The following is a 57,671-nucleotide window of genomic DNA, read 5'->3' as shown; positions in this document are numbered from 1 at the left end:
CCATTTTTAAAACGCTATAAACCAATAACGGGTAAGCAAGTGGCGCAAAAAATACTGAGTGTGAGTTTAGAGCAGCAGGCTAAGTTGTCTTATTATGTACTTGATGAGCTGTTTGAATAAACTTAGTAAAACGCAAAAGGCAGTCTAAGCTGCCTTTTTTGTACATTAAATTAATTATTCAGCGTCAGTCTCAGTGCTAAGTTGTTGCTCAAGTAATGCTACTTTAGCTTCGAGTTCAGTTAGCTTTTCGCGAGTACGAATAAGTACTTGGCTTTGCACATCAAATTCTTCACGGCTCACAAAGTCCATCTCAGCAAGCTTGTTTTGTAAAACTTGTTTTGTTTTACCTTCGAGTGTTTCTGCTAGGTTTTTTACACCTTGTGGCATATTGCTAGTGATTTGCTTAGCAATTTCTTCAAGTTTTGCTGGATTGATCATATTTGTCCCTTCGCTGCTGCCTAAAATGATAATAATACCTTATACCTACATTATTTAACACATGATCATCTTTGCCTTAATTAATTAAGGCAATTGCTATGCTCGCAGTAATGGTTACGTTAAAATTGTGCGTCTTTTAAATTTCTTTGGTCGTTATGAAACTCAATCCTAAACAAGATGAAGCCGTAAAATATATTAGTGGTCCATGCTTAGTACTCGCAGGCGCAGGCTCTGGTAAAACCCGTGTTATTACTAATAAAATTGCTTATTTGGTGAAAAAATGTGAGTACAAAGCACGAAATATAGCGGCGGTTACTTTTACCAATAAAGCAGCCAAAGAAATGCGTGAGCGAGTGCTGCAAACGCTTGGTAAGCAAGATGCTAAAGGGTTATGGGTATCAACGTTTCATACGCTAGGTTTAGAAATAATAAAAAAAGAGCTAAGCACACTGGGGTTCAAGCCTGGTTTTTCGTTATTTGATGACCAAGATACCAATCAATTACTGGGTGATTTAACCGAAGATGAGCTAAAAAAAGACAAAGATTTACTCAAACTACTTAAAATGGAAATTGGTAGTTGGAAAAATGAATTAGTGCTGCCCGAGCAAGCAATACGCGAAGCACGTGATGCGCAAAAAGCCTTGTTTGCACAGCTTTATGCACGCTATCAAAATCAGCTACGTGCTTATAACGCACTGGATTTTGATGATTTAATTATGATCCCTACTTTGTTACTTACTAATAACGCCACTTCTCGTGAGCGCTGGCAGCAACGGTTTAAGTATTTGCTGGTGGATGAGTATCAAGATACTAATACTAGCCAATATCAACTTGTTAAATTGTTAGTAGGCGAGCGTGCCCGTTTTACCGTGGTAGGTGATGACGACCAATCAATTTACTCATGGCGTGGTGCACGTCCGCAAAACTTAGTGTTATTAGGTAAAGACTATCCAGGGCTTAGGCTTATAAAGCTTGAGCAAAACTATCGAAGTGCAGGGCGAATACTTAAAGCGGCTAACATTTTAATTGCCAATAACCCTCACGACATCGAGAAAAAACTATTCAGTGAACTAGGTTACGGTGAGCCAATTAAGGTAATTGGCTGTCGTGATGAAGAACATGAATCTGAGCGAGTGGTTGCTGAAATAATTTCGCATAAGTTTATGAAGCGTACCAGCTATAAAGATTATGCGATTTTGTATCGTGGTAATCATCAAGCGCGTGGCTTTGAAAAATCACTAATGAGTAACCGTATCCCCTATAAAATTAGTGGTGGGATGTCGTTTTTCGCTCGCTCAGAAATTAAAGATATTATGGCGTACTTACGCCTGTTAGTTAATCAAGATGATGACAACGCATTTTTACGTATCGTAAATACTCCGCGCCGCGAAATAGGCACGGTCACACTTGAAAAGCTTGGCACATTAGCTAACGAAAAACATGCGAGCTTGTTTGCTACTTGCTTTGATAACGATTTAGGCTATAGATTAAAAGGACGTGGCTTTAATGCGCTTGCCGGATTTGCGCGCTGGGTTGTTGAGCTATCTGATAACGCAGTACGCAGTGACACGCTTGAAGCAGTTAAAGACTTAGTGCGTAATATTAACTACGAGGCGTATTTGTACGAGTCATCACCGAGCGCAAAAGCCGCTGAAATGCGCATGAAAAATGTATCCGAACTGTACCGCTGGATAACCGATATGTTGACCGGTGATGCCGATAACGAGCCAATGACATTGGCTGAAGTTGTGAGTAAGTTAACCCTTCGCGATATGCTTGAGCGTAACGAAGAAGAAGATGAAACCGATGCGGTGCATTTATCAACACTGCATGCATCAAAAGGCTTAGAGTACCCGTATGTATTTATGGTGGGTATGGAAGAAGGTTTACTTCCTCATCAGGTAAGTATTGATGAAGACAACGTAGATGAGGAACGCCGATTAGCTTACGTTGGTATTACACGTGCCCAGCAAGAGTTAACACTTACTTATGCAAAAATACGACGTCAATTTGGTGAAACCTCACAAACCGAATTAAGCCGATTTGTACAAGAATTACCACAAGACGATCTTGCGTTCGAAAATAAAAAGGCACCTAATACGCAAGCAGAACGTATGGAAAAAGGCCAAGCAAGAGTGGCTAATTTACGAGCTATGTTTAAAAAGCCGGAATAGACTTTTAAGGTGAAGTGATTAAATACTATCGCATCCATGACCATTCTTTAGTCTATTTTTATAAAGCGAGAGTTGGTTTTGGATACGTTCTAACTTGTGTTTTTTTGGGCGCTTTAAAATTAAATGCTGCTCAATCAGCTTTGCATTACTGACTAACTGAGCAGTTTTTAGGTACTTTGGTTATACCAATCCGCAATAATACTTAACCTGAGCTCTGGTTAAGAGATTTACTAAAGTATTGAATTATAGTGATATTTAAATTTATTTTCTCTAGCCAGAGATTTTTGGTGAAAACAAGGCGAATTTACGCGTCAATAGCAGGCCTATTGCAAGTAAATTCAACGCAGTTAGCGCTGAAAATAGCTGCTCGAGATAGATTTATTATCCAGAGTTCAGGTTATTTAACCTGAGCTCTGATTAAATAAAAAACTTTTGCCTTGTTATCGACACGGTTTTCTTACCTCAAAATAGATCACTTAATTAAGCGAATTGGTATTATGCGTACCGAGAGATTATCTTTTCGATTATGTCGGCATTAGCCTCAGGAAAATCATAATTTCCTAATTCACTAATTGCTACCCACTCGCTAGGTTGTCCTTCTGCACCATGCGCTTCACCGCTAAAGTTACTTACTACGTGTACATCTAATTTAACGCATTTATCGCCGTAGTCATGTTCAATAACCATAAGTTGGCTAGAGCTGTGAATAGTTAACCCTACTTCTTCAATAAGTTCGCGCTTAAGTGCTGCAAAAACACTTTCGCCTGCCTCAACCTTACCACCTGGAAATTCCCATAACCCGCCCTGATGTTGTTCATCTGCGCGTTTACAAATGAAGATCGCATTGTTTTTTTTAATCACACCAACAGCAACATGCACAATTTCTATAGTCATAACTCTGAAACTCCATAAAAAAAACGACGCTAACGTCGTTTTTTTATTAACTACTTATACAGTATTGGTTACTTTAATTTACCACAACACTGTTTGAATTTTTGACCTGATTTACAAGGACAAGGGTCGTTACGACCAACTTTTGGTTCTGTACGAGCCATCACTGTAGCTGTTTCTGGCGTTTCACCACCAACATGCTCAACTTCCTCATGTTGGTATTCGCGAGGAGCGCTTTCACTTTTACGGTGTTGCTCTTCTACTTTTTCAACATCTTCTTCTGCGCGTACTTGCACCTTACTTAAAATGCTTACAACATCAACTTTTAAGTTTTCAAGCATTTCAGAGAATAGCTCAAACGATTCACGTTTATACTCTTGTTTAGGGTTCTTTTGCGCGTAACCACGTAAATGAATACCTTGGCGCAAGTGATCCATAGCAGCAAGGTGATCTTTCCAGTGCTGATCAAGACTTTGTAACATAATTGCTTTTTCGAATTGACGTAGGACAGAATCGCCGACCATCTCTTCTTTTTGCTTGTATGACTGCTCAACTGCTTCTTCAATACGTTCACGAAGTTTTTCTTCGTATAGTTTATTATCGTCAGCTAGCCATTGAGCGATTGGCAGTTCAATTAAGAAATCTTGTTTTAAGCGTTCTTCAAGACCGGGGATATCCCACATTTCAGCAAGGCTTTGCGGTGCAATGTACTGATCAATTATATTACTAAGTACGTCACCACGAATTGCAGTAATCGTTTCTGAAATATCGCCTTCTTCAAGTAGCTCGTTACGCTGAGAGTAGACAACACGACGTTGATCGTTTGCTACATCATCGTATTCAAGTAGTTGCTTACGAACGTCGAAGTTACGTGCTTCTACTTTACGCTGTGCGTTTTCAATTGCACGGTTTACCCAAGGATGTTCAATCGCTTCACCGCGTTGCATGCCTAATTTACGCATCATGTTAGTCATGCGCTCACCAGCAAAAATACGCATTAACGCATCGTCCATCGATAAGTAAAAACGGCTTGAACCGGCATCACCTTGACGACCAGAACGACCACGTAATTGGTTATCTATACGACGTGACTCATGACGCTCAGTACCAATGATATGTAAACCACCCGCGTCAATTACAGCATCGTGACGAATTTTCCAAGCTGCTTTAATTTCAGCAATTTGTTCATCCGTTGGGTTTTCAAGTTTTTCAACTTCACTGTTCCAGTTACCACCTAACACTATATCGGTACCACGACCAGCCATGTTAGTTGCAATTGTAACTGTACCAGGTAAACCCGCATCTGAAACAATATCGGCTTCTTGTGCGTGGAATTTAGCGTTAAGTACGTTGTGCTTAATTTTTTCTTTACGTAAAAACTGCGATAAATATTCAGAGCTTTCAATCGAGATAGTACCAACCAGCACAGGTTGTCCACGCTCTTGGCAATCTTTAATATCGATTAAAATAGCTTCGTATTTTTCTTCTTGTGTTAGGTATACTAAATCAGCACGATCATCGCGGATCATTGGCTTATTAGTTGGCATAACGACAGTGTCTAGGCCATAGATTGACTGAAATTCAAAAGCTTCAGTATCCGCAGTACCTGTCATACCGGCTAACGTTTCGTATAAACGGAAGTAGTTTTGGAACGTAATAGAGGCGAGCGTTTGGTTTTCGTTTTGAATTTTTACACCTTCTTTAGCTTCAACAGCTTGGTGTAAACCTTCTGACCAACGACGACCTTCCATTGAACGACCGGTGTGCTCATCGATGATGATTACTTCGTTTTCTTTTACAACGTAATCAACATCTTTCTGGTATAGCTTGTGAGCACGAAGTGCTGCGTAAACATGGCTCAATAGCGTGATGCTTGTTGCTGAATAAAGCGAATCGCCTTCTTCAATCAAACCGCGTTCAGTTAGTAGCTCTTCTACCTTAATTTGGCCGCGTTCAGTTAAGTGAACTTGTTTAGATTTCTCATCGATAGTGTAGTCGCCATCGCCTTCAATACCTTCTTCGTCTTCTTTTTCTTGAAGTTCAAGTAAAGGAACGATGGTATTTATTTCAGTGTAAAGCTCCGAGCTGTCCTCAGCGGGGCCTGAAATAATAAGTGGCGTACGTGCTTCATCAATTAGGATTGAATCCACTTCATCGACTACAGCATAAAATAATGGACGCTGTACACGTTCATCAATGCTAAATGCCATGTTGTCGCGAAGGTAGTCAAAACCAAATTCGTTATTAGTACCGTATGTAATGTCGGCAGTATACGCCTGCTTTTTCTGCTGTGGCATCATACCTGGTACGTTACAACCAACCGTCAGGCCTAAAAACTCGAATAATGAACGGTTAGTTTCAGCATCACGCTTTGCAAGATAGTCATTTACGGTAATTACATGAACGCCTTTACCAGTTAAACCATTTAAGTACGCTGGTAATGTTGCTGTTAACGTTTTACCTTCACCGGTACGCATTTCTGCAATACGACCTTCGTGCAAAACCATGCCGCCTAGTAGCTGTACGTCAAAATGGCGCATACCATTAACACGTCTTGATGCTTCACGTACCACACCAAAAGCTTCTGGCAAAATGTCGTCTAGACTTTGTCCGTTATCGTAACGTTCTCTAAACTCAGCTGTTTTCGCTTTTAAATCTTCATCAGAAAGCGCTTCTAATTGCGTTTCTAGTGCATTGATAAGCGCGACCGTCTTTCTAAAGTTTTTAATAGTGCGGTCATTGCGACTACCAAAAATTTTGGTAAATAAATTAGATATCATGATAAAACCGTTACAATGTATTCTTTGTCAGCCGAGTATCAGCCAACCCATTTTTAATAATTGGTAATTAATATGTGCTTTTAAATAACACCTAGAACATATTAATTAGCAATTTTGTATTTGAAGTACTTAAAAGCACTGTTTATTACGTGCGCTACTATACCAGACTCTGCCAAACAACAAACTATCTCGACAAAAAGATGTGTATTTAAAATGGAAAAATTTGATCTAGTTAGTAAAAATAACGCTATACCCTTAAACCGTTACAAAAAACAGTAGCTAGCTGTAAAGATATGGTGATTAATAAATTAAAAACAAGGGTCACACTTAGCTTAAATTTAACGCTTAAATATGCACTTAAATAAGAGCCTCTTTTTCATTTAAAACATGTGGCTCACTCGTAATTATGGCTGGCCTATTGCAAGTAAATTCAACGCAGTTAGCGCTGAAAATAGCTGCTCGAGATAGATTTATTATCAAGAGTTCAGGTTAAATAGTGTTGTTGCATTTTACGTAATAACTAACGGTTTAATACAAGTGCACATATTCTTTTGATTTAGTAGAGTACCTATAATTATATCGCGTTTGAAATCTGTATTAAAGTTAGACAAAAATACTAATTTTTCTTTTAAAGTGGAGGCTTACACAAAATGGAAAATAAAATAAATAAATTGGTAGTTTTAGGAGCCGGTTGGCTAGGTCATACTTTATGTGTAAATGCACAAACAGCGGACTGGCAAGTGCAAGGGACGCATAGAAGTGATGTACACAAGTTTGATTTTGAACGTCAATTTATACTCGAGAATGACCAATTAACACATCAAATAGACTTGCAAGATGCTTATTGGGTGTGTGCTATCGCGCCGCGTAGCAGGCACAATGAAAGTAATTATCCTGACACACTCACGGCAGCACTTAAACTTTCAAAGGGGCTAAACGCTAAAGGTTTTTTGTTATGTTCATCAACAGGTGTGTACGATCAAGAGCCTGGTGTATATAGCGAAAGCAGTGATATTTCGTGTACTAATGAGCGACAGATAAAGCTTTATGAGGCTGAAGAGCAAGTGCTGCAACAAGATGGCAAAGTACTTCGTTTAGCTGGGTTGTTTGGTCCTAACAGAGAACCTGGTCGTTTTGTTGCGGGTAAGGAGCTCAATACATCAAGTGAGCAAGTGGTAAATATGGTGCATCAACAAGATGTTATTAATGCCATTTTTGCTGTGATAGAACATTGGTCAGTTGGGCAAAATATTTATAATGTGGTTAATCCGGCGCATCCAACAAAAGCTGAATATTACGCATTAAAGTGTCTGCAGCAGGGGAGTGAAATGCCTCGTTTTGCCAGTGACGAAAAAGCTGAGCGCAAAGTGATTGGCTCAGCTATTGAGGCGTTAGGCTTTACTTATCAATATGGGATTTAGCAAAGACATTCCACTAAAATTTTATACCAATTGCATTAAATGAGTGATCTATTATAGCGCTAAGAGAATAGCGCTATAACAAGGCGAAAATTATTATATATAGTTGTTCTATATAAATAATTTTTAACGCAGTAAGTGCGCTATTCAATGCGCTAGAACGATCATGTTTTTTATAAAATTGGTATTAGTATGAAGGCAAGGGGTTGCTGTCAATAAAGTCACATAACTTGCCTTCACTTAATAGTGTATTTGTTTGTTCTATATCCGGTGCAAAATAGCGATCTTTATCATAGTAACTAACGTGTTCGCGTAATAATGTTTTTGCGTTTTGTACCTTATTAGATGGTTTGAGTGGCTTTCTAAACTCTAGCCCTTGCACCGATGCTAACCATTCTATAGCTAAAACCCCCTGAGTGTTATTGGCCATTTCACCTAAGCGCCTAGCTGCAAAAGTGGCCATAGATACATGATCCTCTTGATTTGCTGATGTTGGCAAACTATCGACCGAAGCGGGGTGTGCTAATGATTTATTTTCTGATGCGAGCGCTGCGGCGGTTACTTGTGCAATCATAAAGCCTGAATTTACACCGCCGTTTTCAACTAAAAATGGTGGTAATTTAGATAAGTTAGAATCGATAAGTAATGCAATTCGTCGCTCTGCTAATGCGCCAATTTCGGCAATAGCGATCGCTAAGTTATCGGCGGCCATCGCTACCGGCTCTGCATGAAAATTCCCACCAGAAATAATATCGCCTACATCGGCAAAAACTAATGGGTTATCGGTGACGCCGTTTGATTCACAGAGTAATACTTCTGCAGCTTGGCGTATTTGCGTTAAACACGCACCTAACACTTGTGGTTGGCAGCGCAGGCAATAAGGGTCTTGTACTTTTTCACAATTGACGTGTGAATCGCTAATTTGTGAATGAGTATCAAGTAACTCTCTAAATACTTGAGCAGTATCTATTTGCCCTCGTTGACCGCGAATGTCATGAATACGCGCATCAAATGGTGAACGACTGCCCAATGCGGCTTCAATACTAATAGATCCAATAACACAGCTTTGTGCATATAAATCTTCAGCTCTAAATAAGCCTTGTAGTGCAAATGCAGTAGATGCTTGTGTGCCATTTAATAATGCTAGGCCTTCTTTTGCTGCAAGGGTAAGCGGTTTAAGCTCTGCTATTTTTAAGCCTTCTTCGGCACTAATAATATTACCTTTATAGCGCATGTTACCCTCACTGAGTAAAGGTAGGCACATATGCGCAAGAGGGGCTAAATCGCCCGACGCACCCACAGAGCCTTTTTTAGGTACGCATGGGTAGACTTCACTATTAAGCAATTGCATAAAAAATTCGATAACTTGCAGGCGAATACCTGAGTAGCCACGAGACAGCGAATTAATTTTTAAGGTGATCATCAGCCTTACTGTACTGTCATCCATGTATTCGCCAATACCCGCTGCATGCGAAAGTACAATGGAGCGCTGTAATAATTCAAGTTCATCATCGGCAATTTTAGTATTGGCTAATAATCCAAAGCCGGTATTTATTCCGTATACAGTGCGGTGTTCGTTAATCACATTTTGAACGGTTTGTGCGCTTGCTGCTATTTGTGACTCAGCATGCTTGGCAAGGCTTAACTTTACTGATGAATTATTAATTTTTCTCAGCGTGCTTAAATCAAGCGAGCCAGGTGTGAGAGTAAGTTCTACCATGATCATTCCTCGTTTAGCATTGGTAAGTCTAAGTTTTGCTCTTTAGCACAGGTTTTTGCGATGTCGTAGCCCGCATCTGCATGGCGCATTACGCCAGTTGCAGGGTCGTTCCATAACACACGGCCAACACGCTCTTTGGCTTCGTCTGTTCCATCGGCAACAATAACCACACCAGAGTGCTGACTAAAGCCCATACCAACGCCACCACCATGGTGAAGCGATACCCATGTAGCGCCACTTGCTGTATTAAGTAATGCATTAAGTAATGGCCAATCTGATACTGCATCAGAGCCATCTTTCATGCTTTCTGTTTCACGATTAGGGCTTGCAACAGAGCCTGAGTCTAGGTGATCGCGACCAATGACTATCGGTGCTTTAAGCTCGCCATTTTTAACCATTTCGTTAAAGGCCAATGCAAGGCGTGCTCTGTCTTTTAAACCAACCCAACAAATGCGTGCAGGTAAGCCCTGAAATTGAATACGTTCACGCGCCATATCTAGCCAATTATGTAAATGTGCATCATCGGGAATCAGCTCTTTTACTTTTGCATCGGTTTTATAAATATCTTCTGGGTCGCCCGATAAGGCTACCCATCTAAAGGGCCCAATACCTTGGCAAAATAAAGGTCGAATATAAGCAGGAACAAAGCCTGGAAAATCAAATGCGTTGGTAACGCCTTCATCAAACGCCATTTGGCGAATATTATTACCATAGTCAGTTGTTGCAGAACCTGCTTTTTGCAGCGCTAGCATGGCGTTAACTTGCACTGCCATTGATTGCTTCGCCGCTTTTACTACGGCTTTCGGATCTTGCTCACGCATTTTTGCTGCGTACTCCATTGTCCAATCTTGTGGTAAATATCCATTAAGTGGATCGTGAGCAGATGTTTGATCTGTGACTACATCAGGGGTAATGCCTGTTTTAACGAGTGTACTAAATACATCGGCAGCGTTGCCAAGTAAGCCCACCGAGAGGGCCTCACCTTTAACACATGCATCGGTTATTAATTGCAGTGCATGTTCAAGGTTCGTTGCTTTTACATCAACGTAACCTGTTTTTATACGAAAATCGATTCTGCTTTCATCGCACTCAACAACAAGTGCGCTAAATCCAGCCATTGTGGCTGCAAGCGGTTGTGCGCCGCCCATGCCGCCAAGACCACCTGTTAATACCCATTTTCCTTTAGCTTGACCGTCAAAATGCTGTTTTGCCATGGCAACAAACGTTTCGTAAGTGCCTTGCACTATGCCTTGCGAGCCAATGTAAATCCAAGATCCGGCAGTCATTTGCCCATACATCATCAAGCCTTTTTTATCGAGCTCGTTAAAGTGTTCCCAATTTGCCCAATGCGGCACTAGATTTGAGTTGGCAATCAGTACGCGCGGTGCATTACTGTGGGTTTTAAATACGCCGACGGGTTTGCCCGATTGTACAAGTAGGGTTTCGTCGTTTTCGAGCCTATCGAGGGTTTCTATAATTTTGTCATAACTTGGCCAATCGCGTGCTGCACGGCCAATACCACCATACACAACAAGCGAATGAGGATGTTCTGCAACCTCAGGATCTAAATTATTCATGAGCATGCGTTTAGCCGCTTCAGTTTGCCAGCTTTTAGCGCTTATTTTATCGCCATGCGGTGCACGTATTACGCGACTTGTGTCGAGTCGGTTGTTCATGTTTTGCTCCTGTTGTATATACAAGGTTGTTAATTATAAAAAAAGCGCAATAAGCGCAATTTTTTTGTTATTTTTTAAATGTTAAATGGCCACCTAAGCGGTATTTACTGCCAGGTGATACAAGGCGTGCAAAGCTTACAATGCCATGAATAGACCATGTGCGTCGAATAACTTGTAAGCATGGCTCTTCGTTATATAAATTGAGCCATTGGCACATTTCGCTGTTTGGCATAATGGCTTCTACGGTATGCCTTGCTTGAGTTAGCGGTGCAACGCTCGATAGATATTCATGAGGAGTGAGTGCCGTAAAATCTTGCTGTAGATAGCCACTAGCAAGTGCTGGATTTACAAAGCGTTCTTCTAGCTGCAAAGGGCTATCGTTCTCATTGTGTACGAGTACACTGCGATATACTACGCTGTCAATTTCAACACCAAGTGCAATAGCTATGGGCGCGACTGCATTTATAGATTCAAGTATGAGTACATTACAGGTGTAGTTCCCGTTGCGCTCTTTTACTTCATCAGCAATATTTTTGATTTCGAGTAATGATGACTGCGATTTAAATGTAGCAACGAATGTACCTAACCCTTGGCTGCGCGTTAAAATACCGGCTTCGGTTAGTTCGCTTAGCGCTCGACGAGCCGTCATTCTGCTCACGCTAAATTGACTAGCCAGCTCGTTTTCAGAGGGCACACGTTGATTTTCTTGCCATGTGGCGCTGCGAATTTTATCAACAATAAATTGTTTTATTTGCGCAAATTTAGGTGTCGTCATTAAATTAATGGTTACATTGAAAGTAAACTATATAAACAAGATGGCATAATTACCTTGTATATACAAGGTGAATTGCTAGACTATATTTTCATCATAATAGGGCAAAAAAGGGTATAAGATGCAAAGCACATCACAACATTATGAGTTAGAAGATCTCGACTTACTTTTAACCGACGCCAATATTGCCACTATGGATAGCAGTATCGATGCGGCTTATGGTGCCATTGAGAATGCAGCAATAGCCATTAAAAATGGTGAGATTGTGTGGCTTGGAAAGCAGTCGACATTACCAAGTTTTGATGTTTTTGCAACGCCGACATTAAGTATAAAAGGGCAATGGCTAACGCCTGGATTAATCGATTGTCATACGCATTTAGTGTTTGCAGGTTCAAGATCGCAAGAGTTTGAACAACGCTTGCAAGGAGTTAGCTATGAGCAAATTGCAGCACAAGGCGGTGGCATAGCGAGTACTGTAAAAGCGACTAGAGCGGCTGATCGAGAACAATTATTTGTTGATGCAAAAGACAGACTCAATACTTTGTTAAAAGAAGGGGTTACCACAGTCGAAATTAAATCAGGCTATGGGTTAGATACTGAAAACGAAATAAAAATATTAGAAGTCGCCCGCTTGTTAGGTGAACACCATCCTATAGATATTAAAACTACGTTTTTGGGAGCACATGCTTTACCGCCAGAGTACAAAGGCCGTGCTGATGAGTATATTGATCTAGTTTGTACAGAAATGCTTGAGCAAGTAGTTGCTAGTGATCTTGCTGATGCTGTCGATGTATTTTGTGAAAATGTAGGATTTAGTTATGCACAAACCAAGCGTGTTTTTGAAGCCGCTAAAAAGCACAATCTTCCAGTTAAATGTCATGCTGAACAGTTATCTAATCAACATGGTGCTAAGCTAGTAGCGCAGTTTAATGGTCTTTCGGCCGATCATATTGAGCATCTTGATGAAGAGGGGGTAAAAGCAATGGCACAAGCAGGTACTGTTGCCGTGTTATTGCCTGGTGCATTTTATTTTTTGAGAGAAACTAAATTTCCACCCATTGAACTACTCAATCAATATAAGGTGCCGATAGCGATAGCCAGTGATTTTAATCCCGGAACTTCGCCATTATGCTCTGTGCAGTTGATGATGAATATGGCATGTACTCTATTTAGGTTAACGCCGGAACAGGCCTTATTAGGCGTAACTCAAAATGCGGCTAAGGCATTGGGATTAAAAGATCGTGGTGTGCTAAAGGTGGGTGCCAGAGCTGATATAGCGCACTGGGAAATAGGTCATCCATCACAGCTGAGCTATCAATTTGGTGTAAATAAACTGTTAAATCTATGGGTTTTGGGTAAACTTAATTAGTTTGAATTAATTTGGTTCACAATAAATATGCTTATACTGAATTTTTTAATCAATACGAGCGGTACAGATTTGGGAATTTTAGCTGATAGCCGTTTTGCTATTTTTTTTAGCGGTGCGTTGCTTATGGCGATGATTGCTACTTTGCTTGTTGTTAAAAGTAACAGTATTAAATTTAGTTATTTATGTATTGCGCTGATTGGCTTTGCGATTTTGAGCAATGAAACGCCTTGGCTTGTTATTTTACTTACCTTTGGGTTTTGCTTTTATTTATGGCAAGCTTTTGAGCATAATAATTGGGCTATGATCATGGTCAGTGCAGCTGCAGGCTTATTGTTTGTATTACTGCTAAGTGCCTATTTTTTAATACATATCCCTTTATTTTGGGTCGTGCTCGCTATCCTATTGTTAACATTAGCAGGTTTTTTCAATGATAATGCAGCTATAAAAAATCAACGAATAGAAAATACACCAGAGCAAGAAACATTTATTGATAACTCGCCTCTTGCCGCCTTCAGTAATATAAGCAAGTTGCGTAAAAAGGTTGATGAGTGGTGTATTAATAAACCACTCAACGCCGTACTTGTTATTATCCGTTTAGAAGGTTTTGAGCAGGTAAATCAGCATTTAGGACGTAATTTTGGAGATTTACTTTTAGCGCAATCGGCCAATAGAATAAAGGCGCTATTAGATAGTGATGAGGTTGTTAACTTAGCCCCACAAGAGAAACTTGCGCATTTGGGCGGGCTCAACTTTGCATTTATTTGTGATCTTGCGAATCAAAAGCATATTCATGAGCAGCTAATACAAAAAATACTAGATGCAACACTTAAGCCTTTTAATGTTGCCAATTGCACCGTTGAAGTAAAAGCAAGAGCAAGCTATGTGGATTGTACAGGGCAAAACAATGGCTTTGATAGTTTAATATCCTTTGCTTACCTTGCGCTTGATAGTTACCCAGATAGGCAGGTCATTGCTTATCGAAAACAAATGATGGTTGAGCAATTAGAACAGCAAGCTAGGTTAAAGGAGCTAGCCAATATCGATTTTTCGAGTGAATTTGAGTTATATTTTCAACCCATAATTTGTAATGAAAATGGAAAAATTGAGTTTTTAGAACTACTGCTGCGTTGGCAGCATCCTAAGCAAGGTATTTTATCGGCTAATCGATTTATTGATGACATTAAAATTGCGGGTCTTGCTTTTCAATTAGCGACGTTTGTAATGGAGCGAGCGGCGGAGCTGGCGATGGCGTTACGCATGGAAGGTATGGCGATACCGCTTAGTGTTAACGTATTTGGCCCTGAGATGCTAAATGAAGAATTTGTTGAGTTTGTTGATAACATAACAAAAGATCATCAATTAGAAACTGGCGATTTAATTGTTGAATGCCCATTGCATATTTTTACTAACTTAGACAGTAAAGGCAAAGCAATGATTGCTCGACTTAATAATATTGGTTTAAAAATATGTGTTGATGGCTTAGGCGATAATCCTGTACTGCTGTCTAAATTACCCAGCTTAGCCGTTGAATATATTAAAGTTGCGCCATCATTAACCGCTGATTTTAGTAATCAAAATACAATACGTAGTTTGATTGGTGGTATGGTTGAAATGCATAATCAGCAAAAAACAAAAGTTATTTTTGAAGGGATTGAAACGCTTGAACAACTGAGATTTATTAAAAGCTTAAATGCTTATGCCGCACAAGGTTATTACTTTGGGCACCCACTAAGTAGTGTAGGTCTAATGAGCTGGCTAAAGCAGTGGCTATTAGCTCAGCGTTAAAGGCTCTCTTTAGATTGTATGTAGCTATTGACGAGTGCCGTTATTACTTGCCCACAATGCTGCATTCCACTATCTAGTCCGGTGGGGTGTTGACTCGGTGCCGCTTCACATAAATGTAGATATGTAGATTGACGTTTTTTAGCTGCTAAATGTACAAAATGCTCAGTGTCGCTGACACTAAATCCACAGCATGTATAAGCACTAACCGGCATGCCAGTAATACTATCTAAATCAACTTCTACACCAAGCGGTGCTTCATCAAAGCAATTTAGTGCATTATTAATTGCTTGAGTAAGTGTAACCTCTCGTTTAACTTGTATTGCTTGATAACTATTAAACTTAAAGTTAGCTTCATTCATTGCTGTAATAATTGCTTGGTTGTTTTTCAACTCATGCAAGCCAATAACATGGTAATTATTTAAATGTTTTTCGTTGTATGCATAGCGAAAACCATTGCCACTATGGCGGCCTTCACACTCTCTAAAATCAGCATGGGGATCAAAGTTTATCGCATTTATTGGTGTGTTTTTATGCTTGCTCAGCGCTCGAATAATTCCCAAGCAGTTGTTGTGTCCGCCACCAATTATTATGGGTTCAAGTCCTGCTTTAAAAATAAGACTCAAAACAGATTCAACGCGTTCATCAAGTTGTTGGCACAAAGCGCGTAACTGAGTTAATTGTTGAGGTTGTTGATTATCGAGTAGATTACTTTGCGCCATTAAATCATCAACATTAACTTCACCCAGCAAAAGTACTTTTTGAGTTGTGATAAATTGATTATGAGGCTGGTTTAAAAAGCGTTTTAGAAATGCTGACCATGCTTGATTTGCACCGCCATTACCTAAGTTTGCTTTGGGGCCAATATCTTCGCAAATACCAAGAAGAACATAGCGAATACCAAATTGTGCAGCGTCAACAAGTGCTTGTTGTACGTTTACTTGGGTGTCGAGCAAGGCCATTGTTTGCCAAGCTTTTTTCTCGTTTGCGCGGGTAGAGCAAAGTGCTGTAACCGCGCTTTCATCATATACTTTTAATTGAATGGTCACGTTATATTTCTACGACTTCCAATTCTAGTTCTTCAGCAGACAGAACGATGCCTGTGCTGTCGGCATAAATAAAGTCGTCATCAAAAAAGGATACGCCAGCAAAGTTAACACCTATAGCGTCTTCGCCTGCACCTTCACTGTCGGCTGCAACAGGAATAGAAGCAATGGCTTGAATGCCTAAATCAAGCTCTTCAAGCTCATCTACGTGGCGTACTGCGCCGTAAACAACAATGCCATTCCAGTTATTTTCAAGTGCTAACTCGGCCAGTTCAATATCAATAAGTGCACGACGAGTTGAGCCACCGCCATCGATAAGCAGCACTAAGCCTGTACCATCTTGAGAAAGTAATTCGCGGATCAGTTCATTATTTTCAAAACATTTGACCGTTTTAATGCGGCCACCAAAGCTGTGTCGACCACCAAAGTTGATGAACATAGGCTCTAGCACGTCAACCACATCAGCAAAGTGGTCACATAAGTCAGAAGTGCTGTAATCCATTATTTTATCCTCAAAAGATACATTAATTTATACCTCAGTATACCCTCCTTATATGCAATAACAACGACTTAATCGCAGTAAATTTAGCCAAAACAAGGGCTAAATCAATAATAGCAACAATAGTGTCTTAAAAGCGTCACTCAATTGTTATTTACAACACCTAAGCTAAATCAGTGTTCATATATTATGCAGCGTGGAGTAAGTGATGGATGATAATAATATGCTTAAAAAGGTAGCTCAGGTGGATGAGCAATTATTTTTAACTCTGTTTAATTGCAACTCACCTCGATGGCTTAAAACAATAGCATTTGGGTTGTCTAAAAGCGGCGATGGGGGTTTGTACTTGCTTATGTGTGCAGCTGTTTGGTGGCTTAGCAATAACGAGCAGCACCAATTACTACCCATTACAATTTTGGTTGGCTTTGCCATAGAAAGACCCATCTATTTTTTAGCGAAAAAGAGCTTTGCCCGAGTGAGACCTTGTGATTGCTTAGTTACGAATGCGTATATAGTACCTAGTGATAAATTTAGTTTACCGTCAGGGCACAGTGCCGCCGCATTTCTTGTTGCTATTATATTGAGCCATTTTTTCCCAGAATATGTGTGGTTGTTATTTTGCTGGGCTTCTAGTGTGGCAATTTCTCGTGTGGTCTTAGGTGTACACTTTCCTGCAGATATTATTCTCGGTGCAATTATTGGCAGTTCTTGTGGCTTATTTGCATTAGTATTGGTGGTCCCTGTATGAAAATACTGTATGGTATTCAAGGCACTGGTAATGGTCACATAACGCGAGCTCGTGTTATGGCGAGCTGTTTTAAACAACATGGAATTGATGTTGATTATATTTTTTCAGGGCGTGCTACTAAAGACTATTTTGATATGCAGGAATTTGGGCATTATAAGAGTTTTCGAGGGTTATCTTTTAACACTAAAAATGGTCAAATAAAAAGCTTACAAACAGTTAAAAATGCGCGAATTTGTGAGTTGGTTTCAGATATCAAGTCACTCGATATAAAACAGTATGATTTTATACTTAACGACTTTGAACCAATTACGGCATGGGCTGCAAAACGTGCAGGCGTTCCTGTTGTAGGAATTAGCCACCAAGCGGCGTTTTTATCAGATAGCGTGCCGATGTTCAGCCGAGGTATTTTACGTAAATCTTTAATTAAATATTATGCCCCAGCAAACACTTATCTCGGTGTTCATTGGCAGCCATTTGCAGATAATATTATTCCTCCTTTTATCGCAAACCATCAGCATGGTAACCCTGTTGCAGTAATGAACAAGGTATTGGTATATTTACCTTTTGAAAATTTAAATAGCATTATCGATTACTTAAAAGATTTCCCCGAAAAAGAATTTTATTGTTACCACCCTCACGCATCAAATCAGTCAATGGGGCATATTCATTTACGTGCTCCATCGCGTGTTAGTTTTTTAAATGACTTAGCCAATACGAGTGGTGTTATTGGTAATGCAGGGTTTGAGCTGGCAAGTGAGGCGCTTAAGCTAGGTAAAAAACTACTTTTAAAACCACTTGATGGGCAGTTTGAGCAAGGCGCGAATGCGCAAACATTGCTATCAATGAAGATGGCGCATGTAATGAATTACCTAAATCCACAAGCACTAGATGATTGGAATAGTGCCCCACAAAATAAACGAATCAATTATCCTAGCGATCCCACACCGCTAATTAATTGGTTGGTAAATAAACAATGGTGTAGTACGCAATCACTGCATAAAGGACTTTGGGGAAGTGTAAATGTGTCATAGCAGAAATAAATTAAAAATTTACTCTGATAATTGAACCACTTGATCTATGCTTAGCTATACTAGAGAAGAATATTAAATATAGGCTCTTAGAATGAATTTTTTGCAGAATCTTACTATCAAACGTCGCTTGCAATTAAATGCAATTGTTGTTGGTTTAGCAATGATTGTTTTGTTGTGTGTGATAATTTTTGAATCACGTACCACTTTGAATTTAAATAAAACGATTCAATTGGCGGAAGAGCTTAATGTACATTCACTAGCATTACGTAACCATGAAAAAAACTTCTTATTTTACAAGCAAGAAGATTCACTGGCTGAGTTTGAAATGAATTTTAAGCAGCTAGGCAGTAAAATTACTAAGTTAAAACAATTAATGACTCAGCAGGGGATTTCTGCTGCTCAGCTTGAACGTTTCGAACAATTGATAGATAGCTATAACAACGACTTTAACACGGTTACTACGCTGCAAAAAGAGATCGGTTTGAATCCTAAAGATGGCTTATACGGAAAGCTCAGAAGTGCAGTGCATGAAGTCGAAGTACTATTAAAAGAGCAAGAAAACTACAAGCTTTTATCATCTATGTTACAACTTCGGCGCTCAGAAAAAGATTTTATGCTTAGATTTGATGATAAATATCTAGGCCGCTTTAATGAAAGTATAAATACCTTTAAACAGCAGATTGCATCGGCTGATTTGTTAAGTAGCTATAAAGCACAAATAACCCCACTAATTGATACCTACCAAAATGAGTTTAAAACACTTGTGCAAGCGCAAACTGAATTAGGGTTAGATCTCAACTCCGGTGCGCTGGGTATTATGCAAGAGAGCGTAAATGAAAGTGAAAAAATTGTTACTCAAATCGTTCAAGATACCAAGCTACAAGTTGAAAAAAGCGTAGAGCAAGCACAGTTTTTAGCTATTCTCGTTTTTGTTATTGCAGGTGTTATTGTTTTAGCTTTGGTTTATTTCACTAGTCGCTCAATTATCATTCCTATTGAACGTGTTTATCACACTATAAATGATATTCGCCGCAGCAATGATCTTACTATTTTGATAGAGCAGACTGGCAAAGATGAAATCACCACAATGACAGTCGACTTTAATAGCTTAATCGGTGACTTTAAACACCTAGTTAACGATGTTAATGGGGCTTTGAATACACTTAATATTGCCACAGAGCATTTGTCAGAAAATACAGCAGCAACAAGCTCTGGTATGCAAGAGCAATTGCATGAAGCTGATATGGTGGCAACGGCAGCCACTGAGATGCAAGCAACAATTCAGGATATTTCACATAATACTGAGGCTGCGGCTAAAAAAGCTGAATCAACCAATTTGAGCGCACAGCAAGGGCGTAATGAGGTTGAGTCAACGGTTAAGCAAATTAGAGAGCTGTCTGGTTCACTGGGAGATGCATCAAGCGTTGTTTCTCAATTAGAAAAAGATGGTGAGACTATTGGATCTGTACTTGATGTGATCCGTGCCATTGCAGAACAAACCAACTTATTGGCACTTAACGCAGCGATTGAAGCTGCAAGAGCTGGTGAATATGGACGCGGTTTTGCGGTTGTAGCAGATGAAGTTCGCTCATTAGCAAAACGTACTCAAGAGTCCACAAGTGAGATTGAAGGTATAATAAGTACTTTGCAGCAGCGTACACAAGAAGTCGTCAGTATTATGCATAAGTGCCGCTCACAGGGGGACGAAAGTGCATCGCAGGCAATTAAAGCGGGCGATTTACTTGGAGCAATAACGGAAGATGTACAAACGATAATGGAAATGAGCACACAAATTGCCGTAGCCATTGATGAGCAAAGCCAAGTGGCATCAGAGGTAAATAAAAACGTAGTGCGTATACGCGATATTGCACAAAGCGCATCAGAAAATGCATCTAGCAATGCACAAACGAGTGAAGAGGTATCTCAGCAATCTCGTGTGCTATTTGCTGCTATTGATAAGTTTAAGGTGTAATCAACAAGCTATTTATAACTTACAATAAACTATTAAATGGCCAATAAGGTTTAAGGAACAAACTTTATTGGCACACTATCTTTATTGTTTTTATGCTCGTTTATACGTTGTAAATATTCATCCCACAGTGCGCTTTGCTGCTCTTGTAGTTTTGCAAAATATTGCCAGCTGAATAATCCGCTATTATGACCATCATCAAAGCCTAAACGAAGCGCATAATGCCCAACGGGTTCAATACTGTTAATACCCACAGATTGCTTATTAAACACTAACTTCATCGGACCTGAACCATGTCCTTGTACTTCAGCAGATGGAGAATGGACGCGTAAAAATTCACTACTAAATACCGATTTGCTATCGTCATCAAAGTAAATATCTACGTTTTTACTTATGCTGTGGTAATGTATTTTTGTTACGTGTTTCATTTTTATCCCATTAAAAAGCCCCCATAACGGAGGCTTTTAGTATAAGTGGTATCAATTAAAGAATGAAGCGACTTAAGTCTTCATCTTCAACCAATGCACCTAGGTGTTTTTCAACATAAGCGGCGTCAATAGTAAGTGACGAATCTGCTTTTTCAGAAGCGTCGTATGAAATTTCTTCCATTAACTTTTCCATCACAGTATGCAAACGGCGAGCACCGATATTTTCAGTTTTTTCGTTAACTTGCCATGCCGCTTTTGCAATACGATCAATAGCATCATCACTAAACTCAACCGTTACCTGTTCAGTTTTTAGAAGCTCTCGTTGCTGCTCTGTAAGCGATGCATGAGGTTCTGTGAGAATGCGTTTGAAATCATCAGCAGTAAGCGCTTCAAGCTCTACACGAATTGGTAGGCGACCTTGTAGCTCAGGGATCATGTCAGATGGTTTTGCCATTTGAAATGCACCAGAAGCAATAAATAACATATGGTCAGTTTTAACCATGCCGTGTTTAGTGTTTACTGTTGAACCTTCAATAAGCGGCAGTAAATCGCGCTGCACACCTTCACGGCTAACATCAGGACCTGAAGAATCACCACGCTTACAAATTTTGTCTATTTCATCAATAAACACAATACCATTTTGTTCTACTGCAAAAATAGCTTGTTCTTTTAGCTCTTCAGGGTTCACTAATTTAGCGGCTTCTTCTTCCGTTAATAGTTTGAAGGCTTCTTTGATTTTTAGCTTACGTTTAGTGCGTTTGTCGCCACCCATGTTTTGAAACATGCTTTGCAGCTGGTTGGTCATATCTTCCATACCAGGGGGCGCCATAATCTCTACGTTTGGCTGTGTTTGAGCTAAATCAATTTCAATTTCTTTATCATCTAATTGGCCTTCACGTAGTTTTTTACGAAACGTTTGACGTGTTGAGGAGTTATCATCACGCTGTGTTTCGCCGTATTGATCTTTAACAGGAGGAAGCAAGGCATCTAAAATACGCTCTTCGGCCGCTTCTTCTGCGCGATGTTTAAACTTTTTGGTTTGCTGCTCACGAGTCATTTTAATCGACACGTCGACTAAATCACGGATGATCGTATCAACTTCTTTACCAACATAGCCAACTTCGGTGAATTTTGTCGCTTCTACTTTAATGAATGGCGCATTTGCTAATTTTGCTAAACGGCGTGCAATTTCTGTTTTACCTACGCCTGTTGGGCCAATCATTAGAATGTTTTTAGGAGTCACTTCGCCACGTAAATCTTCATTAAGTTGCATACGGCGCCAGCGATTGCGAAGTGCAATAGCCACTGCTTTTTTTGCATTCGCTTGGCCAATAATGTGTTGATCTAGTTCGTGAACAATTTCTCTTGGGGTCATTGCAGACATAGCGGTTCCTATTATAATTCTTCGATGGTTTGGAAATTATTAGTGAATACGCAGATATTGCCTGCAATAGTTAAGCTTTTTTCGACGATTTCACGAGCGCTTAAGTCGGTATTTTCTAATAAGGCTGTTGCTGCAGATTGGGCAAAATTACCGCCACTGCCGATGGCGATTAGATCATTCTCTGGCTGCACCACATCACCGTTACCGGTAATAATAAGAGATGCAGTTTCATCTGCTACAGCTAGCAATGCTTCGAGTTTTCGAAGAGCCCGGTCGCTGCGCCAGTCCTTAGCCATTTCGACCGCTGCTTTGGTGAGGTTGCCTTGGTGCATTTCTAATTTACTTTCAAAGCGTTCGAAAAGGGTAAAGGCATCAGCAGTACCGCCGGCAAAGCCAGCAATTACTTTGCCATTATAAAGGCGTCTAACTTTACGGGCGTTGCCTTTCATTACGGTGTTGCCAAGAGATACTTGGCCGTCACCGCCGATTACAACTTTGTCGCCGCGGCGTACACTTACGATAGTAGTCATGTTATTCCTCATCATCGAGCTGTAGAGACAACTCGTAAAAAACGATTATGATGAGGTTATATGGGTGAATGGTTTATTTTCAAGTCCAGTTCCAAATTCCGCAGCTGACTATATTTACACGCTTAAGCTTGTTTTTATCACTTTCGGCTTGGCGCTTGGTTTTATAAGGCCCTAAACGCACCTTGTGCCATGTGCCTTCTTGTTTAATTTCAGATATAAGTCCTGCAAATGCAATTTTAGCTTTGAGTGATTCGGCTTGGGCGTGGGTTTTAAATGAACCGCATTGCATAACGTAAGGACCTTTTTGCTCAAGCTGTTTTACCTCAACTTGAATTTCGTGGTTTCTAATTTCTTTAATAAATGCGGGCGTACGTGGGATCACCACTTCGACCTTTTTTTCGGCTGCCGTTGGGTTAGCCTGCTTTTCTACCAGCTTAGGATCGGCGTTACTTTTAATAAACCATAACCCGTAGACGAAACCGCCCACAAGTAAAAGAGCAATACTCACTAAAAAAATCGGAAATGGTTTTTTCGCAGGTGCTTGCTTATTGTTTTTTCTGTTTGCTGGTTTTTTGTTAATGTAATCGTGCTGTGCCATAGCGTTATTTTGGCCTTAACCTAAATCATGTCTATAGGGTCTACGTCTAAGCTCCAGCGGACTTTTTGTGCGAGTTTACTTGAGCTTAAATAATCAACCATTTGCGCAAGATATTGATGCAGTATGCGGCGATCTTGCGCTTGAATATGTAACTGAAAACGATACATACCTGCGATCCTTTCTAGAGGCGCGGGTATCGGGCCGAGCAATTGTATACCAGATACCCCATTGACTGGAACCAAATCAGTTAAAAAGTCGACGACTTGCTTAATGCTATGTCCTTGAGCACGAACAATAGCCATATTTGTAATTGGAGGGAGATCGGCATCATCGCGTTCACTCAGTGCAAAGCGAGCAAAGTCTTGATATCCATTGTTAACCAAGTCTTGTAAAAGTGGATGCTCAGGAAAGTGGGTCTGCAATAGTACTTGGCCTGGTTCTCCAGAGCGCCCAGCACGTCCTGCTACTTGTGTAACAAGCTGAGCTAAATGTTCGGTTGCTCTAAAGTCACAGGAGTATAAACCGCTATCTACATCTAAAATAAGCACCAAGCTGACATCTGCAAAGTGATGACCTTTGGCAAGCATTTGTGTGCCAACTAAAATACGTGCTCCTCCCAAGTTAATTTCATCAAGTGCTTTTTCAAGACTCCCTTTTCGACGAGTTGAATCGCGATCAATGCGCGTGATCGGCGTATCAGGGAACTCAGTTGATAAAAACTCTTCTATTTGCTCTGTACCTTTGCCGTTAGGGAATATTTGTGTGCTGCCACAATCAGGACATTGATGAGGCACAGGGTATTGATCGCCACAATGGTGGCAAATCATTTGACCAATAGCTTTGTGAAACGTTGCGCTAGTGCTGCAGCGTTTACACTCGCTTAGCCAGCCGCACTCATGACAAATAAGCGTGGGCGAAAAGCCTCGGCGATTTAAAAATACCATCACCTGTTTACCACGATTTAAATGCTGACGCATAGTGGCAAGGCTTGCATGGGCTATACCAGCTTGATCGGGCTGGCCTTTCATATCGAGTAATTTGAATTGGTTGTCGGTCGCGGTTTGTGCACGCTCAGTTAGGCTCAATAGCTGATATTTATTATTAATCGCTTTGTGAAGTGTTTCAAGTGCGGGCGTAGCACTGCCTAATATAAGTGGAATTTTATGCTGAAATGCTCTGTATGCGGCTAAATCACGAGCATGATAGCGAAGGGTATCTTGCTGCTTAAATGAAGAGTCGTGTTCTTCATCAACCACTATCATACCGAGTTGCAAAAAGGGCAGAAAGATACTCGAACGAGTGCCTATTACGATTGCACAGCTGCCTTTTTCGCAAAATCGCCATGTTTGGAGTCTTTCGTTATCGGTCAGGGCTGAATGCCAAAGCATAATGGGTGTATCAGGAAAGCGGCGACGAAAGCGATTAACTGTCTGGGGGGTTAAACCTATTTCGGGAACTAATACGAGAGCTTGCTCACCACGCTTTAATACCTCTTCAAGGCACTGTAAATACACTTCGGTTTTACCGCTGCCAGTCACACCTTCCAATAAAAAGCTGCTAAAGCCTTTGCTTTGATTAATCGCCGTACAGGCAACCGCTTGCTCTTTATTAAGAATTGGTTTGCTACCAACTTTGGGGGTAATGCTTTGCCATTGGTTATCGTGTTCGATAGTTTGTGTGACAAGTTCTTTATCAATGAGGCTATCGATGGTTTTTTTGCTAAAGCCTAAGGCTTTTAGTTCAGTTAAAGACGACTTACCTGATTGTGATAACTGCTTCAATAAGTTGAGTTGAGTTTTGGCTTTTAATGACGGTACTTTAGCGCCTTTTTCGGTAAGCATTACCATGTTAATGCTTGTTTTGTCTGGTGATTCACCTTGGCGTAGTGCACTAGGCAGAGCTATATGAATCGTTTCGCCCAAAGGGTAGCAATAATAACGAGCAGTAAAGCTAAGAAGCGCTAAGTGTTGCGTAGATAAAATAGGGGCATCGTCAATGACTTCAAGAATACTTTTAATTTTATTTTCAGGAACTTCAGTGCTGGTTTTTAAAGCTAATATAACGGCCACTTTACGTTGGTTGCCAAAAGGGACTAAAACACGCATTCCAGGCTTTAGATCCGAAACCAAGCCTGAGAGCTGTTCATCTACTTTATAATCAAAGGTGCGCGGTAACGGGACTTTTATAGCAACTTCAACAAAACGCATAACAACTCAACTAATAAAATTAATGGTGTAATGTACTAAATATACAGTTAAAAACCTACTAGCAAATTATAACCGTTTTATTATTTGATTACTTTTTTAGCAAAAAATATAATTAAACCTTGTGTGCTTGGTAGTTGTTGGATAAAATCCGCCACCAACAAATTTGTTTTAACGACGTATGGTACCAAACTACGGGTTTGGAGAGCGATGCGGCCTTAACTAGAGGTTTCTATGAAAGAAGGTATTCACCCTAAGTACGAAGTAATTTCAGCAACATGTTCATGCGGAAATGAATTCGAAACAAGCTCTACTCTTTGTAAAAACATTCACTTAGACGTATGTTCTGCGTGTCACCCGTTTTACACTGGTAAGCAAAAAGTTTTAGACACTGGCGGACGTGTTGATCGTTTCAACAAGCGTTTCGGTGCACTTGGTAGCAAGAAGTAATTTTTGCTATTTAGTTAAAGGAAGCACCTTAGGGTGCTTTTTTTATGTCTAAAATTCATCTTTTATTTACTTTTTCTGCCTATTTTGACGTTATCTTCTTTGCATAACTATTTCCTGTTCTTATTCTGAGTATGCATAAACCTTTGCAGACAAAGTACGCAATAGTCTCTATATTTTGAAGTGTTCAATTTTTAACTAAGTTGTTAAATGTAGCTAACGTGAAGATAAATGTTTTTAAAGTAGAGTATTAAGCTGTTTATAGTTATTTATACTAAAAATTTGACAGTCGTTTTTAGAGAAAACGACTCGCGGCTAAAAGTACCTCTAAAAATGCTTTTTATATGAATTTCTATTTATGAAATGTCGGTATATCTTCGCAAAGTTACTGAAAAACCTCTTAAATTAATGAATCTAGCATATAACAGGATAGACCTGATATTGCTTGGAATTTAAAAATAATAAGGGTATCGTAACCCAGACAACACCTCTCACTTTAACTTAAATTGCAGGATACAATCGCGTTATGTCAGACTTTCGTGAACAAGCACTACATTACCATTCTCATCCCGTTCCAGGAAAAATCAGCATTGAGCTAACCAAGCCTGCCGAAACGGTTCAAGATTTAGCCCTAGCATATAGCCCAGGTGTTGCTGAACCTGTGCGTGAAATTGCTGCTGATCCTGCAAATGCTTATAAATATACCGGTAAAGGTAATATGGTTGCAGTTATTACTAATGGTACTGCAATTTTAGGTCTGGGTAACTTAGGGCCACTCGCATCTAAACCCGTAATGGAAGGCAAGGCTTTATTATTTAAGCGTTTTGCAGGCCTAGATTCGATTGATATTGAAGTTAAGCACCGTACTACCGAAGACTTTATAAATACAGTTGCAAATATAGCAGATACATTTGGTGGCATTAATCTCGAAGATATTAAAGCACCAGAGTGTTTTGAAATCGAAAAAGCGTTAATTGAGCGCTGTAGCATTCCAGTTTTTCATGACGATCAACATGGCACCGCCATTGTTACCGCAGCAGGTATGCTTAATGCGCTTGAGGTACAGGGAAAGTCAATTGAAGATGCGACTATTGTTTGTTTAGGGGCCGGTGCTGCTGCTGTCGCGTGCATGGAGTTACTAATTAAGTGTGGTGCGCTACGCGAGCATATCTATATGCTGGATCGCAAAGGAGTTATTCACACACGCCGTGATGATTTAAATGAGTACAAGCAATTGTTTGCCAATAATACCGATAAACGTACGTTGCAAGATGTAATTGCAGACGCAGATGTATTTGTTGGTGTATCGGGACCTAATTTATTAGGTGCTGAAGATTTAAAGTTAATGGCTGATAAGCCGGTTGTGTTTGCGTGCTCAAACCCAGATCCTGAAATAGATCCTGCACTCGCACACAGCGCACGTAACGATTTAATTATGGCAACAGGGCGCTCTGATTACCCTAATCAGGTTAACAATGTTTTATGTTTCCCGTTTATTTTTCGTGGCGCACTTGATGTTCGTGCAAGCGCGATAAACGACGAAATGAAAATAGCCGCAGTAGAAGCTATTCGCAGTATTGCTAAAGAGCCTGTACCGGCTGAAGTATTAAAAGCCGCAGGTGTAGATAAATTAGAATTTGGCGCTCATTATATTATTCCAAAGCCGATGGACCCACGTTTACTTCCACGTATAGCAAGAGCAGTGGCGCTTGCTGCTGTTGAGTCGGGTGTGGCGCGTATTGAGCTACCTGAAAACTATATGCAGTAAAGTATGCAGTAAAATTTAGTTATAAAAAAACCTCAGTAATTACTGAGGTTTTTTTATGTTTTTTAAACGCTTAATCTTCATTTAAAACAGGTACTTCAAGCCCCATTTCTTGCATTATTTTTTTCACTTCTTCTGGTACTTTTTCGGCATTATCTTTACGTAAATCGTCGTCATTAGGTAAAGGTTGGCCTGTAAATGCATGTAAAAAAGCTTCGCATAATAGTTCACTGTTTGTCGCATGGCGTAGGTTACTAATTTGACGACGTGTACGTTCATCAGTTAATACTTTTAATACATTTAGTGGGATCGAAACGGTGATCTTTTTAACTTGTTCTGATTTTTTACCGTGTTCTGCGTATGGGTGAATATACTCACCATTCCATTTAGCCATAAGATGTATCGTTGCCTCAGATTATTAATTGCTCACACAAGATAAAAGCGTGTGAATATGCGTGAAATTCTATCGATTTAAAAAAGATAGTCAAATACTTGTTATTTAGCCATCTAGCGGTTTAAATGTTTTGACTTCTTAAATTGAATAAACTACTCTTTTAGACGTCTAAACATCCAAATTAATTAGGTGACAAGTATGAGTGGAAAAAATAAAGCAACTATTGCAGTGCGTAGCGGTATAGAGGCTGATAAACAGCATGGTGCAGTGGTAGCTCCACTCTATTTGTCGACAACGTATTCGTTTGCTGATTTTGATACTAAGCGCCAATATGATTACGGCCGTAGCGGTAATCCTAATCGTGATATTTTAGCTGAAACGCTTGCAGAGCTCGAAGGTGGGGCGCGTGGCATTATTACAGCTACAGGCATGGCTGCTGTGCATTTAGCTACGCAGCTACTTAATCACGACGATACATTGGTGATCCCACACGACTGTTACGGTGGTAGTTATCGTTTATTTACTTCATTACAAAAGCGCGGCTTATTAAAACTTAAAGTTTTAGACTTAACTAAACAACAGAGCCTTGATCAAATATTAGAGATTAAACCAAAATTAATTTGGATAGAAACACCCAGTAACCCAGTATTACGTTTAACTGATATTAAAGCGGTCACTGAAATTGCAAAACAATGCGGTGCATTGGTTGCAGCAGATAACACATTTTTGTCACCAGCATTACAAAACCCAATTAAATTTGGAGTAGACATTGTCGTGCACTCTACAACTAAGTATATCAATGGCCATTCGGATGTTGTTGGTGGTGCAGTCATAACCGCAACACAAGCACTGGGTGATGAACTTGCTTGGTGGGCAAATAATATTGGTATTACAGGGGCACCTTTTGATAGCTACTTAACATTACGAGGTTTGCGTACCTTAAATATCCGTTTAAAACAGCACCAAGAAAACGCATTAGCAATTGCTAAGTATCTTGAAGAATCTGAGTTTGTTAGCCAAGTTTATTATCCAGGTCTTGAGTCGCATCCTCAACATGAATTAGCGAAAGTACAGCAGCTTGGTTTTGGTGGCATGGTTAGCTTTGATATTAAAGGCGACATACACGATGCGGCTGCATTTTTAACAAGCTTAAAAGAGTTTAGTTTAGCTGAGTCATTAGGGGGAGTGGAGAGTCTAATTTGCCACCCTGCGACAATGACTCATGCAGGAATGGAAGAAGAAGCACGCTTAGAAGCGGGGGTGGGCGATACGCTTATCCGTATTTCGGTTGGTATTGAAGATATACATGATTTACTTGCAGACTTTGATCGCGTATTTAATCTTGTTAAACCAGGGTATAAAAAGAACGAAAGTCACGCAGGGAAAAGGGCTGGCGTTTCTAATAACAATGTTAAATTAAGTGCTGCTCATCCGGCACTTTGGTGATTAAAATGGATTGGTACAATATGGTTAATTGTGTACATAAATTTGGCGGTTCGAGCTTAGGGTCGGCCGAACGTTATCAAAGTGTGGCAAAAATTATTTTAGGGCACACTCAATTAGGTGATTGTGTGGTTGTGTCGGCATCAGGTAAAACAACCGATACCTTAGTAACTTTGTGGCAAAGCTATCAACAAAAAGACACGCAAGCTGTTGCTGATATTGTGTTGCAGTTGAGTAATCATCAAGGTGATTTAATTGAACAATTACTGCACGCAGATATTAAGCGCAATGCATTACATACATTAAACGAAGAGTTAAATTTAATCGCTGAGCTTGCTAAAAATGGACAATTACAAGAATCTGCATTGCTTGCTCATGGGGAATTATGGTCGGCGCGTTTATTGGCCGCTTATTTACAGCAGCTTAATGTTGAAGCTTGCCTGCAAGATGCCAGAAATCTGTTTATCTTAAATGACGGGCAATTATTACATGCGCAAAATATTCAACAATGTAGTGGGCTAATTGCCAGTAATAAAATTAATGTCGTCACTGGGTTTATTGCGTCCAACAGCCTTGGTGATACCGTAACGCTTGGGCGTAATGGCAGCGATTACAGCGCGACTTTATTAGCAAGTTACTGTAATGCAAAGCACGTAAGTATCTGGACTGATACGCAAGGTATATTTAGCGCCGATCCCCGTAAAGTAAATAAAGCGATTAAGTACGCAAAAGTGTGTCGCGGGCAAGCGAATTTGCTAGCCAGATTAGGCAATCCGGTTTTGCATGCAAAAACACTATCTCCACTTAAAAATACCGACATAAAACTTGCTGTGCGCAGTAGTTACGATGTACAAGCCAGCCAAACCGATATAGTTAAGGAAGGCTGTGTAAAACAAAAGCGTTTTATAACAACCTTACAGAATGTCGATTTATTAGTTATTGAAGGTCTGAGTGGAGGTGAGGTGACTCATGTTAGCCAGCTTATTCAGCACAGCCTTCATCATTTTAGTCAAGATGGAGATACGTATTTAGTGGTACCAGCAGCTTCAACGTATCAGGTAGTAAGCTACTTCGCTGGCAGAGCGAACATTAGTGAATCGAATTTAAATGGTTGTGCGGTTTTAGCTCCTGAGCAGGACGTAAATACGTTAGCTTTACATGCCCTTGATTTACTCAACCTACAAAGTATTCAGCCTCGTTTTGTACATCAAGGTGATGGCTATGTATTACTACTGACAGATCAATTAATTGATAGTGATATTTTAAGTATATTACACGATAAGCTTATTAATAAAGGGCAAGAAGTTGCGCTGATAGTGGCAGGGCTGGGTAATGTAGGTGAAGTATTTATTGAGCAGTTATCTACTCAACTCGATCGTTTATCGGATAACTTTAGCGTCAAACTTGTGGGGTTAGTGCGATCGACACAGATGCTATTTAATGCCAGTGGTATCAATACAGTACAATGGAAAACTCAATGGCAACATGAAGCAAATAACTACAATGAACATGATTTATTGAGCGCGATCAATGAGCTCGATTATGAGCATAAAGTAGTTGTTGATATAACCGCCAGTGAAAAATTTAGTGCGTTATATACTGATCTTGTTGAACGCAATTGCCATTTAATTAGCGCCAATAAATATGCAGGAACAGCTCCAACTATTTGGTATGAATCACTATGTAAAAGCATTACAGAAAAAAACTTGCATTGGCGCTATAACACAAGTGTTGGAGCTGGTTTACCAATTAACTTTGCACTCGCTGATTTACAAAATAGTGGCGACAAAATTACGCGCATAGAAGGTGTTTTCTCAGGGACATTATCGTGGTTATGTAGTAAATATGATGGTTCAAAAGCATTTTCTGATTTAGTACTCGAAGCACAAAGTATGGGCTTTACAGAGCCCGACCCTAGAGAGGATTTATCAGGTCGAGATATGCAGCGCAAGTTGCTGATTTTAGCGCGTGAGCTGGGCATTAAATTAGACCTTGATGATATAGCGTTATCGGCACTTATGCCCGATGAGCTGGCTCAAGGTAGTTGGAATGATTTTATTGATCAAAAAGATCAGTTAGATGAATTTATAAAAGCGCATGCCCATAAAGCGCAATTAGAGAATTCAGTTCTTCGTTACACGGGGTTATTAGAAATAAATCAAGGTAAAATAACCGCGAAAGTTGGTATCAGTTATGTAGCAAAAGGCAATGCTTTGGCGAACTTAACACCTGGCGACAATATATTTGTGATTAACAGTCAATGGTACAGCGATAACGCGTTAGTTATTCAGGGTCCAGGTGCTGGAAAGGAAGTTACAGCAGCTGGCATTCACTCAGATTTATATTGGCTGATGCAAAATTTAAAGTGATAGCATATAGCCAAAAGCAAACAGGCAGCTAAATTAGCTGCCTGTTTATTTGCGAAAGTAACCTAAAATAGTTCTTCTTCAGTTTTAGTCTCTTCTTCAAAAATATCAGTTGGCTGCGAAAGTACGTATTTCGTTGGTGCAGTACCTTTATCAAAGTATTCAAACCGGCTGGTATAGTCATTTTTATGGCTTAACAAGCCAGTCGCTAAATCAATTCGAATCGAAACAAGACCTTCTGGTGGCTCTATCGGCGCCTCTGGTACGCCCTCAAGAGCGGCTTTCATGAACTCAATCCATGCAGGTTGAGCTGTTTTTGCTCCAGACTCAGCACCTGAAATTTGACTGCTATCAAGATTGTTATTGTATGTTGAACGACCTAAAGTGTTTCCAGGGTTGTCAAAGCCAACCCAAACAGAGGTCAGTACATTTTTATTAAATCCGCTAAACCAAGTATCAACGGAGTCATTAGTCGTGCCTGTTTTGCCAGAAAGATCGCGGCGATCTAATGACTGAGCTCGCCAACCCGTACCGCTCCAGCCTGTTTTTTGTGCCCAACTACCTCCACCCCAAATACCACTGTGCATAGCATCAGCAATTAAAAATGCATTTTGCTTAGAAATAATACGTGGCGCACATTGTGCGATTTGGTTAGTTTTATTCTCATTATTTTGGGTTGTAAAGTTAGTAGGGATAGTTGTTGCTTCATTTATTTCTTCATCGCATACAACAACAGGGTTCGTTTTAAATAATATATTGCCGTAGGGGTCTTGAATTTGCGAAATAAAATAAGGTTCTATTAGATGTCCGCCATTAGCAAATGCGCTCATACCACGGGCTAGTTCAAGCGGAGTAATTGATGCGCTACCTAGTGCTAATGATTCGCTGCGATTTATATCTTCATCTTTAAAGCCAAACTTTAGTAAATGATCGGCGGTACGTTGCAGCCCTACACCACGTAGTAAACGTACGGAAATAACGTTTTTAGATTGTGCTAAAGCGCGGCGAATACGAATCGGTCCATTATAAATAGCCGGGCTATTTTTTGGTCGCCATGCAACACCTTGGCTTTTATCCCATTGATTGATTGGCGCATCATTTAATATAGACGCTAGGGTGTAACCCTTTTCAAGCGCTGCTGAATAAATAAAAGGTTTAATGTTTGAACCCACTTGGCGTTTAGCTTGCACCGCTCGGTTATATTGGCTCTGCTCAAAGCTGTAACCACCTACAATTGCTTTAATACGTCCGTCTTGAGGATTGAGCGATACAATCGCACTTGATGGCTCAGGTATTTGGCTTAGCAAATAACTGTCGTCATTATTTTTACGAAGCCATATCTGCATACCTGGTGCTAGGATGTCGGTCGCCGCTTTTGGTGCAAAGCTCTGGCGGTAACGCGTAATGTATTTACGCGCCCATTTTAAATTATCCCAAGTAAGTGTGCTTTGCGTACCATTTTTGAGAATAACATCAGCTGTTTTTTCATTAACAGTAACTACAACCGCGATTTTTAGAGAGCCTAGCTCTTGTACGTTTTGCAGCTCATTAATAATTTGTGATTTGCTAAGTGCTGGTTGAGTTTCTTGCTCCCACAACACCTTTACAGGGCCTCTAAAGCCATGTCGCATATCATAGTTGTGCAAATTATTGATCAGTGCTGTTTGTGCTGCTTGTTGTACATTAGACTCAACCGTTGTAAAAATCTTATAGCCAGAATTATACGCTTTATCAATTCCGTAACGGGCAACCATCTCTGCACGTACCATCTCAGATATATAAGGTGCATATAAATCAATTTCTGCCCCATGAAAATAAGCGGTTATAGGTTGATTTGTTGCGTCATTATATTCGGACTGCGTTATGTACTTTTCTGTCAGCATGCGGCCAAGTACTACATTACGACGAGACTTTGCACGTGTGGGGTTACGAATAGGATTGAGTGCTGACGGTGCTTTAGGCAAACCTGCGATCATTGCCATTTGTGCAAGTGTTAAATCTTTTAATTCTTTCCCGTAATATACTTGTGCGGCGGCACCAATACCAAATGCACGATTGCCTAATTCTATTTTGTTTAGATAAAGTTCAAGGATTTCATCTTTTGTTAATATATTTTCTATATGTAGCGCAATAAATATTTCTTTAACTTTACGGATATACGCTTTTTCGCGGGTAAGGAAAAAGTTACGCGCTAATTGCATTGTTATTGTACTAGCACCTTGTTTTTTCTCACCTGTAGAAATAAGTACTAACGCCGAGCGTACTATTCCGATAGGATCTATACCAATGTGGCTGTAAAATCGGTTATCTTCTGTTGCTAAAAAAGCATTGATTAAAGGTGTTGGTATTTCGTTTATAGTGACGGGAATACGTCGTTTTTCGCCAAATTGATTTATTAAAAGCCCATCTTTAGTGAAGACTTGCATAGGGGTTTGCAGTTGCACGTCTTTCAAAACTTGAACGCTAGGGATATCCGATTTAACGTAATAATAAAGGCTGATTAAAGTGATCAGTCCAAGTAACGTGCAAATGATAAAAAATTGTAAAGTTCGTTTTAATAAAATCACTTATATTTCCCTAAATTGACTCCCAATTATGCATGGAGACTGCTAGTATATATTGATTAAAAAATGAATAATATTTTTTCAGATAAAAATTATAACTTGTTTATTATTAAAACAAAGGTCAAGTTGCAAACATGCTAAGTCAACTATTTCAAAAACCGTCGACTATGATGGTCGGAATTGATATTGGATCGCATTCCATTAAGGCGGTACTTTTAAGTGAAATTGAAACTGGATTTCGGCTAGAGGCGCTTGCCATTGAGCCAATGCCAAAAGGTGCAATGAGTGAACGCGCCATTCAAGATATCGAAGCGATTGGCAATGTAATTATTAAGCTAAAAAGAAAACTACCAAGATCGTTAAAATTTGCCGCTGTTGCTGTTTCAGGCCAAACTGTTATCACAAAAGTGATTTTTATGGATGTGTCATTAACCGATGCTGAATTGGAGTCGCAAATAGAAATTGAAGCCGACAGCTTAATTCCTTATCCCCTTGATGAAGTAAATCTTGATTTTGAAAAGATCTCAATAAACGAAGCCGATCCAAGTAAGATGAATGTATTACTTTCAGCTGCACGGACAGAAAGTGTGGAAGCCCGTGTTGGTGCGCTTGAGGTTGCAAATTTAGAAGCGAAGGTTGTAGACGTAGAAAGTTACGCGCTTAGTCGCTCAATGGATGTTTATTATCAGCAATTACCTAGTGATGCATTTAATAAATGCGTAGCTGTTGTTGATATTGGTGCGGTGCTTATGCTTGTAAGTATTGTACAAGCAGGAGAGACCATATACACCCGAGATCAAATGTTTGGCGGCGATCAATACACAAACAGCATTGTTGCCTATTATAATAAAGGTTTTGATGAAGCTGAAATTGGCAAAACAACGGGCGATTTGCCTCCAAATTATACTTTCGAAGTACTTGCGCCATTTCAGACATCGTTACTTCAACAAGTACGCAGAGCCGTGCAAATGTTTTTAACAACTAGCGGTAAAGATCAAGTTGATTATATTGTTTTAACAGGAGGTACTGCCATGATTAAGGGAGTCGATCGTCTGTTAATTGAAGAGCTGGGTATTCACTCTGTGGTTGTTGAACCTTTTGATAATATGGAAATATCTCCTAAGGTTGATCGTAATGTAATGCAGCGACATAAAACGCAATTTGCAATTGCTACAGGATTGGCATTGAGAGGGTTTTCATCGTGCCACATATAAATTTATTGCCTTGGCGTGAGGAACAGCGCCAAGAATCAAAGAAGAAATTTGTCACTATTTTAATTGCCATTGTCATTGTATGTTTTGCGAGCATGTATTTGTTGAGTTCATTTTATGGAGCTTTAAAAGATGGGCAAAATTTAAAGAATAGTTATCTTAGTGCAGAGATTAACAAACTGGATAAAAGAATTACTGATATTAGAGATTTAGATAAGAAAAAAGAGAACTTACAACAAAGAATGCGTTTAATAGAAGAGCTACAAAGTAGTCGCAATTTAGGGACTCAAATCATGGATGAGGTGGCAAAAATTGTTCCTGCAGGCGTTTACTTTACAAAGCTAGAGCGCAGAGGTAACCAAATTCATGTTTTAGGGCGTAGCGAATCTAATAATCGTTTGTCGACCATGCTTCGCCAAGTACAAAGCTCCTACCTATTAGAGCGACCATCAATGCAAGGTATTGTTGCTGGTAATAAATCATCGAGCCTACTGAGTGACTTTAATATGGAATTTTATGTAAAACCATTCAATAAAATTGGTGAAGTTAACGATGAACCTTGATTTTAAAGCACTTAATGATATTGATTGGAATGAAATAGAGCTTGATAACATTAGTGAATGGCCTATCGCAGTTAAGGCCATTTGCTGCACATTTGTTGCGAGCCTAGTGTTATTTTTTAGCTATAGTTTATTGGTTTCTGATGAAATTAATAGTTATCACAATGCTGTTGCAAAAGAAGTTGAGTTACGAACGACTTATCGTACAAAGTATGCAGTGGGCAGTAAACTTGATATTTATCGTCAACAAATGCTTGAAATGGAAGATAAATTTTCTAAGTTGTTAAAGCGCTTACCTACTTCAAATGAAACCCCTGGTTTATTAGATGATTTGTCGTATGTAGGAACAACTAGTGGCTTAACATTCTTAAAAATAGGATGGTTACCTGAAGTTGAAAAAGAATTCTATACTGAGTTACCAATAAAAATCGAGGTGGTAGGAACCTATCATGAGTTTGGTGAATTTGTTGGTAAAGTAGCGCAATTGCCCCGTATTGTTAGTTTGCACGACTTTTCTATTTCATCATCAGGTGAAAAACAGCTAACATTTAGCGTAGTGGCAAAAACATATCGTTATGAAGAAGGGCTAAAAAAATGAAGCGCTTGTTTTTAACCTCAGCACTGGTCCTTGTGCTATGCGGTTGTAACGATGATATATCTGAGCAAAAAGAATTTATTGACCAAGTTAAAGCGAGTACAACGCCTAAAGTTGACTCAATTCCTGAGTTATTAAAATTTGAACATTTTGAATATAACGCAAAACAATTGCGAAGCCCTTTTGTAGCACCGCAACCAGAGATTATTCAAAATAAGCTCACACAAATTAAAAACTGTTTGCATCCAGATCCAGAGCGTACACGCGAAGTACTGGAAAAATACCCGTTGGATAATTTGGCAATGAAAGGCACAATCGGATCAGCTGAACAAGTATGGGCACTTATTACTGCCGCCGACGCCACTTTGCACCGGGTAACCGTTGGTAACCATTTAGGCAGTTATGATGGAAAGGTAAGATTAGTAACGAATGACTATATAGAGCTTGTAGAATTAATCCCTGATGGGTCTGGTTGTTGGAAAGAGCGCCTGACGAAATTGGAAATGTTAGAGGCGGCAATTGATGGCGCAAATTAATAAGAAAAAAGGTAAAAACAGCATGCATAAGGATGTTCCTTGGCTTAACCGCATCTCGATAATTCTATTTGTTATCGTGAGTGTGTTGACAGCTAACTCTGCTATCGCAACACCGTTACTTTATGATGTTCGTTATAACCCACTACTTAAAGGTGAAACTGAGTTACAACTAGTGTTTGACGAAGAATTAATTCAAGAGCCTAAAATACAAGTTTTTAATAATCCGGCACGTATAGAAATGTTATTCAGTGCTGCTCAATTGGAAGAGGGATTAGAAAATGTACCGGTTAATCAAGCGGGGATCAAGAATGTTACCAGTGCACTAACAAGCAGTGGTTTAAAAGTTATCGTCAATCTTGAGCGTCTAAAAATTTATGAAACACAAATCCATAACAATCTTGTTTCTTTACGTGTCTCTGATAATCCATTAACAGAACATATGGTTGAAGATGAAAATACTCACTCTCAGGAAATAGCGGGTAATTATATTAACCGCGTTCAATCAATCGATTTTCGTCGAGGCGAAAAAGGTGAAGCGAAGGTGCTTGTTTTTTTACAAGATACTCAAGCAGCAATAGAGGTACATGAAAGCGGCGGTAAAATCATTGCTGACTTTCACCATACTGATATTTTAGATGATTTACTGTATGAGCTAGACGTACTCGATTTTGGAACGATTGTTAGTAAAATAGAAACATTTAAAAAAGAGGGTCTAACCCAAATAGTTATTAAGCCAAATGCAGCATTCACTTTCACTTATCAACAAATAGATAATATTTTTACATTAACAGTAGAAAAAGACGATGCTCAAAATGCTTATTTAGATGGTGGTAATGAGTATCAAGGTCGCCCAATGACCTTAAATTTTCAAGATATTTCTGTTCGGGCGGTGTTACAAATTATAGCCGGTTACAATAACTTTAATTTAGTTACCAGTGACTCAGTGACAGGCAATATTACGCTACGATTGGATGGTGTGCCATGGGATCAGGCGCTTGATGTAGTGCTTCGTATCAAAGGGCTTGATAAGCGCATGGATGGCTCTATATTGATGGTTGCTCCTTCAGAGGAACTGGCAGCGCGAGAGGCAAAAGATTTAAAGGCAAAGCAAGATGTTGAAAATTTAGAGCCGTTATATAGCGAGTATATTCGTCTAAATTATGCTAAAGCTGAGGAGTTTGCCGATCTACTAAAAACAGATACTAATAGCATCATCACTCAGCGGGGGAGTGTTTCTGTTGATAAGCGCACGAATACATTATTGATAAAGGACACCGCAAAAAGCATTGAAAGTGTGCGCCGCATGGTCGAAACCCTCGATATAGCAGTTAAGCAAGTTGTAATAGAAGCCCGTATGGTCACAGTGCGCGATAACGTAACAGAAGACTTAGGTGTGCGTTGGGGTTTTAGCGATCAGCAAGGTAGTGATGGTATATCGGGCACATTGGAAGGGGCTAATACAATTTCTAATGGTGTTATCCCTGCTATATCAGATAGATTAAATGTAAATTTACCCGTTGCAAATGCGTCAGCAAGTATAGGCATGCATATTGCGAAGCTTGCCAATGGGACATTGATTGATTTAGAGTTAACTGCACTTGAGGAAGAAAATAAAGGCGAAATTATCGCGAGCCCTCGTATCACTACAGCAAATCAACAACAAGCACGTATAGAGCAGGGGACTGAAATCCCTTACGTTGAATCGGCTTCAAGTGGTGCGACAACGGTTAGCTTTAAAAAAGCAGTGCTAAGTTTGCAAGTAACACCACATATTACACCTGACAATAAAGTCATTTTAGATTTAATTATCACTCAAGATACACGAGGGGATACAGTTCAAACTGGAACTGGCCCAGCTGTTGCTATTGATACTCAACAAATAGAAACACAAGTGCTTGTTGAAAATGGCCAAACAGTCGTACTTGGTGGAATTTTTCAGCAACAAATTATAAATTCGACTAAAAAAGTACCAATTTTAGGCGATATTCCATACTTAGGAAGGTTGTTTAAGAGTACCAGTGAGTTTAACGAAAAGCGTGAATTACTGATTTTCGTGACTCCAAAAATACAAATTGATTAAAATAAGATAGTTTTTTGTTAACCAACGGGTAATTATTTAGATTAATTGCTCGTTATATAGCTTTTTATGCTAATTGACTTGAAATACCCCTGCAATTACTGAGATAATCCCCTCCTTAATTTTGGGGCCAGGTCGTTAGGCGGGGTTTTATTTCAAATTTTAGAGTTCGTTTGTACTAAAAGATATGGCTGAGAAACGTAATATATTTCTAATTGGCCCCATGGGGGCTGGAAAAAGCACAATTGGTCGTCACATTGCCGATCAATTACACCTTGAATTTGTTGATTCTGATCAAGAAATTGAACGCCGAACAGGTGCAGATATTGCATGGGTGTTTGATCTTGAGGGTGAAGAAGGCTTTAGACTTCGTGAAGAATCTGTTATTGGCGACTTAACGGAAATGCAAGGTATTGTACTTGCTACCGGTGGTGGTTCAGTAATGAGTAAAGAAGTTCGAAACAAGCTTTCGGCTCGAGGTATCGTTGTATACCTAGAGACACCGATTGAAAAACAAGTTGCACGCACACAACGCGACAAGCGTCGCCCGTTACTGCAAACAGAAGAAGCACCTCGTGATGTATTAGAGCGCTTAGCAGAAGAACGCGAACCGTTATATAAAGAAGTGGCAGATTTTGTTGTACGCACTGATGAGCAAAGCGCTAAAGTTGTTGCTAACCAAATCATCGAGAAACTAGATTTTTAAAAACTAATAATAAAGGAATAACGGAGCATGCTTGAATTAACTGTTAATTTGGACGAGCGAAGTTACCCTATATACATTGGTAAATCTGCACTTCAAGATAATGGCCGCCTAGTCCACCACATTGGTGATTGTCGGCCTATCATCATTACTAATGACACAATAGCGCCTTTATATTTACAAAAGCTACTTGATTCATTAGCCGAACTAAATCCACTTTCTTTTATCATTCCTGATGGCGAACAGTATAAATCATTAGAATGGTTTGAAAAAATATCTGCCTTTTTACTTCAAAACAATTGCGGCCGAGATACGTGCTTAATTGCATTGGGCGGTGGTGTTGTTGGTGATTTAACGGGCTTTGTCGCTGCATGTTATCAGCGTGGTGTGCCGTTTATTCAAATACCCACAACGTTATTATCGCAGGTTGATTCATCAGTAGGTGGTAAAACCGCTGTAAATCATCCTCTAGGTAAAAATATGATAGGGGCGTTTTATCAGCCACAAGCTGTTTTTATCGATACACAATCACTACATACGTTACCTGCCAGAGAGTTTGCTGCTGGTATGGCTGAAGTAATTAAATATGGTTTGATTTACGACACCGATCTATTTAGTTATTTAGAGCAACATGTGACAGATTTACAGCAATTAGATGAAGTTTGTTTGCAACATATTATTTTTAGGTGTTGTGAAATTAAAGCATTAATTGTTGCTCAAGATGAAAAAGAACATGGTTTACGAGCACTACTCAACTTAGGCCACACATTTGCTCATGCGATTGAAGCGCAAATGGGGTACGGTGTTTGGTTACACGGAGAAGCTGTTGCTACTGGGATGGTACTTGCGGCTAAGCTGGCGAATGCGCGTGAAGATTTAAGTGCGGACGAAGTAACACGTATTATTGATGTGATTGCACAGTATAACTTACCAACCAAAATACCTACAAAAATGACAAGCGAGCAATTTCTAACGCACATGCGTAAAGATAAAAAGAATAAAAAAGGAACGATTCGTTTTATTTTACCCACCCAATTTGGCCAATGTGCATTAGTTGATGATGTATCTGACGACCAAGTTCGAGACTTAATCGAGCAATAAATGCAGCTACAAATTTTACCAAGCCGTGCTGCTTTGGTGGATAGAATCGCACTGCAATTTGAATACGGGCAAAACCTCATTGTTTTATTGGGCACTTCAGGGCTCGGTAAAAGCTATATGCTCGAAACTTTCATTACTGATAAATATACCGAGTTTAATAAAGTTTTTGTGCAGACAAGTGCAAAAATGACTGACACTCAATTAATGAGTAGTTTGTTAGAGCAAAGTTTTAAGACCCCTTTAGTTGATCATAACTTAACTTTGTCTGAAAATTTTTTCCAGCTATCACAACAGCAATCTTGTGGTCCCTGTTTATGGGTGCTCGATGGCGGCCGAAATTTATCTGAAGAATTTTTGTCTGAATTAGAATTACTTGCAAAAAATAGCCCGAGTACTTTGTACATCATGCTTGCATCATCATCAAAGTTACCTTTGAATAATGCGGTAGAAATTTATTTAGAGCCGCTGACGCTGAGTGAGAGTAAGCAATTAATGGGATGGTATTTTAAGGACCTTCCTTATGATGAGGATCCCGTATTCCAAGCATTTTTAACTGAGGCACACGGAAATCCAAGTTTATTACTTGCATGGCAAGCTAATGAACACGTTGCCAATGTTGTTGTAAAAGACAAGGTATCTTGGCGTTTGCATTTGCTTATTTTGATGTTGATCATCATGTTCTTAATTATAGGTTTTTTATATAAATCAGACATGACTCAATGGTGGCAACAGTACTATCAGCAAGAGCAGGTTGAGGTTAGTACCACAGCAATTTCTGTAAAGCGGATTACCGAATCGTCGCTAGAAAAAGATAATTTAAAAAGCGCTTTCTCTACACCTAATAGCTCTACCCTCAGTGCTGGCGAAGTAATAGCTGAACCAAGCATTGCTGAGCGCAAGCCACTTCATAATGATGTGCCGGCAATAATGCAAAGCCTCACAAAGCCTAAAGAGAACGTTGATGTTGTCGCTAGCAATGATAGAGAATCGACTCCTGTTATTGAACAGCCAGCAAAAGTCAGCAAAGAAATAGCTAATAAGACTAGTCAGCCCGAAAGAGAAAAACAATGGTACCTCAAGCAACCAGAAGCTAATATTGTTATTCAGTTATTAGCAGTTACGCAGCAGCAAGTGAGTGATCAATTTATTGCTCAATATAAGCTACAGAATACGGTGCATATTTATCAAACAAAAAGAAATAATAAAGTTTGGTGGGTAATAACATACGGCAGTTTCGAAAACTTAAGCGATGCGACCTTAGCGATGAAAAATTTGCCAATAGGTATTTTAAAGAATAAACCTTTCTATAAGAGAATTAATAAAATAAAACAAGAAATTGCACTACTAGATCAGTAAATTAAACGACTTTAGTGTAAAATCTCGCAACACCGAATTGAAGTAAAGAGCCCAATGCAGCAAAAGAGTAGAGCCTTCCTTAAATGGGCTGGCGGAAAATACAGTCTAGTTGATGATATTAACGCGCGATTAAAGCAAGCAACTAAGCATGCTGATACTTTGGTTGAACCTTTTGTTGGCGCGGGCTCAGTTTTTTTAAATAGCAATTTTAAACATTATATTCTCAATGATATTAATGCTGATTTAATCAACCTATATAAAGAACTGAGAGACTCTCCTGAGGAGTTTATTAGTGATGCTAAAAAGCTATTCGTAGATTTAAATAATCACCCCGACGCTTACTATGAGTATCGTGTGCAGTTCAATCAAAGCCGCGATGTTTATGAGCGATCAATGCTGTTCTTATACATGAACCGTTTTGGTTATAATGGCCTTTGTCGATATAACTTAAAAGGTATTTTTAATGTACCTTTTGGAAAATATAAAAAGCCTTACTTCCCTGAAAAAGAAATGTACTTTTTTGCCGAAAAAGCCCAGCAAGCTACCTTTACGTGTTTAGGTTACGATGATGTGTTTAAACTGGTGCCCGAAAATGCCGTTATATATTGCGATCCACCCTATGTACCATTAAGCAAAACAGCGTCGTTTACATCTTATGCTAAAGGCGGTTTCAATTTAGATGATCAAGCTAATTTGGCTAATTTAGCTGAACAAGCTGCATTTGAAAATAATACCCCCGTACTTATTTCGAACCACGATACTGTCTGGACTCGCAAAATTTACAGTCAAGCATCTCTTGAGCAAATTCAAGTAAAGCGTACTATTAGTCCTAAAGGGGGATCTCGTAATAAAGTCAATGAGCTGATGGCTATGTATTTAGCACCAGAACGACCACGGCATAAATAGCGATAACAAATAGAATAAAGAAAATAATAGCGATTATTGCAATTGAAAATAGGGAGTGTTGTTTGAAATCTGTTTGGCGCTTATTTTCAGATTGAACACCAAAAAATGCTGCTAACACACTCTGTATAGCGCTAAAAAAATGCAGCATTATTTAAACAATGGTTTTAAAGATGAGGTGTTTTTAGAGTCTTCGTTGCTGGTAAGTAGTTCTAACAAATCAAGGTAATGAAACTGAGCGCTTCGGCTATCACCGGTAACCCAAGAAAACCAAGATGAGTCATCTTCTATTTTGATACATGCATTTACAGTTTTTTGATGTTGGCAGCTATTTGCAGAGCTAAGTTCTTGCTCGTTATCTGAAGCAAAACTAAACGCCCCAATAAATAGTATTGCCGATGCAATTAATATCCCAATTTTAAAAGCCCGCATAATATAACCTAATAATTTGTTACTTTTTTAAGCATAACAAAAATTGATTAAATAACAAACTTAAATTTAACTGAATATAGGTAAAAATTATATAAAATAATAACTTAACTTTTAAATAATTAACTTTAAAGCTACGACTATTTTATTGTAGTAACTTGGGTAACATCACAAATTAAGTTACATTATGGAATAAATGATTCATTGATGGATTTACTATGTTTACTCCAGAACAAAAATACTTGATAGCCCCTTCAATTCTCTCTGCTGATTTTGCAAAACTAGGTGAAGATGTCGACAAAGTCTTGGCAGCCGGTGCCGATGTGGTGCACTTTGATGTAATGGATAATCATTATGTACCTAATCTAACTATTGGCCCTATGGTATGTAAAGCACTTAGAGATTACGGTATTACAGCACCCATCGACGTACATTTAATGGTGAAACCAGTCGATAGCCTTATTCCCCAGTTTGCACAGGCGGGTGCCTCAATTATTACGTTTCATCCAGAAGCGAGTGAGCATGTTGATCGTACCATCCAGCTAATAAAAGATCATGGTTGTAAAGCGGGCTTAGTGTTTAACCCTGCAACCAGCTTAAGTTACTTAGATCATGTTATTGATAAACTCGATGTCATTTTACTTATGTCAGTAAACCCTGGGTTTGGTGGGCAAAGTTTTATACCTCACACGCTTGAAAAACTACGCCAAACTAAACAACGAATTGTTGAATCAGGTCGTGAAATTCGTTTAGAAGTGGATGGTGGCATTAAAGTTGATAACATTGCAGCTGCAGCAGCTGCGGGTGCGGATATGTTTGTTGCGGGTTCTGCTATTTTTAATCAACCAGATTACAAAGAAGTGATAGATCAAATGCGTGAGCAGCTCGGAAGTGTTAAATAATGAAGTACGATGTCGCTTTATTTGATTTAGATGGAACCTTGGTTGATAGCGTTTACGATTTATACATCGCCCTTAATCTTACCTTGAGTGAACTCGCTTTTCCTATTGTTAGTCAGCGCTTAGTTGAAAGCTGGGTAGGCAATGGTATTGAAGTACTAGTAAAACGCGCTTTAAGCGGTGATATGCAAGTTAGCGAACATTTAGATGAAGCACTTAGTAGCAAAGCAATAACGCAGTTTTATATGCACTATGAGCAGCAAGTTGGTGAATACAGCTTATTGTACCAACATGTAGAAACAGGCCTTGCGGCACTTCGTGGTATGCCAAAAGCGTTAATTACAAATAAAGCCCGTATATTTACAGAAAAACTACTTGATAAACTAGCGCTAACAAGCCACTTTGATGTGATTATTTGCGGTGATGATGTGGCAAAAAAACCATCGCCGGAACCATTGCTTTTTGCTTGCAAAAAGCTAAATGTTGAACCCAATAAAGCTATAATGATAGGCGATTCAAAAAGCGATATACTCGCCGCTAAAGCCGCTAATATAGAGGTAATTGCACTTAGTTATGGCTATAATCAAGGCGAAAATCTTGAGGATTATAATCCGCAGTACCTATGCGATAACTTCTTAGATATAATACCTGTTCTAACGCAGCGTTAAATATTATTCATTAAGCAAAATAAAGGAAAATCATGAGTAAACCAGTAGTTTTAAGCGGCATTCAGCCAACCGGTGGTATGACAATAGGCAACTATGTTGGCGCTATTAACCAGTGGCTAAAGTTACAGGAAGACCACGAAAGTTTCTTTATGTTAGTAGACTTACACGCTATTACGGTTCGACAAGAGCCTGAATTACTGCGCTCTCGTGTGTTAGATGGTATTGCTCTTTACGCGGCATGTGGCATTGATCCTGAAAAATCTGCGTTATTTGTACAATCGCAAGTACCTGAGCACGCACAGTTAGCGTGGGTATTAAATTGTTACGCGCAGATGGGCGAGCTTAATCGAATGACTCAGTTTAAAGATAAGTCATCTAAGCATGCAAATAATGTAAACGTGGGCTTATTTTCATACCCAGTATTGCAAGCTGCGGATATTTTATTATACCAAGCTGATCAAGTACCTGTAGGGGATGATCAAAAGCAGCATTTAGAGCTGACTCGCGATATAGCGACACGCTTCAATAATTTATACGGTGACGTATTTAAATTACCAGAGCCGTACATACCTGAGTTTGGTGCACGCGTAATGAGCTTGCAAGATCCACTTAAAAAGATGTCTAAGTCTGACGAAAACCCAAATGGTTATATCATGTTATTAGATGAGCCTAAACAAATTGTGAAAAAGCTTAAAAAAGCAGTCACTGACTCAGATGAGCAAGCGCGCATTTATTTCGATCGCGCAGAAAAGCCTGGTGTGTCAAACTTGCTTACTTTATTGAGTGTTGCAACTAAGCGCTCAATTGAAGACTTAGTGCCTGAGTATGAAGATAAAATGTATGGCCACTTAAAGAAAGATACAGCAGATGCGGTTGTAAACATGATTGAGCCAATTCAAGCACGCTTTAAAGAGATCAGAGAAGATCAAAACCTACTTGATAGCATAATGAAATCGGGTGCTGAAAAAGCCAGCGTACGCGCTGAGAAAACACTGAAGTCGGTATACGATGCGCTTGGTTTTATTCCTCGCGGTTAAATTATATAAGTTTAAAAACAAAAAATGCCGCTTTATTAAGCGGCATTTTTTATATAGCACATATCAACATGATAGACCCAAATAGAAGCAGTAGCGATATCGCTAGTTTGTCTGTTTTATCCATTATTCAGCCCCTTTTACTGTTATATCTACCGTGTTATCAACACTGACTAAAGAAACGCTGTAGCCTTTGTTTTCAAGCAATGTGAGTAAGCTATCTTGGCCTGCAAGATGGGCAACTCCAACAAGTACAAACTCATTTTTATCGTTATTAAACATGGCTTCTACTTTTGGTAACCAATCATTATTTCTATCTGTAATGAGCTGTTTATAGGTATGTGGATCATCTTTTTGCATTTTTTCAATAGCAACACTATTAAGGATTTTTGTATTACCACTGCGCCATGCTGAAACGAGCGTTTTAAACATATTCCCGTAACTACCCAGTTCATCTAAATTGTATTTGATAAATTTATTTTCGTTATCTTGGCCCATAGTTTTAAATAGCTGTAGTTGAAAGTCCATGGTTTCTAGATATTGCTGTGATTTACTATCCTCAGTTGCCTTTCTACTAAAATAAGCATCTACTCCTTCGCCCACTAAGTTTTGTTTTTGCAACTCCATCGACATTAAAACGATGCTCATCATTGCAGGGCGAAAACTATCTAGTTTAATTAAGTTAGCGCCAAACTCAGCAAGCTTACTTTCTAATTGTTGTTTAACGTCAGGGCTTAATCTTTGACTTAACTTTTCATTATTGGTGTATGACAAAGCGCTCAGCATTTCCATTTGCGCTTTGGTATCAGTTGGATTTGGTAATTTAGTTTCTAATATGATGGTATCTGCTAACTCATAAGCATGATTAAATTCTATAGGTAAAGGCATTTCAGACTTAGGTAGAATGTGTATCGTACCACCAATAAATAAAGAGTCTCCGCCTTTACTAACTTGCCAAACTGAGCTTTGCGCGTGCGCAAAGCTCGTAATTAAGCAACTACTGAGTAAAATACTTGCCGATAAAATATTCTTTGTAAATACCTTCATAATAATTCCTATAATTAAGTCAATTAAAAATATAGTTCTACTTATCAAGTAAAACTGAGGTCATATAAGTTGTTATAGATGACGCTATTTTTGAGATGTTTTCATCAACTCTTGCATTAATCTCGTCAATTGATGAGTCTAAGTCGGCTGAAATTTTATTTTCTATTCTAGAAAAAAGTGTATCAGTGCTAACGTTATTTACCGTGGTCACATTGGCATCGATTGCACTCTCAGTAATTGTATTGCTCTTGAGCATAGTCTCACCAATTACACACTGTTCTAATTGCATTGTGTGTTCACCTTCAGTGGCAATGACCGACGCAGTATTAAATGCAGTTGCTAATAGTAGAGCTGGTAGTACTTTTTTCATTGTGCTGTTCATAATTAAACCTTTTATATTTTTAATTGCAGCTAATTTAGAATCACGAATAACTTTTGCTAAGCTGCTTGTTGATGACGGTTTAAATAATATCGCTGAATTTGTATTGAGTCGCTTATCTAGTTATGAGCAATTCATAGATAAGGTTTTATGGTTAATAAATTGTTTTAATTTAGTGGGTTAGCTTTAAACCTTATATTGCTAATATAAGGTTTAAATGCTTTTTCTACAAAAAAATATGTAGATGTGATACGGTTTACAAAAATAAAAATGCGTAAAGACTATGAATTATCAAATCGGACCTTGGCAATTTATTAGTAATCGATGTGTGATTACTTCAAACAACTTAGAAAGGGAATTAGATCCACTTTTAGTAAGGCTCTTACTGCATTTTATTGATAAGCCCCAACAAATAGTTTCCCGTCAAACGCTTATTGAGAGTGTATGGCAGCAGAGCTTTGTTGACGATAATGCGATTAACCGAGCAATCTCAGAGTTAAGAAAGCAGCTTGCCCACCCAATTGAAAAAGCGCCGCTTTTAAAAACGCATTACCGTAAAGGGTATAGCCTAACCGTAATACCAGAGCGTTTAACGCAAGCAAACGCTTCTGAAGAGTCTGTAAACATTCTGCCTGATTCACTGGGTATTTCTGTAAAAAATGAAGAGGTAGCTACTGCAACTATTTCGCAACCAGTGCAAAGAAAGAATAGTAAAAAGTTTTTAATTTATTCTTTATTAGCCATTATTTGCCTGTGCTTTTTAGTATGGTTTGGGTTGTTTTTTGTTAATGCGACTTCTAGCGAAAAGACTAAACTGATCACTGTTAATAAGGTGGCAAGTACATGGAATATAGGCAGCGAGGTTCACCCTGAATTGTCTTCTGATAAACAATATTTAGCTTATACAAATGTTGAACCTGAAAATGACGTAATGCATGCATTTGTAAAGCGACTATCGGATCAAAGGGAGGTTGAAATTACCTATCCTGGCTTTCAAGTATCTATTTTATCGTGGCAGTTAAATCAGCATTCTGTGTTGTTACAAGCGACCAACTTAAAGCAGCAAAAGTGTGAAATGGTACTGGTTGACTTAAGCCAGTTTCCTATTGTTGGTGAGGCTACTTTAATTAAAAAGTGTGACCTTAGATACACCGGCTATGCACAAGTAGACGAAAATAGTAAACATATTTATTATACTGAATATAAAAATGAGCAAGATGGCTCAGGTTTATATAAATTTGATTTAGAGTTACAAAAAGAGTCTATTGTTATTCCACCACCAGGTGTAATGTATGGCGTAATAATGCCGCGCTTATCTTCTTCAGGTAATAAAATAGCGTATATACTTAGTCAAAAAGGTCAGCCTTTTTCTGTATTTAGCTACAACTTTGAGACCCATGAAACCAAGCGGTTATTTAAAGCAAACAAAAGCATAATTAGCTTCGCGTTTGACTGGCTTGCAGACGATAAAGGTGTGATTGTTTTTGAAGACTCTGAGCTTTCAAGCATAGTGTTTGATAAAAATAATATTATTAAACGCACACTAACGGTTACCCCAGCAATTTCACCTTATTATATTGCAGTTCAATCTGCTAATAGCCTTTTTTATTCAGAAAATAAAACACAAGCATACTCGCTAATTAAAGCAACAGACCCTTTTGGTGATAACCCTGAGTATGAGGCACTCTATAAAAGTGATAAAGACGAGTACAACATTGTTGAAATAATTAATGAGGAAGGGCCAGCGCATGTTTTCGTATCCGAGCGCTCTGGCAGCAGTCAATTGTGGCTCTCTCAACATGGTCTTACAAAGCAACTTAGCTTTTTTAATTACGGTGATGGCCTATCTACTTTTGCATTAAGAGGGCTAAGAGTCTCTCCCAATAAGCAACGCATAATGTTTATAAAAAATAAAAGCTTTTCACTTTATGACGTAAACGCTCAAAAATTTTATCCGTTAGAAGAATTTAACAAGCATAAAATAGTAAGCTATATTTGGTCTAAAAATAACGAAAGCATTATTTATATTAAGCAACTTGGTTCAAAAAATATATTGGCAGAATTTAATTTAGTAACGCGTGATACACGCGTGATAGAAGGAATAAAAGCTAGTAAACTCATTTCAGATAGTAAAGGTAACGGTTACGTAACTAATGATAATCAGTTAATTCGCTTATCTGATAGGCAGCGCTGGGAAATGCCTAAAAACGCCAAAAAGTCAGTCGCATATGGAGTTAGCAAAGACTATTTCTATTATTCAGATTCAATTTCTAGAATCGCTAGACTAAATCTACAAGATCTAACCATACAAGATACACACGTAGACTTTCGACCTATTGGTTTTGAAGTGAACGAAAACAATGAAATATTGTTTACGGGGTCTAAGTATAGAGACATGCAAATAGTACAAATTAGTTGGGATAAATAGCAAAATATAATACAGTTATAAGTAGAACGTTATGCATAAAAAAGCACCAAGCAGTTTAACTGCTTGGTGCTTTTTTATAATTAATCCGAACTCTGCTTAAGAGATTTAACCTGGCCTACTTCAAGTAAATTCAACGTAGTTAGCGCTAAAAATGGCTGCTTGGGATAGATTTATTATCCGCAGCTCAGGTTAATTAGTATTAAAGCAATGGTTTTAAATAATGCCCTGTATGTGAACGCTCACATTCGGCTACTTCTTCTGGTGTACCTGCAATGAGTATTTCACCACCGCCAGCACCGCCTTCAGGTCCTAAATCGATTACCCAGTCTGCTGTTTTAATAACATCAAGATTGTGCTCAATAACCACAATTGTATTGCCGTGATCGCGCAAGCGATGAAGCACAACAAGCAGCTGTTCAATATCAGCAAAGTGTAAGCCTGTTGTTGGTTCGTCCAATATATAGAGTGTTTTACCGGTATCACGCTTTGATAGCTCGCGCGCTAATTTTACACGTTGCGCCTCACCACCAGAGAGAGTAGTAGCGGCTTGACCTAAACGGACATACGACAAACCAACGTCCATAAGCGTTTTAAGCTTACGGGCAATAGCCGGTATTTTATCAAAGTAATCATGGGCGTCTTCAACAGTCATCTCAAGCACTTGGTGTATGTTTTTACCTTTGTATTGTACTTCGAGTGTTTCGCGGTTATAGCGCTTACTCTTACATACGTCACACGGTACATATACATCAGGTAAAAAGTGCATTTCAACTTTAATTAAGCCGTCGCCTTGGCACGCTTCACAGCGTCCGCCTTTAACGTTAAAGCTAAAGCGGCCTACTTTGTAGCCACGTGAGCGCGCTTCTTGCGTACCTGCAAATAACTCGCGAATACCGGTAAATATACCAGTGTAGGTTGCCGGGTTTGAACGCGGAGTACGACCAATTGGGCTTTGATCTATATCGATTACTTTATCAAAATGATCCAAACCACTAATTGATTTATACGGTGCAGCTTCGGCAGTGGTTGCGCCATTTAACTCTGTATGAGCAAGTTTAAATAAAGTGTCGTTTATTAGCGTTGATTTGCCCGAGCCCGATACACCGGTAACACAGGTCATTAAACCAAATGGAATTTTTAAATCCACACTTTTGAGGTTGTTCCCTGTAGCGCCAAATAGCTCTAGCCATTTTTCGTTCGTTGGGTGGCGTTCTTTTGGTATTTCTATTTTACGTACGCCTGATAAAAATTGGCCGGTAACAGACTCTTTGCTTGCTAAAATATCGTCGCGTGTACCTTGAGCAATAATATGCCCACCATGAACACCCGCACCTGGACCAATATCAATAATATGGTCAGCGGCACGAATAGCATCTTCATCGTGCTCTACCACAATAACGGTGTTACCTAAGTCGCGCAAATGGATTAGTGTTTGTAATAAGCGGTCGTTATCGCGTTGGTGTAATCCAATAGACGGCTCATCTAGTACGTACATTACGCCTACAAGGCCAGCACCAATTTGGCTCGCTAAGCGGATACGCTGTGCTTCACCGCCCGATAGTGTGTCGGCACTGCGCTCAAGTGATAAGTAATTTAGGCCAACGTTAATCAAAAATGATAAACGGTCGCGAATTTCTTTTAATATTTTTTCAGCTATTTGGCCTTTTTGTCCGGTGAGTGTTAACCCTTCAAAAAAGCTCATGGCTTCACCAATACTCATGCATGTGATTGCAGGTAAGTTAGTTTGACCAATAAATACATTTCGAGATTCTTCGCGTAAGCGCGAGCCATAACAGCTAGGGCACGCTTGGCTTGTTTGGTATTTAGCAAGTTCTTCGCGTACAGAGTTTGACTCGGTCTCGCGGTAGCGACGATTCATGTTGTTTAAAACGCCTTCAAACTCATGGTTACGCGTAATTAAATCGCCACGGTCGTTACGGTAATTAAACGCAATTTTAGTGCTACCAGAGCCGTCTAAAATAATTTTTTTCGAGTCGCTGTCTAAATCTTGATAAGGCACATCTAAATCAAAACTATAATGATCCGCAACGGCTTGTAGCATTTGATAGTAATAAAAGCTGCGTTTATCCCAGCCTTTAATTGCACCGCCAGCAAGGCTGAGCTCAGGATTGTGCACTACACGATTAGGATCAAAATATTGGCGTACACCTAAACCATCACAGGTTTGGCACGCACCAGCAGGGTTATTAAACGAAAACAAACGCGGTTCTAGTTCAGTCATTGCATAGCCACAAGTAGGGCAGGCAAAATTTGCTGAAAATAGAATTTCTTCAGCGCTGCTATCATCCATATATGCTACATGTGCAACGCCATTAGACATTTCAAGTGCGGTTTCGAACGATTCTGCTAGGCGTTGTTGTAAGCCATCTTTTACTTTAAAACGGTCTACAACCACTTCAATGGTATGTTTTTTATGAAGCTCAAGGGTTGGTGGATCAGACAAGTCACATACTTCACCATCTATACGGGCGCGAATGTAACCTTGGCTTGATAGCTGTTCTAATAACTTAACATGCTCACCTTTACGCTCTTTTACTATAGGCGCAAGCAGCATTAATTTACTGCCTTCAGGCAGTGCCAAAACGCTATCGACCATTTGACTCACTGTTTGCGCAGCAAGTGGTAAATCATGCGTAGGACATCGTGGTTCGCCAACGCGGGCAAACATGAGTCGTAAATAATCGTAAATTTCGGTAATAGTACCCACGGTTGAGCGTGGATTATGAGACGTTGATTTTTGCTCAATAGAAATGGCAGGAGAGAGGCCTTCGATGTGATCTACATCAGGCTTTTCCATAAGCGATAAAAATTGCCTTGCATACGCAGAGAGTGATTCAACATACCGGCGTTGCCCTTCTGCATAAAGTGTATCAAATGCAAGTGATGACTTCCCCGAACCAGATAGGCCAGTAATAACTATTAATTTATCACGTGGGATGGTTAGGCTGATGTCTTTTAAATTGTGCGTGCGGGCGCCTCGGACTTCAATGTTTTCCATGCTATCTCGTTTATTACCAAAATTATTTACTCAGTATCGCATAATACGAAGCAATATTAATCCTTGATCAATGAAAAAATCCTTACTTATAGGCGATTAATTATTGCCAAGCTTATGGTAGAATCCCCACCTCAATTTTTCATAGAGTAAGATCACGTAAATAATGACCGCATCTTCACTTAATTCACGAGAAAAACGCGCAGCGGTATCATTAGCGAGTGTGTTTGCATTTAGAATGCTCGGCTTGTTTATGCTGATGCCTGTATTGGCTATTTATGGACAATCGCTTGAAGGTTTTTCGCCTATTTGGATTGGTTTTGCTATAGGTGCGTATGGTTTAACGCAAGCCGTATTGCAAATACCTATGGGCCGATTATCCGATAAAATTGGTCGTAAAAAGGTTATTGTAGGTGGCTTAATTGTATTTGCTATTGGATCGGTAGTGGCTGCATTAGCAGACTCTATTCAAATGGTTACGGTAGGCCGCGCTTTACAAGGTATGGGCGCAATAGCCAGTGCGCTACTCGCGTTTGCTTCAGATTTAAGCCGCGATGAGCAACGACCAAAAGTAATGGCTGTCATTGGTATGAGCATAGGAATGAGCTTTGCGTTTGCTATGTTATTGGGGCCAATTGTTGCAGCTTCGTGGGGCATTGCCGGCGTATTTTGGCTGACTGCTATTTTAGCTGTTTTTGGTATATTTATTGTTACTATGCTAGTGCCAAATGCGGTAAATAAAGCACCCAAAGGCGATACGTTAGCAAGCTTTAGTGATATTAAAAAACTAATTAAACACCCTCAGTTAGCGCGATTAAATGCAGGTGTGCTGTTATTGCATTTAACCCTAACCACAATCTTTGTGGTATTGCCGAGTCAACTCATTAAAGATGGCTTGGTTGCCGATCATCACTGGTATTTATATATTCCAGTGTTGTTTTTAGCTTTTTTATTAATGGTCCCAATAATGATAGTGGCTATTAAAAAAGAGAAAGAAAAACAAGCATTTATTGGCTCAGTAGCCTTGTTAACTATAAGTATGTTAGCAATGTCGGTGTGGGTAAATAGCGTAGTAGGTATTGCTGTATGTATGCTACTTTATTTTGTAGCATTTAACTTTTTAGAAGCCACAATGCCTGCACTTGTATCGCGTATTGCACCTGCAAGCCAAAAAGGTTCAGCAATGGGGGGCTACTCATCTAGTCAGTTTTTAGGCGCCTTTTTAGGCGGTATGTTAGGTGGTTATGTAGCACAAACTACAACGACGCAAGCTGTGTTTGCGGCAGCGGCACTTGTTGGGTTAATATGGCTTATTATTGCGTGGAAAATGCAAGTCCCACCCAAAAGTAAAGTTATTAGTTTAATGACCAAATTAGATTCTGAAGAGCATGCTCAAACACTTGCTTCTCAGTTAGTTGCTTTACCAGGCGTAATAGAAGCAACTGTGGTTCGCGATGAAAGTCGCAGCTATTTAAAGATTAATGATAAAGAATTTGACCTAGACCAAGCACGTAAAGTCGCTGGTTTAATCTAACATTTATAGGAGATGGTTCCATGGCACGCGGTGTGAACAAAGTAATTTTGGTTGGTAATTTAGGGCAAGATCCTGAAGTTCGTTATATGCCTAACGGCAACGGTGTAGCAAATATTACCTTAGCAACTTCAGATAGCTATAAAGATAAAAACACTGGCCAAATGGTTGATAAAACTGAGTGGCACCGTGTTGTATTTTTTGGCAAGTTAGCTGAAATTGTTGGTGAATATTGTCGTAAAGGTTCACAAATTTATGTTGAAGGTAAACTTCAAACTCGTAAGTGGACCGATCAACAAGGCCAAGAAAAATACACTACAGAAATAGTTGTAGATGGCTTTACTGGTCAAATGCAAATGTTAGGCGCACGTGGTGGCGATCAGCAAAGTGGTGGTTACCAAGGTAATCAATCACAAGGTGGACAACAAGGTGGTGGTTACCAAGGTAATCAAGCGCAAGGTGGTCAACAAAGCGGTGGTTACGGTCAAAATAATCAAGGCCAAAATAACCAGCAACAAGGTGGTTATGCTCCACAACAGCAAACAGCACCAGCAGCGCAACCTCAGTCAGCGCCAACACCACAACAAAATAATCAATACCAACAACCGCAAGGCGGCTTTGCACCACAACAAAATAGTGCACCGCAGCAACAAGGTGGTTTCGCTCCTAAACCACAAAATGCCCCACAAGGTGGTGCATCAAACCCAATGGAACCAACCATTGATTTTGACGACGATATCCCATTCTGACCTAAGACAAAATGTTGAAAAAGTATTTTAAAGCCGCTTAATAGCGGCTTTTTTGTTTTTTTGAAAATTTAAACTTGTTGTGCTGCCTTGTGTTAATAGAAATTTTGAACAACACTTCAACTATTACATTAACGAGTGAGCAAGCTATGCAACAGGTAAGGCTGTGGTTCTTAAATCAATTCAAGGCGATTTATTTACTCTTTCTTGTACTGTCACTCATTGCGCTAAACTTGACCTTAAATAATGCATTGCATGATAAGGCTCACCGTTTAGGGCAGCAGTTTGTTAAGCAAATTTACGAACTACAAATAGACCCCACTATTGATTCCCAGATCGTTACAGCACTCGCTCAAAGTCGCGGTTTTATGCTCAAACTCGACCCATCTTCTGCTGGCTTTATACAGCCAGAGCATGATGTTTTTTCTTATAAAACTCTCAATATAAGCTTATACCATTACCCGAGTTGGATTGTTGAAAGTTATCTATTTATATTGCTAAACCTTATTATTTTAGGGACTGCTCGTTGGTTTTATAAATGGCGAGATACTTTAAAACCGTCACAGTTAAATTCACTTCAATATTTAATAGCTAAACCAGGTAAGGCTGATGCAAAAAAAATAAAAAGTTTAATAAAACCATTAAAAAGCAGAGAGTTGAAAACTTTAGATAAGGAGGTTGTAACATGTCACAGTTTATATGTACTTATAAAATGTGATTGCAGATTTGATAAACATACTGATCAAGAAGCTAGTTTTAAAATTTTAATCATTAAAAGCTTTCCTGAGTTGCGGGAGTCATCTTTCAAACTATTGGATAATGGAAGCTTTGCTATAACATTATTCAATGTGCCCATTATAGAGTTAGATCGGTATATAGATCGTTTACATCAACGTATTTTTTTATTATGCCAACAATATCAAAAAACGATTGTAAGAAAAAATATTAAAGTAGGCGCATGTGATTATTGTTTTGGGGATGATCAAACAAATGTTTATCAGTTAGCGAAATCGGCGCTTACGCTTTCCCAGTTTAGCCTATTGCAGCATTGCCATCGATTATCCTTAAGCGATAACCAAGAAAAAGGCATAACAAGCAAACAAATCATTAAAAATATTAAAACAAATAAGTTTGTACTTTCTTTTCAACCTTTGTTTGATCTTACTGATGGTGACATTCTTCAGCATGAGGCAATTATTAAAGTTAGGCATAATACGCATGGCTTGCTCGATGCTAAGCCATATATAACGCAGGTTAAAACGGCTAAAGACGCATTAATGATAGATAAAAGTATTTTGGCAAAAATTTTGAAGTTGGTAGTTACAGAAAGCTCATCCTTGACGGTTAGTATTAATTTACACCCTGAAAATTGGCTCAGTACTCAGTTTTGGGGTTGGCTATCTGTATGTGTTGATGATTTAAAGTTAAGTAGTAAGTTACAATTTGAAATAAGTGATGACTATTTCTTTGCTCATAAAGCGGCAGTGATTAATTCATTTAGAGTCATTAAAAAAGATAGCGCTCATATTATCCTTGATAATGTTAATAGCAGTAAAAATATCCCGATGCTTATTAATTACAAAGAAGTCTGTGGGTTAAAGCTCTCGTATCAATTAGTCCACCTAATTAATGAGAAAACTCAGCACCAAAAACAAATAAAAAGAATAATAAATGCAGGGAAATTATTAAATTTACCTGTATATGCCGTCGGTGTAGAAACTCAAAAAGAATTACTTACACTGACTAAGCTTGGTGTGGCCGCAGCACAAGGCTTTTATTTTTCTAGGGCTTTACAAGAATTGACTGAAGCCGTATTTCATTAAATAACCTGAGCTCTGGTTAAGATATTTACTAACGTATTGAATCATGGTGATATTTAAATTTTTTTCTCTAATACCAATCTGCATAAATCTTTGATCAATTTAACGAATTAAATTGCACTATAACGTCGTTAAAAATTTTTTATTTAGAACAACTAGATACAAAAATTTTTGCCTAGTTCTAGCGTAATTTTCT

General features: G+C 39.1%; 48 protein-coding genes (1 of these 48 running past the window's edge). 28 read left to right on the top strand and 20 right to left on the bottom strand.

Annotated features, from left to right (window positions below; all coding sequences use genetic code 11):
- Positions 1–120, top strand: partial view of an NAD(P)H-binding protein gene (locus tag H5119_RS07905; RefSeq protein ID WP_182701834.1) — the 3' portion only. It extends 525 nt beyond the left edge of the window; only the last 120 of its 645 coding nucleotides appear in the window; its start codon lies beyond the left edge, outside the window; it ends in the stop codon at positions 118–120.
- A gap of 54 nt (positions 121–174) precedes the next feature.
- Here H5119_RS07905 and H5119_RS07900 read toward each other — a convergent pair whose 3' ends face one another.
- Positions 175–438, bottom strand: a complete 264-nt coding sequence (locus H5119_RS07900; RefSeq protein WP_024608186.1) for a ubiquinone biosynthesis accessory factor UbiK — start codon at positions 436–438, stop codon at positions 175–177.
- Positions 439–593: 155 nt separating this feature from the next.
- Here H5119_RS07900 and rep point away from each other — a divergent pair, with 155 nt between their 5' ends.
- Positions 594–2,612 (top strand): DNA helicase Rep, encoded by a 2,019-nt coding sequence (gene rep, locus H5119_RS07895; protein ID WP_182701833.1) that lies wholly within the window; start codon positions 594–596, stop codon positions 2,610–2,612.
- A gap of 495 nt (positions 2,613–3,107) precedes the next feature.
- On the opposite strand, the gene mutT is transcribed toward rep, so the two are convergent.
- Together mutT and secA are read right to left on the bottom strand one after the other, a co-directional pair.
- On the bottom strand, positions 3,108–3,506 hold the full coding sequence (gene mutT, locus H5119_RS07890) for an 8-oxo-dGTP diphosphatase MutT (RefSeq protein ID WP_182701832.1): 399 nt from the start codon (positions 3,504–3,506) through the stop codon (positions 3,108–3,110).
- 68 nt (positions 3,507–3,574) lie between these two features.
- Positions 3,575–6,283 carry a preprotein translocase subunit SecA gene (gene secA, locus H5119_RS07885; protein ID WP_182701831.1) on the bottom strand — a complete coding sequence of 903 codons (2,709 nt, stop codon included), beginning with the start codon at positions 6,281–6,283 and terminating at the stop codon, positions 3,575–3,577.
- A gap of 650 nt (positions 6,284–6,933) precedes the next feature.
- Here secA and H5119_RS07880 point away from each other — a divergent pair.
- Positions 6,934–7,704: an NADP-binding protein gene (locus H5119_RS07880; RefSeq protein ID WP_182701830.1), complete on the top strand. Its 771-nt coding sequence runs from the start codon at positions 6,934–6,936 to the stop codon at positions 7,702–7,704.
- 184 nt (positions 7,705–7,888) lie between these two features.
- Here H5119_RS07880 and hutH read toward each other — a convergent pair whose 3' ends face one another.
- From hutH to hutC, 3 genes are all read right to left on the bottom strand, one after another.
- On the bottom strand, positions 7,889–9,421 hold the full coding sequence (gene hutH, locus H5119_RS07875) for a histidine ammonia-lyase (protein ID WP_182701829.1): 1,533 nt from the start codon (positions 9,419–9,421) through the stop codon (positions 7,889–7,891).
- A 2-nt stretch (positions 9,422–9,423) separates the two neighbouring features.
- Positions 9,424–11,097 carry a urocanate hydratase gene (gene hutU / locus H5119_RS07870; RefSeq protein ID WP_182701828.1) on the bottom strand — a complete coding sequence of 558 codons (1,674 nt, stop codon included), beginning with the start codon at positions 11,095–11,097 and terminating at the stop codon, positions 9,424–9,426.
- Between the two features lie 67 nt (positions 11,098–11,164).
- A complete protein-coding gene (gene hutC / locus H5119_RS07865; RefSeq protein ID WP_077536229.1) occupies positions 11,165–11,872 on the bottom strand; it encodes a histidine utilization repressor in 708 nt (235 codons plus the stop codon).
- Positions 11,873–11,990: 118 nt separating this feature from the next.
- On the opposite strand from hutC, the gene hutI reads away from it, so the two are divergent.
- Both hutI and H5119_RS07855 read left to right on the top strand, forming a co-directional pair.
- The gene (gene hutI / locus H5119_RS07860) at positions 11,991–13,238 is read left to right on the top strand and encodes an imidazolonepropionase (protein WP_138584615.1); all 1,248 of its coding nucleotides are present in this window, start codon (positions 11,991–11,993) and stop codon (positions 13,236–13,238) included.
- A 123-nt stretch (positions 13,239–13,361) separates the two neighbouring features.
- Positions 13,362–15,023: a GGDEF domain-containing phosphodiesterase gene (locus H5119_RS07855; RefSeq protein ID WP_182701847.1), complete on the top strand. Its 1,662-nt coding sequence runs from the start codon at positions 13,362–13,364 to the stop codon at positions 15,021–15,023.
- Here H5119_RS07855 and H5119_RS07850 read toward each other — a convergent pair.
- Positions 15,020–16,069 carry a formimidoylglutamase gene (locus H5119_RS07850; RefSeq protein WP_182701827.1) on the bottom strand — a complete coding sequence of 350 codons (1,050 nt, stop codon included), beginning with the start codon at positions 16,067–16,069 and terminating at the stop codon, positions 15,020–15,022. The genes H5119_RS07855 and H5119_RS07850 overlap by 4 nt on opposite strands.
- Before the next feature lies 1 nt (position 16,070).
- Positions 16,071–16,568: a ribonuclease E activity regulator RraA gene (gene rraA / locus H5119_RS07845; protein ID WP_077536223.1), complete on the bottom strand. Its 498-nt coding sequence runs from the start codon at positions 16,566–16,568 to the stop codon at positions 16,071–16,073.
- Between the two features lie 205 nt (positions 16,569–16,773).
- Here rraA and H5119_RS07840 point away from each other — a divergent pair, with 205 nt between their 5' ends.
- The 3 genes from H5119_RS07840 (at position 16,774) to H5119_RS07830 (ending at position 20,316) form a co-directional block, all read left to right on the top strand.
- Positions 16,774–17,313 carry a phosphatase PAP2 family protein gene (locus tag H5119_RS07840; protein ID WP_182701826.1) on the top strand — a complete coding sequence of 180 codons (540 nt, stop codon included), beginning with the start codon at positions 16,774–16,776 and terminating at the stop codon, positions 17,311–17,313.
- Positions 17,310–18,344, top strand: a complete 1,035-nt coding sequence (locus H5119_RS07835; protein WP_182701825.1) for an MJ1255/VC2487 family glycosyltransferase — start codon at positions 17,310–17,312, stop codon at positions 18,342–18,344. Before H5119_RS07840 ends, H5119_RS07835 begins: the two co-directional genes overlap by 4 nt.
- A 91-nt stretch (positions 18,345–18,435) precedes the next feature.
- Positions 18,436–20,316 carry a methyl-accepting chemotaxis protein gene (locus H5119_RS07830; protein WP_182701824.1) on the top strand — a complete coding sequence of 627 codons (1,881 nt, stop codon included), beginning with the start codon at positions 18,436–18,438 and terminating at the stop codon, positions 20,314–20,316.
- Positions 20,317–20,366: 50 nt separating this feature from the next.
- Here the strand turns inward: H5119_RS07830 and H5119_RS07825 are convergent, their stop codons facing one another.
- From H5119_RS07825 to priA, 5 genes are all read right to left on the bottom strand, one after another.
- Positions 20,367–20,741, bottom strand: coding sequence for a gamma-butyrobetaine hydroxylase-like domain-containing protein (locus H5119_RS07825; RefSeq protein WP_182701823.1), 375 nt, complete (start codon positions 20,739–20,741; stop codon positions 20,367–20,369).
- 55 nt (positions 20,742–20,796) lie between these two features.
- Entirely contained in the window at positions 20,797–22,125 is a 1,329-nt protein-coding gene (gene hslU / locus H5119_RS07820; protein ID WP_182701822.1) for an HslU--HslV peptidase ATPase subunit, read from the bottom strand.
- A gap of 11 nt (positions 22,126–22,136) precedes the next feature.
- Positions 22,137–22,655 carry an ATP-dependent protease subunit HslV gene (gene hslV / locus H5119_RS07815; protein ID WP_002958366.1) on the bottom strand — a complete coding sequence of 173 codons (519 nt, stop codon included), beginning with the start codon at positions 22,653–22,655 and terminating at the stop codon, positions 22,137–22,139.
- Between the two features lie 79 nt (positions 22,656–22,734).
- The gene (locus H5119_RS07810) at positions 22,735–23,253 is read right to left on the bottom strand and encodes an SPOR domain-containing protein (protein WP_182701821.1); all 519 of its coding nucleotides are present in this window, start codon (positions 23,251–23,253) and stop codon (positions 22,735–22,737) included.
- Between the two features lie 20 nt (positions 23,254–23,273).
- Positions 23,274–25,460, bottom strand: coding sequence for a primosomal protein N' (gene priA / locus H5119_RS07805; RefSeq protein WP_182701820.1), 2,187 nt, complete (start codon positions 25,458–25,460; stop codon positions 23,274–23,276).
- A gap of 231 nt (positions 25,461–25,691) precedes the next feature.
- On the opposite strand from priA, the gene rpmE reads away from it, so the two are divergent.
- Both rpmE and H5119_RS07795 read left to right on the top strand, forming a co-directional pair.
- The gene (gene rpmE / locus H5119_RS07800; RefSeq protein WP_007377245.1) at positions 25,692–25,907 is read left to right on the top strand and encodes a 50S ribosomal protein L31; all 216 of its coding nucleotides are present in this window, start codon (positions 25,692–25,694) and stop codon (positions 25,905–25,907) included.
- Between the two features lie 523 nt (positions 25,908–26,430).
- The gene (locus H5119_RS07795) at positions 26,431–27,672 is read left to right on the top strand and encodes a malic enzyme-like NAD(P)-binding protein (RefSeq protein ID WP_077536209.1); all 1,242 of its coding nucleotides are present in this window, start codon (positions 26,431–26,433) and stop codon (positions 27,670–27,672) included.
- A gap of 70 nt (positions 27,673–27,742) precedes the next feature.
- Here the strand turns inward: H5119_RS07795 and metJ are convergent, their stop codons facing one another.
- Positions 27,743–28,063, bottom strand: a complete 321-nt coding sequence (gene metJ / locus H5119_RS07790; RefSeq protein ID WP_077536207.1) for a met regulon transcriptional regulator MetJ — start codon at positions 28,061–28,063, stop codon at positions 27,743–27,745.
- Positions 28,064–28,261: 198 nt separating this feature from the next.
- On the opposite strand from metJ, the gene metB reads away from it, so the two are divergent.
- The gene (metB, locus tag H5119_RS07785; RefSeq protein WP_182701819.1) at positions 28,262–29,509 is read left to right on the top strand and encodes a cystathionine gamma-synthase; all 1,248 of its coding nucleotides are present in this window, start codon (positions 28,262–28,264) and stop codon (positions 29,507–29,509) included.
- Positions 29,510–29,529: 20 nt separating this feature from the next.
- The gene (gene metL / locus H5119_RS07780) at positions 29,530–31,875 is read left to right on the top strand and encodes a bifunctional aspartate kinase/homoserine dehydrogenase II (protein WP_182701846.1); all 2,346 of its coding nucleotides are present in this window, start codon (positions 29,530–29,532) and stop codon (positions 31,873–31,875) included.
- A 62-nt stretch (positions 31,876–31,937) separates the two neighbouring features.
- On the opposite strand, the gene H5119_RS07775 is transcribed toward metL, so the two are convergent.
- Positions 31,938–34,439 carry a penicillin-binding protein 1A gene (locus H5119_RS07775; protein WP_182701818.1) on the bottom strand — a complete coding sequence of 834 codons (2,502 nt, stop codon included), beginning with the start codon at positions 34,437–34,439 and terminating at the stop codon, positions 31,938–31,940.
- 131 nt (positions 34,440–34,570) lie between these two features.
- Here H5119_RS07775 and H5119_RS07770 point away from each other — a divergent pair, with 131 nt between their 5' ends.
- From H5119_RS07770 to H5119_RS07730, 9 genes are all read left to right on the top strand, one after another.
- Positions 34,571–35,650 carry a pilus assembly protein PilM gene (locus H5119_RS07770; protein ID WP_182701817.1) on the top strand — a complete coding sequence of 360 codons (1,080 nt, stop codon included), beginning with the start codon at positions 34,571–34,573 and terminating at the stop codon, positions 35,648–35,650.
- On the top strand, positions 35,638–36,210 hold the full coding sequence (locus H5119_RS07765; RefSeq protein ID WP_182701816.1) for a PilN domain-containing protein: 573 nt from the start codon (positions 35,638–35,640) through the stop codon (positions 36,208–36,210). Before H5119_RS07770 ends, H5119_RS07765 begins: the two co-directional genes overlap by 13 nt.
- On the top strand, positions 36,200–36,805 hold the full coding sequence (locus H5119_RS07760; protein WP_182701815.1) for a type 4a pilus biogenesis protein PilO: 606 nt from the start codon (positions 36,200–36,202) through the stop codon (positions 36,803–36,805). Before H5119_RS07765 ends, H5119_RS07760 begins: the two co-directional genes overlap by 11 nt.
- Positions 36,802–37,338, top strand: coding sequence for a pilus assembly protein PilP (locus H5119_RS07755; protein ID WP_077536198.1), 537 nt, complete (start codon positions 36,802–36,804; stop codon positions 37,336–37,338). Before H5119_RS07760 ends, H5119_RS07755 begins: the two co-directional genes overlap by 4 nt.
- Positions 37,325–39,418, top strand: coding sequence for a type IV pilus secretin PilQ (locus H5119_RS07750; RefSeq protein ID WP_182701814.1), 2,094 nt, complete (start codon positions 37,325–37,327; stop codon positions 39,416–39,418). Before H5119_RS07755 ends, H5119_RS07750 begins: the two co-directional genes overlap by 14 nt.
- A gap of 184 nt (positions 39,419–39,602) precedes the next feature.
- Complete coding sequence (aroK, locus tag H5119_RS07745; protein WP_006793103.1) at positions 39,603–40,121, top strand: shikimate kinase AroK; 519 nt, start codon at positions 39,603–39,605, stop codon at positions 40,119–40,121.
- A gap of 27 nt (positions 40,122–40,148) precedes the next feature.
- The gene (gene aroB, locus H5119_RS07740) at positions 40,149–41,219 is read left to right on the top strand and encodes a 3-dehydroquinate synthase (protein ID WP_077536194.1); all 1,071 of its coding nucleotides are present in this window, start codon (positions 40,149–40,151) and stop codon (positions 41,217–41,219) included.
- Positions 41,220–42,575 (top strand): SPOR domain-containing protein, encoded by a 1,356-nt coding sequence (locus H5119_RS07735; protein ID WP_182701813.1) that lies wholly within the window; start codon positions 41,220–41,222, stop codon positions 42,573–42,575.
- Between the two features lie 54 nt (positions 42,576–42,629).
- The gene (locus H5119_RS07730; RefSeq protein ID WP_182701812.1) at positions 42,630–43,481 is read left to right on the top strand and encodes a Dam family site-specific DNA-(adenine-N6)-methyltransferase; all 852 of its coding nucleotides are present in this window, start codon (positions 42,630–42,632) and stop codon (positions 43,479–43,481) included.
- On the opposite strand, the gene H5119_RS07725 is transcribed toward H5119_RS07730, so the two are convergent.
- Together H5119_RS07725 and H5119_RS07720 are read right to left on the bottom strand one after the other, a co-directional pair.
- Positions 43,444–43,629: a DUF2970 domain-containing protein gene (locus tag H5119_RS07725; RefSeq protein ID WP_182701811.1), complete on the bottom strand. Its 186-nt coding sequence runs from the start codon at positions 43,627–43,629 to the stop codon at positions 43,444–43,446. The two genes, H5119_RS07730 and H5119_RS07725, sit on opposite strands and share 38 nt — an antisense overlap.
- Positions 43,629–43,910, bottom strand: a complete 282-nt coding sequence (locus H5119_RS07720; RefSeq protein WP_077536186.1) for a hypothetical protein — start codon at positions 43,908–43,910, stop codon at positions 43,629–43,631. The genes H5119_RS07725 and H5119_RS07720 overlap by 1 nt, the downstream gene beginning before the upstream one ends.
- A gap of 215 nt (positions 43,911–44,125) precedes the next feature.
- Between H5119_RS07720 and rpe the strand changes: the two genes are divergently transcribed.
- Genes rpe through trpS form a run of 3 tightly spaced genes read left to right on the top strand, consistent with a single transcriptional unit; the run spans position 44,126 to position 46,511 of the window.
- The gene (gene rpe / locus H5119_RS07715) at positions 44,126–44,809 is read left to right on the top strand and encodes a ribulose-phosphate 3-epimerase (RefSeq protein WP_138584634.1); all 684 of its coding nucleotides are present in this window, start codon (positions 44,126–44,128) and stop codon (positions 44,807–44,809) included.
- The gene (locus H5119_RS07710) at positions 44,809–45,474 is read left to right on the top strand and encodes a phosphoglycolate phosphatase (protein WP_182701810.1); all 666 of its coding nucleotides are present in this window, start codon (positions 44,809–44,811) and stop codon (positions 45,472–45,474) included. The genes rpe and H5119_RS07710 overlap by 1 nt, the downstream gene beginning before the upstream one ends.
- Positions 45,475–45,506: 32 nt before the next feature.
- Positions 45,507–46,511: a tryptophan--tRNA ligase gene (gene trpS, locus H5119_RS07705; RefSeq protein ID WP_077536180.1), complete on the top strand. Its 1,005-nt coding sequence runs from the start codon at positions 45,507–45,509 to the stop codon at positions 46,509–46,511.
- 123 nt (positions 46,512–46,634) lie between these two features.
- On the opposite strand, the gene H5119_RS07700 is transcribed toward trpS, so the two are convergent.
- Positions 46,635–47,555: a TraB/GumN family protein gene (locus H5119_RS07700; protein ID WP_182701809.1), complete on the bottom strand. Its 921-nt coding sequence runs from the start codon at positions 47,553–47,555 to the stop codon at positions 46,635–46,637.
- A 37-nt stretch (positions 47,556–47,592) separates the two neighbouring features.
- On the bottom strand, positions 47,593–47,937 hold the full coding sequence (locus tag H5119_RS07695; protein ID WP_182701808.1) for a hypothetical protein: 345 nt from the start codon (positions 47,935–47,937) through the stop codon (positions 47,593–47,595).
- 280 nt (positions 47,938–48,217) lie between these two features.
- On the opposite strand from H5119_RS07695, the gene H5119_RS07690 reads away from it, so the two are divergent.
- Positions 48,218–50,362: a transcriptional regulator gene (locus H5119_RS07690; protein ID WP_182701807.1), complete on the top strand. Its 2,145-nt coding sequence runs from the start codon at positions 48,218–48,220 to the stop codon at positions 50,360–50,362.
- A 199-nt stretch (positions 50,363–50,561) separates the two neighbouring features.
- Here H5119_RS07690 and uvrA read toward each other — a convergent pair whose 3' ends face one another.
- The gene (uvrA, locus tag H5119_RS07685; protein WP_182701806.1) at positions 50,562–53,381 is read right to left on the bottom strand and encodes an excinuclease ABC subunit UvrA; all 2,820 of its coding nucleotides are present in this window, start codon (positions 53,379–53,381) and stop codon (positions 50,562–50,564) included.
- A 163-nt stretch (positions 53,382–53,544) separates the two neighbouring features.
- On the opposite strand from uvrA, the gene H5119_RS07680 reads away from it, so the two are divergent.
- The 3 genes from H5119_RS07680 to H5119_RS07670 all read left to right on the top strand — a co-directional run bounded on the left by H5119_RS07680 (position 53,545) and on the right by H5119_RS07670 (position 57,478).
- Positions 53,545–54,912: an MFS transporter gene (locus H5119_RS07680; RefSeq protein WP_077536176.1), complete on the top strand. Its 1,368-nt coding sequence runs from the start codon at positions 53,545–53,547 to the stop codon at positions 54,910–54,912.
- 20 nt (positions 54,913–54,932) lie between these two features.
- On the top strand, positions 54,933–55,658 hold the full coding sequence (gene ssb / locus H5119_RS07675) for a single-stranded DNA-binding protein (protein ID WP_182701805.1): 726 nt from the start codon (positions 54,933–54,935) through the stop codon (positions 55,656–55,658).
- 491 nt (positions 55,659–56,149) lie between these two features.
- Positions 56,150–57,478: an EAL domain-containing protein gene (locus H5119_RS07670; protein ID WP_259399014.1), complete on the top strand. Its 1,329-nt coding sequence runs from the start codon at positions 56,150–56,152 to the stop codon at positions 57,476–57,478.
- The last annotated feature ends 193 nt before the right edge of the window (positions 57,479–57,671 follow it).

The organism is Pseudoalteromonas sp. SG45-5, from assembly GCF_014164085.1.
Classification (GTDB): domain Bacteria; phylum Pseudomonadota; class Gammaproteobacteria; order Enterobacterales; family Alteromonadaceae; genus Pseudoalteromonas; species Pseudoalteromonas aliena.
The sequence above is the reverse complement of the archived record's forward strand: the minus strand, read 5'-3'. Positions and strand labels throughout refer to the sequence as shown.

Excerpts from the sequence above, each read along its gene's own strand:
- hutU (WP_182701828.1), bottom strand. The coding sequence starts at position 11,097 with ATGAACAACCGACTCGACACAAGTCGCGTAATACGTGCACCGCATGGC.
- H5119_RS07725 (WP_182701811.1), bottom strand. The coding sequence starts at position 43,629 with ATGCTGCATTTTTTTAGCGCTATACAGAGTGTGTTAGCAGCATTTTTT.
- hutC (WP_077536229.1), bottom strand. The coding sequence starts at position 11,872 with ATGACGACACCTAAATTTGCGCAAATAAAACAATTTATTGTTGATAAA.
- rpmE (WP_007377245.1), top strand. The coding sequence starts at position 25,692 with ATGAAAGAAGGTATTCACCCTAAGTACGAAGTAATTTCAGCAACATGT.
- H5119_RS07900 (WP_024608186.1), bottom strand. The coding sequence starts at position 438 with ATGATCAATCCAGCAAAACTTGAAGAAATTGCTAAGCAAATCACTAGC.
- trpS (WP_077536180.1), top strand. The coding sequence starts at position 45,507 with ATGAGTAAACCAGTAGTTTTAAGCGGCATTCAGCCAACCGGTGGTATG.
- secA (WP_182701831.1), bottom strand. The coding sequence starts at position 6,283 with ATGATATCTAATTTATTTACCAAAATTTTTGGTAGTCGCAATGACCGC.
- H5119_RS07750 (WP_182701814.1), top strand. The coding sequence starts at position 37,325 with ATGGCGCAAATTAATAAGAAAAAAGGTAAAAACAGCATGCATAAGGAT.
- rpe (WP_138584634.1), top strand. The coding sequence starts at position 44,126 with ATGTTTACTCCAGAACAAAAATACTTGATAGCCCCTTCAATTCTCTCT.
- H5119_RS07880 (WP_182701830.1), top strand. The coding sequence starts at position 6,934 with ATGGAAAATAAAATAAATAAATTGGTAGTTTTAGGAGCCGGTTGGCTA.
- priA (WP_182701820.1), bottom strand. The coding sequence starts at position 25,460 with ATGCGTTTTGTTGAAGTTGCTATAAAAGTCCCGTTACCGCGCACCTTT.
- H5119_RS07830 (WP_182701824.1), top strand. The coding sequence starts at position 18,436 with ATGAATTTTTTGCAGAATCTTACTATCAAACGTCGCTTGCAATTAAAT.
- mutT (WP_182701832.1), bottom strand. The coding sequence starts at position 3,506 with ATGACTATAGAAATTGTGCATGTTGCTGTTGGTGTGATTAAAAAAAAC.
- H5119_RS07735 (WP_182701813.1), top strand. The coding sequence starts at position 41,220 with ATGCAGCTACAAATTTTACCAAGCCGTGCTGCTTTGGTGGATAGAATC.
- uvrA (WP_182701806.1), bottom strand. The coding sequence starts at position 53,381 with ATGGAAAACATTGAAGTCCGAGGCGCCCGCACGCACAATTTAAAAGAC.
- H5119_RS07720 (WP_077536186.1), bottom strand. The coding sequence starts at position 43,910 with ATGCGGGCTTTTAAAATTGGGATATTAATTGCATCGGCAATACTATTT.
- H5119_RS07855 (WP_182701847.1), top strand. The coding sequence starts at position 13,362 with ATGGCGATGATTGCTACTTTGCTTGTTGTTAAAAGTAACAGTATTAAA.
- H5119_RS07840 (WP_182701826.1), top strand. The coding sequence starts at position 16,774 with ATGGATGATAATAATATGCTTAAAAAGGTAGCTCAGGTGGATGAGCAA.
- H5119_RS07690 (WP_182701807.1), top strand. The coding sequence starts at position 48,218 with ATGAATTATCAAATCGGACCTTGGCAATTTATTAGTAATCGATGTGTG.
- H5119_RS07695 (WP_182701808.1), bottom strand. The coding sequence starts at position 47,937 with ATGAACAGCACAATGAAAAAAGTACTACCAGCTCTACTATTAGCAACT.
- ssb (WP_182701805.1), top strand. The coding sequence starts at position 54,933 with ATGGCACGCGGTGTGAACAAAGTAATTTTGGTTGGTAATTTAGGGCAA.
- H5119_RS07810 (WP_182701821.1), bottom strand. The coding sequence starts at position 23,253 with ATGGCACAGCACGATTACATTAACAAAAAACCAGCAAACAGAAAAAAC.
- metJ (WP_077536207.1), bottom strand. The coding sequence starts at position 28,063 with ATGGCTAAATGGAATGGTGAGTATATTCACCCATACGCAGAACACGGT.
- hutI (WP_138584615.1), top strand. The coding sequence starts at position 11,991 with ATGCAAAGCACATCACAACATTATGAGTTAGAAGATCTCGACTTACTT.
- H5119_RS07730 (WP_182701812.1), top strand. The coding sequence starts at position 42,630 with ATGCAGCAAAAGAGTAGAGCCTTCCTTAAATGGGCTGGCGGAAAATAC.
- H5119_RS07835 (WP_182701825.1), top strand. The coding sequence starts at position 17,310 with ATGAAAATACTGTATGGTATTCAAGGCACTGGTAATGGTCACATAACG.
- H5119_RS07700 (WP_182701809.1), bottom strand. The coding sequence starts at position 47,555 with ATGAAGGTATTTACAAAGAATATTTTATCGGCAAGTATTTTACTCAGT.
- metB (WP_182701819.1), top strand. The coding sequence starts at position 28,262 with ATGAGTGGAAAAAATAAAGCAACTATTGCAGTGCGTAGCGGTATAGAG.
- H5119_RS07770 (WP_182701817.1), top strand. The coding sequence starts at position 34,571 with ATGCTAAGTCAACTATTTCAAAAACCGTCGACTATGATGGTCGGAATT.
- H5119_RS07755 (WP_077536198.1), top strand. The coding sequence starts at position 36,802 with ATGAAGCGCTTGTTTTTAACCTCAGCACTGGTCCTTGTGCTATGCGGT.
- H5119_RS07760 (WP_182701815.1), top strand. The coding sequence starts at position 36,200 with ATGAACCTTGATTTTAAAGCACTTAATGATATTGATTGGAATGAAATA.
- H5119_RS07680 (WP_077536176.1), top strand. The coding sequence starts at position 53,545 with ATGACCGCATCTTCACTTAATTCACGAGAAAAACGCGCAGCGGTATCA.
- rep (WP_182701833.1), top strand. The coding sequence starts at position 594 with ATGAAACTCAATCCTAAACAAGATGAAGCCGTAAAATATATTAGTGGT.
- H5119_RS07710 (WP_182701810.1), top strand. The coding sequence starts at position 44,809 with ATGAAGTACGATGTCGCTTTATTTGATTTAGATGGAACCTTGGTTGAT.
- H5119_RS07825 (WP_182701823.1), bottom strand. The coding sequence starts at position 20,741 with ATGAAACACGTAACAAAAATACATTACCACAGCATAAGTAAAAACGTA.
- metL (WP_182701846.1), top strand. The coding sequence starts at position 29,530 with ATGGTTAATTGTGTACATAAATTTGGCGGTTCGAGCTTAGGGTCGGCC.
- H5119_RS07795 (WP_077536209.1), top strand. The coding sequence starts at position 26,431 with ATGTCAGACTTTCGTGAACAAGCACTACATTACCATTCTCATCCCGTT.
- rraA (WP_077536223.1), bottom strand. The coding sequence starts at position 16,568 with ATGGATTACAGCACTTCTGACTTATGTGACCACTTTGCTGATGTGGTT.
- hslV (WP_002958366.1), bottom strand. The coding sequence starts at position 22,655 with ATGACTACTATCGTAAGTGTACGCCGCGGCGACAAAGTTGTAATCGGC.
- hutH (WP_182701829.1), bottom strand. The coding sequence starts at position 9,421 with ATGGTAGAACTTACTCTCACACCTGGCTCGCTTGATTTAAGCACGCTG.
- aroK (WP_006793103.1), top strand. The coding sequence starts at position 39,603 with ATGGCTGAGAAACGTAATATATTTCTAATTGGCCCCATGGGGGCTGGA.
- hslU (WP_182701822.1), bottom strand. The coding sequence starts at position 22,125 with ATGTCTGCAATGACCCCAAGAGAAATTGTTCACGAACTAGATCAACAC.
- aroB (WP_077536194.1), top strand. The coding sequence starts at position 40,149 with ATGCTTGAATTAACTGTTAATTTGGACGAGCGAAGTTACCCTATATAC.